Genomic DNA, 57,671 nt, shown 5'->3' on the forward strand with positions numbered 1-57,671 from the left:
TCCCCGTCGTCGTCCATGGCGGCGATTGTCGGGCTTCGACCAACCTGAAGGTCAAACCGTGCGAGCGGCTCGGCGGATCACGCCGGGGGCGCCTCGCCCGGTGCCGTCCCGGCCGGCCCCAGGAGCCGGTCCAGCGCCCGGCGGGTGCGGTCCTCCGCCGACGGATCGGCGTTCAGCTGCTTCGCCTGGTTGAGCGCCAGGAAGATCCCGATCAGCTCGAAACCGATCTGGTCGGGGTCGGTCCCCGCCGGGAGTTCGCCCTGCGCGACCGCGGTGCGCGCCTCCTGGATCAGCCGCCGGCGCCAGAGCAGCAACAGCCGCGCCACCGTGTCCCGCACCGGACCGCTGCGCGCGTCGAACTCCACCGAGGCGGTGGTGAAGAAGCAGCCGCCGGGGAAGGCGCCGCGCTCCCGCTCCAGATAGGTGGTCCAGGTTTCGCACAGGGCCCGGAGCCGGACCAGTCCAGGCCGCTCTCCGGCGGCCGGCTCCCACACCGCGCGGGAGAAGATCACCGCGGCCTCTTCCAGGGCCGCGAGCTGGAGCGCCTGCTTGGTGCCGAAGTGGCCCAGCACCCCCGCCTTGCTCATCCCGAGGTCGGTCGCCAGCCGTCCGATCGTCAGCCCCTCCAGCCCCTCCACCGAGGCGATCGCAACGCTGCGCTCGACGATCCGCTCCCGCGTCCGGCGGGCCTCGGCGACGGACTTCCGTGGGCTCATGGCCGCCATCGTAGCCGCCCGCCCAGATTTAGCTTCCGACCGATCGGTTGCTATATTCCCGGGCCACAGCGCCGGTGCACCGCACCGCCCCGCGAACCGAGGAGACCAACCGTGCCGGGAACCCGTATCGCCGCCCTGGGCCACCACCAGCCGTCCCGCCTGCTCACCAACGACGACCTGGCGGGCATGGTCGACACCAGCGACGAGTGGATCCGGCGGCGCACCGGCATCGCCACCCGCCGGATCGCCGACACCGAGTCGGTGGCCGACCTGGCGTACCCCGCCGCCGCCAAGGCGCTCGCCGCGGCCGGCCTCACCCCCGCCGACATCGGCCTGATCACCGTCGCGACCTGCTCCGCCATCGACCGCTGCCCGTCCACCGCGGCCCAGGTCGCCGGCCGCCTCGGCATCCCCTCCGCGGTGGCCTACGACCTCAACAACGGCTGCGCGGGCTTCTGCACCGCCCTCGCCGCCGCCGAGCACTCCGTCCGGGCCGGCGCCGCCCGGCACGCCCTGGTCATCGGCGCGGAGAAGATGTCCGACGTCACCGACTGGACCGACCGCAGCACCTGCGTCCTGCTCGGCGACGGCGCCGGGGCCGCGGTGGTCAGCGCCGCCGACTCCGCCGGGATCGGCCCGGTGGTCTGGGGCTCCGACCCCACCCGCCGGGACGTGGTCCGTCTGGTCGACGACTGGCACCCGCGCTTCGCCCAGGAGGGCCAGGCGGTCTTCCGCTGGGCCACCACCACCCTCCCCGACCTGGCCCGGGAAGCCTGCCGCCAGGCCGGCCTCGCCCCCGCCGACCTCGCCGGCATCGTCACCCACCAGGCCAACCTGCGGATCATCGAGGCCGTCGTCCGGCAGCTCGACCTGCCGGAGACCACGGTCATCGCGCGGGACGTGGTCGACTCCGGCAACACCTCCGCCGCGTCCGTCCCCCTGGCCTTCGCCAAGCTCGTCGAACGCCGGGAGCTCCCCTCCGGCGCCCCCGTCCTCCTGCTGAGCTTCGGCGGCGGCCTCTCCTGGGCGGGCCAGGTCGTCAGCTGCCCCTGACCGCCGCCCCGGCGGCGCCGCGCCCCCCGGCGCCGCCAACCGGCCGCCGCTCAGAGCGTCTTGACCGTGCCGCCGTCGATGACATGGTCCGCGCCGGTGATGTTCGCGGCCACGTCGGAGAGCAGGAAGGTGATCAGTGCCGCCACCTCCCGCGGCTCGGTGATCCGCCCGGTGGTGATGCCGAACGCCTCCGGAAGCCGCTCCAGGAACGCGGCGTGCTCCGCCCCGGCGAGCGCCGCCACCTTGCCGCCGAAGCCGTCCGGGTCCTCCCAGAGGGCGGTCCGCACGACGCCCGGCGACACGGTGTTGACCCGTACACCGCGCGGCCCGAACTCCTCCGCCAGCGACTTCCCCAGGGCCGCCAGCGCCGCCTTCGCCGCGCTGTAGGCGACCGGGCCGGCGGCCGGCATCCGGGAGTTGATGGACGAGACGTTGACGATCGCGCCGCGGCGCTCGATCAGGCTGGGCAGCGCGGCCCGGCTGGTGCGCACCGCGCTCAGCAGGTTGAGGCCGAGGACCGCGGACCACTGGGCGTCGTCGGTGTCCAGGAAGCCGGCCGGCTCCACGGCGTCGCCACCGCCGACGTTGTTGACCAGCAGGTCGATCCCGCCCAGCTCCGCGAAGGCGCGGTCCATCAGGGCGGCCACGCCCTCCGGGGTGCCGAGATCCGCACGGACCGCGCAGGCCCCGGCCTCCGTCAGCTCGGGCGTGAGGGTGCGCGCGGCGCCGACGACCCGCACCCCCTCCTCGATCAGGGCCCGGACGGTGGCCAGCCCGATGCCGCGGCTGGCACCGGTGACGACGGCGGTCTTACCGGTGAGGTTGAGCTGCACGACGATCCACATCCTCGGAACTAGTTCTTTAACTACAGGTACAAAAATGGGCCGAAAAAAACCGCCGGCAACCGACAGGTTCCGGCGGCCTCCCTCAGAGCGCGTCGACCGCGGCGTCGACGATCCGGGCGAGCCGCTCGGGGCCCTCGGCGACCCGGGCCAGCAGCCGGAGGCCGACGGTGGCGCTGAGCAGCAGGCTCCCGATCGCCCGGGCGTCCCGGTCGGGCGCGATCTCACCCGACCGCTGCCCCTCCTCGACCAGGGCCCGGAACGCCTCCTCGGTCCGGTCGAACATCCGGCGGACCAGATCGGTGGCGGCCGCGTCCCCGCCGGCGAGCTCCGCCGCGGTGTTGACGGCGAAGCAGCCCCGGCGGTCCGGATCGGCCAGATCCATCCCGGCGAGCATCCACAGCACCTCGCGCAGCCGCTCCTTGACCGGACCGGTCCGCTCCAGCAGCTCCACGAGAGCCTGCGCCTGGCTGTCCCGGTATCGGGCCAGCGCCTTCTCGAACAGCGCGTGCTTGCTGCCGAACGCGTGGTAGAGACTGCCCTTGCCGATACCGAGCGCATCCACCAGGTCCTGCGGCGTCGTCCCGGCATACCCCTTGCGCCAGAACACCTGCATCGCCTGCTCGACGGCATCATCCGGATCGAACTGCCTGGGCCTTCCCATGCCTTGACCCTAACACCATTCTTGACCCATAGGTCAAGAACTCTCGCGCGACCCCGCCGCGGCATTCCACCGTGAGGGTGAGGTCGAGATCAGGCGGCTTGCCCGGGCCGGCCGGGTGCACCACGCTGAGCCCCGAGCACGAGGACTGCCGGCGAGCCCGGATCACGCACCGATGAGTTCCCGCGCCGCGCTGGTCCCTGCGCCGGACACCCACGGACGGAAGGCTGGGGCCATGCGCAAACTGATCTACGGCATGAATTTGACCCTGGACGGCTACATCGCCGCGGCCGGCGACGACATCGGCTGGAGCGGACCGCCGAGCGACGAGCTGTTCCAGTGGTGGCTCGACCACGAGCGGGCGAGTGGCCTGTCGCTGTACGGGCGCAAGCTCTGGGAGGCGATGAGCCCCTACTGGCCGACCCGCGACCAGCAGCCCGACGCCACCCCGGCGGAGATCGAGTTCGCGCGGAACTGGCGGGAGACGCCCAAGGTGGTGTTCTCCTCGACGATCGGCACGGTCGACGGGAACACCCGCCTGGTCACCGGCGACGCGATCGCCGAGATCACCCGGCTCAAGGCCGGGGACGGCGGCCCGATGACCATCGGCGGCGCCACGCTCGCCGGCGCGGCCCTGCGCGCCGGGCTGATCGACGAGTACGTGATCGCCACCCATCCGGTCCTGGTGGGCGGCGGCACACCGTTCTTCCCCGCGCTGGACGGCCGGGTGCACCTGAACCTGCTGGAAACGCGGACGTTCCCCGGCGGCGTGGTCCTGACCAGGTACGAAACGAGGCGTTGAACAGCGGCACCCACGCGCCGGCCCCACGCGCCCCGCTACGTCTGCGCCATATCCACGAAACGCGAGTAATGGCCCTGGAATGCCACGGTGATGGTCGCGGTGGGGCCGTTACGGTGCTTTGCCACGATCAGGTCCGCCTCACCGGCGCGCGGCGATTCCTTTTCGTAGGCGTCCTCGCGGTGCAGCAGGATGACCATGTCGGCATCCTGCTCGATGGAACCGGATTCACGCAGGTCGGAGACCATCGGCTTCTTGTCCGTACGCTGCTCGGGACCACGGTTCAGCTGGGAGAGCGCGATGACCGGGAGTTCCAGCTCCTTGGCGAGCAGCTTGAGGTTACGGGACATGTCCGAGACCTCCTGCTGCCGGCTCTCGGCCCGCTTGGAACCACCGGACTGCATCAGCTGGAGATAGTCGATGACGACCAGTTTCAGCTCGTTCCGCTGCTTCAGCCGGCGGCATTTCGCGCGGATCTCCATCATCGAGAGATTCGGCGAGTCATCGATGTAGAGCGGAGCGGCCGAGACATCCGGCATACGGCGCGCCAGCCGCGTCCAGTCGTCGTCCGTCATACTGCCGGACCGCATGTGGTGCAGCGCCACCCGGGCCTCGGCGGACAGCAGACGCATCGCGATTTCGTTGCGCCCCATTTCGAGCGAGAAGATCACGCTCGGCAGATTGTTCTTGATCGAGCAGGCCCGCGCAAAATCCAGCGCGAGCGTCGACTTGCCCATGGCCGGACGCGCCGCGATCACGATCATCTGGCCCGGATGCAGACCGTTGGTCAGCGCGTCGAGATCGGTGAAGCCGGTCGGCACACCGGTCATCTGCCCCTGCCGCGAGCCGATCGCCTCGATCTCGTCGAGCGCGCCCTCCATGATCTCGCTGAGCGGGAGGTAGTCCTCGCTGGTCCGCTGCTCGGTGACGGCGTAGATCTCGGCCTGGGCCTTGTTGACGATCTCGTCGACGTCGCCGTCGGCGGCGTATCCCATCTGCGTGATCCGGGTACCGGCCTCGACGAGGCGGCGCAGCACGGCCCGCTCGTGGACGATCTCCGCGTAGTACTCGGCGTTGGCGGCGGTCGGCACGGACTGCACGAGGGTGTGCAGGTAGGAGGCGCCGCCGACCCGCCCGATCTCACCGCGCTTGGTCAGCTCGGCCGCGACGGTGATCGGGTCGGCCGGCTCGCCCTTGGCGTAGAGGTCGAGGATCGCCTGGTAGATCAGCTCATGGGCGGGACGGTAGAAGTCCTCGCCCTTGAGGACCTCCACGACGTCCGCGATGGCGTCCTTGGAGAGCAGCATGCCGCCGAGCACCGACTGCTCGGCGTCCAGGTCCTGCGGCGGGACCCGCTCGAAGCCACCGGCCCAGGAGCCGCCGCCGTCCTCGTCGCGGTCCGGGCGGTCGCCCCGGCCCCGGCCCTTGCCCTCGCCGCGGCGGGAGCGGGCGGCCGGCAGCAGGTCGCTGGGACCGGAGTCCGCCCAGGGGTCGTCCATGGGCTCGGGAATGCTCACCCCGGCACCTCCTCCCGTCCGCGGCGCGGACCTTGCTGCGCGGTTCTTTCTTACGGCACAGCCCTGACAATCGAAGACGCCCGGCTCCGGTTACGGCGCGTCGAGTTCGGACGGCGTGTGAAGGGCCGGAACAGGCGGCGGGTGCCGGACCACGGTAGGCCCGCGCGCACCGTCCGCCAATCTGGTTATCCACAGGCCATGTGGATGACCGCCCCATACCTGTGGAGAACTCCCCGGATCCTGTGCACGGGCTGGGGGAAACTGCTGTGGACAAGCACACAGTCACGCCCCCCTCGCCGCGCTGACCTGCGCCTTTCTCATCCATAGGCTGTGGGGGAGAAAAACTTCGGCAACCTGTTCATGATCGTCGCACGCCCTGTGCGAACACCGGCTCCACCCAGCGAAAAGTAATAAGCACTACGCACTTGCACCACTTACCTGTGGACGATTAGATTGCCCCTCATGACATCGGCTCCCGCGACGCCCCGGCGCGCCCTCCGCCGCCATGACCGCGAGATCCTCGGTCTGGCCCTGCCCGCCTTCGGCTCGCTCGTCGCGGAACCGCTCTTCGTCATGGTCGACAGCGCCGTCATCGGCCACCTCGGCACCCGCCAGCTCGCCGGTCTCGGCGTCGCCGCGGCCCTGCTGACCACCGCCGTCTCGGTCTTCGTCTTCCTCGCCTACGCCACCACCGCCGCGGTCGCCCGCCGGGTCGGCGCCGGGGACCTCCCCGCCGCGATACGCCAGGGCATGGACGGCATCTGGCTCGCCCTGCTCCTCGGCGCGGGCGTCATCGCCGCCGTCCTGCCCACCGCCCCCTGGCTCGTCGAAGCCTTCGGCGCCTCACCGGCCGCCGCCCCGTACGCCACGACGTACCTGCGGATCAGCGCGCTCGGCATCCCCGCGATGCTGGTCGTCCTCGCCGCCACCGGCGTCCTCCGCGGCCTCCAGGACACCAGGACCCCGCTCTACGTCGCCCTCGGCGGCTTCACCGCCAACGCCGGCCTCAACGCCGCCCTGGTCTACCTCGCCGGCCTCGGCATCGCCGGCTCCGCCTGGGGCACCGTGATCGCCCAGTGCGGCATGGCCGCCGTCTACCTCACCGTCGTCGTCCGCGGTGCCCGCCGCCACGGCGCCTCGCTGCGCCCGGACGCCGCCGGCATCCGCGCCTGCGCTCAGGCCGGCGTCCCGCTGCTGATCCGCACCCTCTCGCTGCGCGCGGTGCTGATGATCGCCACCGCGGTGGCCGCCCGGCTCGGTGACGCCGAGATCGCCGCCCACCAGATCGTGCAGTCGCTCTGGCAGCTGCTGGCGTTCGCCCTGGACGCCATCGCCATCGCCGGACAGGCCATCATAGGCCGCTACCTCGGCGCCGGGGACCGGGACGGCGCCCGCGCCGCCTGCCGCCGCATGGTCCAGTGGGGCATCGCCGCCGGCGTCGTCCTCGGCCTGCTGGTCGTCCTCGCCCGGCCGCTGTTCATCCCGCTCTTCACCACCGATCCGGCCGTGCGGGCCCCGCTGCTCACCACTCTCCTGGTCGTCGCCCTCACCCAGCCGGTCTCCGGCGTCGTCTTCATCCTCGACGGCGTCCTGATGGGCGCGGGCGACGGCCCGTACCTCGCCGGCGCGATGGTGGTGACGCTCGTCCTGTTCGCGCCGGTGGCGCTGGCCGTACCGGTCCTCGGCGGCGGGCTGGTCGCCCTGTGGTGGGCGATGGCCCTGATGATGACCGTCCGCATGCTCACGCTCTGGCTGCGCACCCGCTCCGGACGGTGGATTGTGACCGGGGCCTCCCGTTGAGGGACCTCCCCAGTTCCGGGGAACCGTGCAGATAATGACCTTGTGCGCGCGCTTGCCAGAAAGTCCGTCCTGCCCCTGACACTGGTCGTCGTCGGGGCAGCCGCAGTGGTGGGCTACGCCGCGGAGGAAACACCCCCGGGCAGAGCCGCCGGCCACAGCGGTTACGGCAAGTCCGGCGAGCCGGGCCAGGCCCCCGAGGACCAGGACCCCTCCGCCACCGCCCCGCCGCGGGACGGCAACGCCTACACCCCGCGCCGCACCGAGGAGAACGCCCGGATCGGCGCGGTCTTCGAGAAGGACGACCACGGGGCCCACTTCTGCACCGCCAGCGTGGTGCAGAGCCCGGGTCGCAACATGCTGGTCACCGCCGCCCACTGCGCCTTCGACGCCGACAGCGGGAAACCGGTCGACGACCTGGTCTTCGCCCCCGACTACCGCAACGGCGAGGAGCCCACCGGCCTGTGGAAGGTCAGCAAGGTCGTGGTCGACGACCGCTGGGCGACATCACAGGACGAGGACCTCGACGTCGCCTTCCTCATCCTCGACCCCAAGCAGGGCAAGCAGATCCAGGACGTCCTGGGCGGCAACAGCATCGGCATCGACCGCGGCTTCGACAACGAGGTCAAGATCACCGGCTATCCCACCAGCCGCGACACCCCGATCTCCTGCCAGAACCGCACCACGAAGTTCAGCGACACCCAGATGCGCGTCCAGTGCACCGACTTCGAGGGCGGCACCAGCGGCAGCCCCTGGCTCGCCGACTACGACCCCAAGAGCCACACCGGCACGGTCATCGGCGTCCTCGGCGGCCACGAGGGCGGCGGCGACCAGGACGACGTCTCGTACGCCGCGTACTTCGACGAGGACATCGCCAAGCTCTACCAGCGGGCCCAGGACGAGGACTGAGTCCGCCCCGGACGCCCCGCAACGCCAAGGGCCGCACCCCGTGACGGGGTGCGGCCCTTCAGCGCTGTGCTGGGTACTGCGCTCAGTACGCCACTCAGGCGGCGACGACCTCGACGCCGAGCTTCGCGACGACCTCGGCGTGCAGACGCACCGAGACCTGGTGCGCGCCCAGGGTCTTGATCGGCGAACCGACCTCGACGCGGCGCTTGTCGACGTCCGGACCACCGGCAGCCTTGATCGCCGAGGCGATGTCGGCCTGGGTGACGGAGCCGAACAGGCGGCCCGCGTCGCCGGCGCGCACGGCCAGCTTCACGTTGACGCCCTCGAGCTGGGCCTTGACCTCGTTGGCCTGCTCGATCGTGGCGATCTCGCGGATCTTGCGACCGCGGCGGATCTGCTCGACGTCCTTCTCGCCACCCTTGGTCCAGCGGATCGCGAAACCGCGCGGGACCAGGTAGTTACGGGCGTACCCGTCCTTGACGTCAACGACGTCGCCGGCGGTGCCGAGACCGGAGACCTCGTGGGTGAGGATGATCTTCATGAGTCGGTCACCCTTCCCTTAGCGCGCGGTGGACGTGTAGGGCAGCAGCGCCATCTCACGGCTGTTCTTCACAGCCGTGGCGACGTCACGCTGGTGCTGAGTGCAGTTACCGGTGACCCGGCGGGCACGGATCTTGCCGCGGTCGGAGATGAACTTCCGCAGCAGGTTCGTGTCCTTGTAGTCGACGTAGGAGATCTTCTCCTTGCAGAACACGCAAACCTTCTTCTTAGGCTTGCGAGCAGGCGGCTTCGCCATTGTCTCTCTCCAGTGAATTCAAGAAGTGTGTGCTGTCGCCCTCAGGCCCCGGACGGTCTCCGGCCACGTTTCACGTGAAACACGCCGTTTCACGTGAAACACCGGCGGAGGAATCCGTCGTACGGACCTAGAAGGGCGGCTCGTCCGAGTAGCCGCCGCCGGAGCCGCCGCCCCAGCCACCGCCGCCGCCGCCCTGGCCACCGCCGGAGGGACCGGTCGCCCACGGGTCGTCGGCCGGAGCGCCGCCGCCCTGCTGGCCGCCGCCGGAGCCGCCGCCCCAGCCGCCGCCACCCTGGCCACCGCCGCCCTGCTGGCCGCCGCCGAAGCCGCCGCCGCCCTGGCCACCGCGACCGCTGGTCTTGGTGACCTTCGCCGTGGCGTTCCGCAGGCTCGCGCCCACTTCCTCGACGTCGAGCTCGTACACCGTGCGCTTCACGCCCTCGCGATCCTCGTACGACCGCTGCTTGAGGCGGCCCTGGACGATCACGCGGGTGCCCCGCGTAAGGGATTCGGCGACGTTCTCCGCCGCCTGACGCCACACCGAGCAGGTCAGGAACAGGCTCTCGCCGTCCTTCCACTCATTGGTCTGGCGGTCGAAGGTGCGGGGGGTGGACGCGACGCGGAACTTCGCGACCGCCGCACCGGACGGGGTGAAGCGCAGCTCGGGGTCGTCGACAAGATTGCCGACAACCGTGATGACGGTCTCGCCTGCCATTAGGGGAACCTCTCGGCGGGTGTGCTGCTGGCTGCTGGTGTTGCTGCTACTCGAACCCGGTTACCGCTGGACGCGTACGCGCTCAGTGGGTCTCGGGACGGAGGACCTTGGTCCGGAGGACCGACTCGTTCAGGTTCATCTGACGGTCGAGCTCCTTGACGACCGCAGGCTCGGCCTGCAGGTCGATGACCGAGTAGATGCCCTCGGGCTTCTTGTTGATCTCGTACGAGAGACGACGACGGCCCCAGGTGTCGACCTTCTCGACCTTTCCGTTGCCCTCGCGGACGACGGAGAGGAAGTTCTCGATCAGGGGGGCGACAGCGCGCTCCTCAAGATCGGGGTCGAGGATGACCATCACCTCGTAGTGACGCATGGTGAACCCACCTCCTTTGGACTCAGCGGCCACGGTCGTTCCGTGGCAGGAGGGTCGTATGCGTTCCGCGCCGGTCCCGCCGGAGTATCCGGGCAGACATGGGCGCAGACCGTACAGAGTACCTGCCTACACGCTTCCGGTTGAAATCCGCCCGCGGGACCCCGCAATCTGGAACACAACGGGTGTGAGCGGCGTTACAGTGCGCCGCCCTGTCAGTGGAGGTGCCGTATGGCACAGGCAGTACGGACCCAGCGGAATCTGATCTCTTTCCTCAACAGCGACGGCCGGCCCCATCCGGTGGAGAACACCCTCGCGGTCACCACCCTCGTGCTCGGCGCGATCGCCGCCCTCACCGCTCTCTCACCCAGCCTGCACCTGATCAGCTCCTGGGTGGGCCTGATCGGGATCGGAACCGGGCTCTGGGGCCAGTACATCTCGTCCACGACGAGTGAGCGCTTCCTGTTGATCATCGGCCTCGGCGCCGCCGGCCTCGGCTTCTACATCGGCCTGGCGCACGGCGGTCTCTTCGGCGGCCTCTTCGGCTGACCGCCACTCACCGGCATACGGGGCCCGGCCCCGCACGGCCCAGACGGAGCGCTCCCCGGCCACAGTAGGCTTCGGCGCGAGAGCCGGAGCCCCGACCAAGGGGACACACCAGCCGAGGAGCGCCCCGCATGAGCCTGACCCTGAGGACCATCAGTCGAGAGCAGCATCTGGCATACATCCAGAGCCTGCCCGCGGCGAGCCACATGCAGGTCCCGGCCTGGGCAGACGTCAAGGCCGAGTGGCGGTCCGAGAGCCTGGGCTGGTTCGACGCGTCCGGAGCGCTGGTCGGCGCCGGCCTGGTCCTCTACCGGCAGCTCCCGAAGATCAAGCGGTACCTCGCCTACCTCCCCGAGGGACCGGTCATCAACTGGTTCGCGCCGAATCTGGAGGAGTGGCTGCGGCCGATGCTCAGCCACCTCAAGCAGCAGGGCGCGTTCTCGGTGAAGATGGGCCCGCCGGTCATCATCCGCCGCTGGGACTCCGCCGCGATCAAGGCGGGCATCCAGAACCCCGACGTCAAGCGGCTGCGGGACGTCGAGGCCACCCACATCGAGCCGCGCGCCTTCGAGGTCGCCGACCGGCTGCGCCGCATGGGCTGGCAGCAGGGCGAGGACGGCGGCGCCGGCTTCGGTGACGTGCAGCCCCGCTACGTCTTCCAGGTGCCGCTGGCCGACCGTTCGCTCGAAGAGGTCCACAAGGGCTTCAACCAGCTGTGGCGCCGCAACATCAAGAAGGCCGAGAAGGCCGGCGTCGAGGTCGTCCAGGGCGGTTACGAGGACCTGGCCGAATGGCAGCGGCTCTACGAGATCACCGCCAAGCGCGACCAGTTCCGGCCGCGCCCGCTCGGCTACTTCCAGCGCATGTGGACCGCCCTCAACACCGAGGACCCCAACCGCATGCGCCTCTACTTCGCCCGGCACAACGGCGTGAACCTCTCCGCCGCGACGATGCTGGTCGTCGGCGGGCACGTCTGGTACTCGTACGGCGCCTCGGACAACATCGGCCGCGAGGTCCGCCCCTCCAACGCGATGCAGTGGAAGATGCTTCAGGACGCGTACGCGCTCGGCGCCTCGGTCTACGACCTCCGCGGCATCAGCGACTCGCTCGACGAGAGCGACCACCTCTTCGGCCTGATCCAGTTCAAGGTCGGCACCGGCGGGCAGGCGGCGGAGTACCTCGGCGAGTGGGACTTCCCGCTCAACAAGCTTCTGCACAAGGCGCTCGACCTCTACATGTCGCGGCGCTGACCTCTCCACCGCACCGTCCGCACTGACACACCCAGCCACGAGAAAGGTTCCGGGCCGGCCATGGCGCTCACCCTCTACGTCGACACCGCGCGCTGGCGGGCGCACCAGCAGAGCGTTCTCCAGCAGTTCCCCGGGCTGGTCCCGGTCTGCAAAGGCAACGGCTACGGCTTCGGCCACGAGCGCCTCGCCGAGGAGGCCACCCGGCTCGGTTCCGACATCCTCGCGGTCGGCACGACCTACGAAGCGGCCCGCATCAAGGACTTCTTCAGCGGCGACCTGCTGGTCCTCACCCCGTTCCGGCACGGGGAGGAGCCGGTGCCGCTGCCCGACCGGGCGATCCGCTCGGTCTCCTCGGTCGAGGGCGTGGGCGGGCTGGTCGGCGCGCGGGTCGTCATCGAGGTCATGAGCAGCATGAAGCGGCACGGCGTCCAGCCGGAGGACCTGCCGAAGCTGGCCTCGGCCATCGAGGACGTGCGGCTGGAGGGCTTCGCGATCCACCTGCCCCTGGACCGCGCCGACGGCACCGACTCGGTCGACGAGGTCATCGGGTGGATGGACCGGCTGCGCGCGAACCGGCTCCCGCTGCACACGATGTTCGTCAGCCACCTCAAGGCCGCGGAGTTCGCCCGCCTCCAGCAGCAGTTCCCGCAGACCCGGTTCCGCGCGCGGATCGGCACCCGGCTGTGGCTCGGCGACCACGACGCCACCGAGTACCGCGGCTCGGTGCTCGACGTCACCCGCGTCGCCAAGGGCGACCGGTTCGGCTACCGCCAGCAGAAGGCAGCCTCGGACGGCTACCTCGTCGTGGTCGCCGGCGGCACCTCGCACGGTGTCGGTCTGGAGTCGCCCAAGGCGCTGCACGGCGTGATGCCGCGCGCCAAGGGCGTGGCCCGGGCCGGTCTGGCGACCGTCAACCGCAACCTCTCGCCGTACGTCTGGGCCGGTAAGCAGCGCTGGTTCGCCGAGCCCCCGCACATGCAGGTATCGATCCTGTTCGTGCCGGGGGACGCCCCCGAGCCCAAGGTGGGCGAGGAACTGGTGGCGCATCTGCGGCACACCACCACGCAGTACGACCGGCTCGTGGAGCGCTGAGCCGGTCCGCACCCGCTGTGCGCAGGGGCCCGGTCCGCGGGAGATGCCGCGGACCGGGCCCCTGGGCGTTCCGGCCCGTTCTTCAGTCCCGTGCCACGCCCCAGCGCACCCGCGGCGCCCCCTCGAAGTGCACCGCGTGCCGCGGCGGCGCGTGGTGGGCCCGCCCGAGGACGAACACGTCGGGGCGCCGGTCCAGGACGCCGCCCGAGGGGTCGTCGTCCCCGTCCCTGCGGACCGGGTCCCGCTCCGGCAGGAGGATGTCCCGGACGACCACGGCGCACAGGTACAGCGTGCCCAGCAGGTGCAGGGCGATGGCCAGTTGGTAGCCCTCCGGCGGCAGCCCCTGGTGCTTGTCGCCGTTGCCCGTGTAGGCCAGGTACATCCAGATCCCCAGGAAGTACATGACCTCGCACGCCTGCCAGATCAGGAAGTCCCGCCAGCGCGGCCGGGCCAGCGCCGCCAGCGGGATCAGCCACAGCACGTACTGCGGTGAGTAGACCTTGTTGGTCAGGATGAACAACGCCACGACGAGGAAGGCGAGTTGGGCGAACCGCGGCCGCCGGGGTGCGTAGAGGGCCAGCAGCGCCAGGGCGGCGCAGCCGAGGAGCATCAGCAGCGTCGCGTAGAGGTTGGCGTCCTCCAGGGGGTTGCCGGTGCGCTGGGAGATCAGCAGCCAGACCGAACCGAAGTCGATCGGCCGTTCCTGGCTGAAGGTGTAGAACTTCGCCCAGCCCTCGCGGATGTGGAAGCCGGACGCGTCATGCGCGATCATCACCGGCAGGTTCACCACCAGCCACGACACCACCGCACCGAGCACCGCCCGCCCGTACGCGCGCCAGGCCCCGGCCCGCCAGCACAGCACCAGCAGCGGGCCCAGCAGCAGCACCGGGTACAGCTTCGCCGCGGTCGCCAGGCCGATCAGGACGCCGGCCGCGAGCGGGCGGCTGCGGGACCACATCAGCATCCCCGCGGCGGTCAGCGCGACCGCCAGCAGGTCCCAGTTGATGGTCGCGGTGAGCGCGAAGGCCGGTGCCAGCGCCACCAGCAGACCGTCCCAGGGGCGCCGCCGGTGGGTGCGCGCCACGCAGACCGCGATGACGGCGGCGCAGGCCATCAGCATTCCGGCGTTGACCAGCCAGTAGATCTGCTCGCGGTCCTGGATCGCCCCGCTGTGCGGCGTCATCCAGGAGGCGACCTCCATGAAGAGTCCGGTCAGCACCGGGTACTCCAGGTACTGCATATCGCCGGGCAGCCGGTCGAAGTAGGGGATCAGCCCGTCGGCGAAGCCCCGGCCCGAGTAGAGGTGGGGGATGTCCGAGTAGCAGGCGTGGACGTACTGGCTGGTCGCGCCGAAGAACCAGCCGCCGTTGTAGCAGGGCAGCTTCTGCACCATGCCGAGCGCGAACATGCCGAGTGCGACGAGGGCGACGATCCGCACCGGCGTCAGCCAGTGCGCCCCGAGCAGCGCGCGCCGGCCGATCGGCCCGCCGATCAGCTCACTGCCGGCCGCCGCCACCTCGTCCCGTCTCGTCGGCCGCACGGGCTCGTCCTGTCGCAGGCTCGTCATGGGCCCATCCTGCCGTACGCGCAGGGGACGAACGCGACGAAGCCCCCGCCCGGTCACCCCGGGGCGGGGGCTTCGTGGAGCCATGTTTCACGTGAAACGGCCGAGGGTGCGGCCGATGTTTCACGTGAAACGCTCAGCGGTCTCAGCCGCCGCCGGGCCCGCCGAAGATGCCTCCTCCGGTGTTCCCGCCGCTGGTCGGGTCGGGGGTCGGCGACGTTCCTCCGGTGCCGCCACCGGGTCCGCCGTTCCCGCCGTTACCGCCTCCGGTGGCGCCGCCGTTCCCGCCGTGGTTCTTGCACTTGACGTCCCACGGGGAGCAGGTCTGGGTCGGCGTCGCGGTCGGGGACTGGGTCGGTGTGGCCGACTGGCTGGGCGTGCTCGACGGCGTCGAGGACGGCTTGGTGCTCGGCGTGGGCGTCGGCGTGGGCGTCGGCATGCCCTGCTCGTTGATCACCTGTCCGACCGGCTGGGCCGCCGGGAAGTCCACCGGCGTGACGCCTTCCATCGCCTGCATCATGTACTGCGTCCAGACCTCGGTCGGCAGCGCACCACCGTGGATCGAGTCGAAACCGCCGACCCCGTTCATGGACAGCTGCCGCGGGTTCTGCGCGTCCTCACGGAACATCGTGATGGCCGTCGAAAGCTGCTTGGTGTAGCCGACGAACCAGGCCGACTTGTTCTCGTCCGTGGTGCCCGTCTTGCCGGCGGCCGGCATCCCCAGCTTCTGGGCCTGCTTGGCCGTACCGTTCTTGATCACGTTCTTCAGCACGTCGGTGACGTTGTTGGCGATGTTCGCGGGGATCGCCTCTTCCTTCGGCTCGGGCTTGCCGAAGCCCTTCAGCTCCTCGCCCTGGGAGATCACCTTGGTCACCGAGTACGGCTCCGCCTGCGTCCCGGAGGCGGCGAAGGTCGCGTAGGCATCGGCCATCCGGATCGCACTCGGCGTGGACGTACCCAGCGCGAAGGACGGGTTGAGGTGCTTGTCGAAGCTGGCCGGCGAGATGCCCGCGGCCTGCGCCATGTCCCGCACCTTGGCCATCCCGACGTCCATGCCGAGCTGCACGAACGGGGTGTTGACCGACTGCTCCATCGCCTTCCGCAAGGTGATGTAGCCCCACGGGAAGTCGCTCTCGTTGACCTGGTAGAAGGGCGTGTTGTCCTTCTTCAGGACGTAGGTGCCGTCCTGGTTCCTGACCTTGAGGTGGTCGTTGCCGTTGTACTTGCTGTCCGGCGAGAGCGGCTGTCCGCTGTCGGCCTTTCCGTACTTCATCGCCGCGGCGAGGACGAACGGCTTCCAGGTCGAACCGACCGGCACACCGTAGGTGTCGGCGTTGTTGCTGAAGTGGCCCTTGTCGTAGCCGTCGCCGCCGTACAGGGCGACGATCTTGCCGTCCCCCGGTACGACCGAGGCCGCGCCGAACTGGACGTACTTATCCTTCTCCGGCCGCAGCTTCAGGTTGATGTAGCGGTCGTTGACCTTCTTGACCGCGGCGGCGAGCTCCTTGGTCTTCTTCTCGTTGAAGGTCGTCTGGATCGTGTAGCCGCCCTTGTCGAACCGGGCCTCACTGATGTCCGTGTTCTTGAGGACGTACTTCTTGGCGACGTCGATCAGATAGCCGATCTGCCCGCCCTTGCTGGCCACCGGCTTCGGCTTCTGCGGCATCGGGAACTGCTTGTACGTGCTCCGCTCCGCCTGCGTCATGTGGTGGTTCTCCACCTCGCGGTCGAGGATCCACGCCCAGCGCTGCTTGGCCCGGGCGGTGTTCTGCTCGGGCGTCGCGTTCGACCCGATGCCGCCCGCCGGGTCGTAGAGGTTGGCGCCCTTGAGCACCGAGGCCAGGAACGCGCTCTCGTCCGGCTTCAGTTGGGAGGCGTTCTTGCCGTAGTACGCCTGCGCCGCGGCCTGGATCCCGTAGGCACCGCGGCCGTAGTAGCTGGTGTTGAGGTAGCCCTGGAGGATCTCGTCCTTCGACTTGGTCCAGCCGACCTTGATCGAGATGAAGAGTTCCTTGAACTTGCGGTCCAGGGTCTGCTCCTGGCTCAGCATCGCGTTCTTGACGTACTGCTGCGTGATGGTCGAGCCACCCTGGGTCTCGCCGCCCCGGGCCATGTTGACCAGGGCCCGGAGGATGCCCATGGGGTCGACGCCGGAGTCGGTGCGGAACGAGGCGTTCTCCGCGGAGATCACCGCGTTCTGCATGGAACTCGGGATCTCGCCTATCTTGACGTTCTGACGGTTGGTCTCACCGTCCCGCGCCATGATCTTGCCGTTGTCCCACAGATAGACGTTGTTCTGGGACTTGGAAGCCTTGTTCTCGTCGGGGACCTGCACCAGGGCGAGGCCGACCCCGGCCACGCCGACGACCAAGCCGAAGCCCGCAACGCACAGACTGGCCACCTGCCTCCAGGATGGCATCCACCGCCGCCAGCCCGTGCGGTTGGACCGCGGGTAATCGATGAAGCGCTTCTTCGGCGGCTTCCCGCCGCCGCGGCCGCGGCCCCCTTCACCGCCACCGCCGCCGCCCCGGCGGCCACCGCCTCCATGGCCGGCGCCACCGCCGGACGCCATGGCCGCGGGCTCGGACGCCCGCCGGCGGCCGCTCCGTTGAGCGGCCCGGCGGGCCTCGGCGCGCCCGCCCGGCCGCGGCTGCGGCGGCTCCGGCGTGGCAGCGGCACCGTGCGGCGGCGCCGCACGTCGCCCTGACGACTGTGCGGCGCGTCTGGCAGCGGCACGCCCGCCACCTTGCGGCTGGGGTGGTTTGCGACGGTGCTCGCTCATGGAACGAATACTCCTCGGGCAGGCGCGCTTTCTCGTCGCCTGAAGGCGGTGGTTGGCTTCAGGTCCCCCCGATGCACGGCCCGCTCCTGACGCGCGGGCCGCACTACACCGAGGTCAGGGACGCCACGTAGAGGCCCACGGTTCCCGGCAGTCTGCATGCCGCACAGACTACGCACGGCCAAAACCTGCCCAGTGTTGAAATTCACTCCAAAACAGTCAGGTTACGTCGCACGAATAAGTGATGTGACGCCGTTCACCGTCCGGCCACTTGTCCCTCCCGGGGCCCCGTTCTATCGTCTGGATGTATCGAGTCGATACATCAGCACGAGATAAAGACCGCACAGGGCCAAGGAGGCGGAGGATGAGCAGGCGTTCCGGCATCCTCGAATTCGCCGTCCTCGGCCTGCTCAGGGAATCCCCGATGCACGGTTACGAGTTGCGCAAGCGGCTCAACACCTCGCTCGGGGTCTTCCGCGCGTTCAGCTACGGCACCCTCTATCCCTGCCTCAAGGCACTGGTCGCGAACGGCTGGCTGGTGGAGGAAACGGGCGGGGCCCCGGAAGGCGTTCCCGCCACGGCCCTGACCGGACGCCGGGCCAAGATCGTCTACCGCCTGACCCCGGCCGGCAAGGAGCACTTCGAGGAGCTGCTCAGCCACTCGGGACCGGACGCGTGGGAGGACGAACACTTCGGTGTCCGCTTCGCGTTCTTCGGCCAGACCTCGCGGGATGTGCGGATGCGCGTGCTGGAAGGCCGCCGCAGCCGGCTGGAGGAGCGCCTGGAGAAGATGCGCACCTCCCTGGCCAGGACCCGCGAGCGGCTGGACGACTACACCCTCGAACTGCAGCGGCACGGTATGGAGTCCGTGGAGCGCGAGGTCCGTTGGCTGAACGAGCTCATCGAGAGTGAGCGTGCCGGGCGCGATCAGCGCGCGCCGGATTCCGCAGCGCAGGACGAGACCAACCAGTCAGGGGACACGGGCGGCCTGCCCCGGCACCGGGGTGGTTCCCGGCCGGATCCGTCCGAATGACACCACCACAGGGGCCCTGCCGTGCAGGCCCTCATCGAGAACACAGGGAGCAACCGGAATGGGTTCGGTTCGCGTAGCCATCGTCGGCGTGGGCAACTGCGCCGCCTCGCTCGTGCAGGGCGTTGAGTATTACAAGGACGCCGACCCGGACAGCCGCGTGCCCGGCCTGATGCACGTGCAGTTCGGCGACTACCACGTCCGCGACGTCGAGTTCGTGGCCGCCTTCGACGTCGACGCGAAGAAGGTCGGTCTGGACCTCGCGGACGCCATCGGCGCCAGCGAGAACAACACCATCAAGATCTGCGACGTGCCGCACTCCGGCGTCCAGGTCCAGCGCGGCCACACCCTCGACGGCCTGGGCAAGTACTACCGCCAGACGATCGAGGAGTCCCCCGAGGCCCCGGTCGACATCGTCCAGGTCCTCAAGGACAAGCAGGTCGACGTCCTGGTCTGCTACCTCCCGGTCGGCTCCGAGGACGCGGCGAAGTACTACGCCCAGTGCGCCATCGACGCCAAGGTCGCCTTCGTCAACGCCCTCCCGGTCTTCATCGCCGGCACCAAGGAGTGGGCGGACAAGTTCACCGAGGCCGGGGTGCCGATCGTCGGTGACGACATCAAGTCGCAGGTCGGCGCCACCATCACGCACCGCGTCATGGCCAAGCTCTTCGAGGACCGGGGCGTCATCCTGGACCGCACGATGCAGCTGAACGTCGGCGGCAACATGGACTTCAAGAACATGCTCGAGCGCGAGCGCCTGGAGTCCAAGAAGATCTCCAAGACCCAGGCCGTGACCTCGCAGATCCCCGACCGCGAGCTGGGCGAGAAGAACGTCCACATCGGCCCGTCGGACTACGTGGCCTGGCTGGACGACCGCAAGTGGGCCTACGTCCGCCTGGAGGGCCGCGCCTTCGGCGACGTCCCGCTGAACCTCGAGTACAAGCTGGAGGTCTGGGACTCCCCGAACTCCGCGGGCGTCATCATCGACGCGCTGCGCGCCGCGAAGATCGCCAAGGACCGCGGCATCGGCGGCCCGATCCTGTCGGCCTCCTCGTACTTCATGAAGTCGCCGCCGGTGCAGTACTTCGACGACGAGGCGCGGGAGAACGTCGAGAAGTTCATCCGCGGCGAGGTCGAGCGCTGAGGCGCTCCCCGCTCCCTCCCTTCGCCGGCCTCCGGGTATTCCACCCGGAGGCCGGCGGGCTGTGTGAGGCTGGGCCCCATGCATGCGGTGCGTGGTCTGCGCGTCTTACTCCGGCTTCGCGACTTCCGGTCGCTCCTGGCCGCACGGCTCTTCTCGCAGGGCGCCGACGGGGTGTTCCAGGCGGCCCTGGCCACCTTCGTCATCTTCTCGCCCGAGAAGCAGGCGTCTCCTGAGGCGATCGCCTCGGCCATGGCGATCCTGCTGCTGCCGTACTCCCTGCTCGGGCCGTTCACCGGTGTCCTGCTGGACCGCTGGCGCCGGCGGCAGGTCCTGCTCTACGGCAATCTGCTGCGCTCCCTGCTGGCCGTGGCCACCGCCGTGCTGATCGCGGCCCACGTCCCGGACTGGCTCTTCTACGTCTCCGCCCTGTTCGTGACGGCCGTGAACCGCTTCGTCCTGGCCGGGCTTTCGGCCGCGCTGCCCCGCGTGGTGGACGGCGGACAGCAGCTGGTGATGGCCAACTCCCTGGCGCCGACGGCAGGCACGCTCGCCATGACGGCCGGCGGTGGCCTCGCCTTCGCCATCCGGCTGGCCGGTGCCGACGTGGACGCGTTCGTCCTGCTGCTGGCCGCGCTCCTCTACCTCTGCTCCGCGCTGACCGCCCTGCGGATGCCACCCCAGCTGCTGGGCCCCGACCCGTCGGTGCTCCAACCCGGTCTGAGGGACGCGCTGTTGAGCACCGTGCGGGGGCTGGCCGACGGGCTGCGCCACCTCGCCGCGCGCCCCGTGCCGTCCCGGGCGCTCACCGTGATGACGGTGGTCCGCTTCTGCTACGGCGCGCTGACGGTGATGGTGCTGATGCTGTGCCGGTACGCCTGGGCCACGACCGAGTCGGCGGGCCTGGCCCTCCTCGGGATCACCGTCGCGGTGTCCGGAGCGGGCTTCTTCGCGGCCGCGGTACTCACCCCCTGGGCGGTCGGACGGCTTACCCCGTTCGGCTGGATGGCCTGCTGCGCCGCGGCCGGAGCCGTACTGGCACCCGCGCTCGGGCTCTTCTTCCACCCGGTGCCGATGCTGGTGGCCGCGTTCGCCCTCGGTCTCGGCACCCAGGGCACCAAGATCTCCACGGACACGGTCGTCCAGTCCTCGGTCGACGACGCCTTCCGGGGCCGGGTCTTCGCCCTCTACGACGTGCTGTTCAACGTCGCCTTCGTCGGTGCCGCCGCGGTCGCCGCCCTCATGCTGCCGCCCGACGGCCGCTCCGCGGTGCTGATCATCGTGGTGGCCGCGCTCTACGCGGTGGTCGCCGCGGCCCTGGTCCGCTGCGGACGCCGCTGAGCGCCGGCCCCTGGCCGCTGGAGCACCTCGCCGATGCGGCGGCGCCGCGGGAGCCGATACCTTACGGGCGTCATTCACCGTCCGGATCTCGCAGGTCCGGGCACCTCAGCATCGGGGGAAAACCCATGACCACGCCGCCTCAGGGCCCGAACCCGTACGGCCAGCCGCCGTACGGACAGCCACCGTACGGTCAGCAGCTCTACGGCCAGGCTCCGTACCCGCAGGGCCCCCAGCCGCCGCAGGCCCCGTACGGACCGCCGCCGGGCGGGCAGCCGCAGGGCGGTCCGCCCCAGGGCGGGTACGCCTACCCCCCGCAGCCGCAGGCCCCGTACGGGCAGCAGCCGCAGCCGGGCTATCCGCAGGCCCCGCAGCAGCCCTACCCGCAGGGCGGCGCGCCCGTGCCGCCGCAGCCCGCGCCCGCCAAGAAGTCCCCCAAGGCGATCCTGAAGGGCATCGTCGTTGCCGTCGGCGTGATCGTCATCGGCGTGGCCTGGGTGAGCAGCTGGAACGACGCCGATACCGCCAAGGTCGGCGACTGCGTGAAGAACGAAGGCAACGACATCAAGCCCGATCTCAAGGTCGTGGACTGCGGCACGGCCGAGGCCACGTACAAGGTGACGGCCGTCCACGCCAACACCACGGACACGAACCTGTGTCCCAGCGGCACCGTGGCCTACGCGGAGACCCAGCACCGCCGCCGGGCCTCCGACACCCGCTTCGTGCTCTGCCTGCAGAAGACGAAGTAGCGGCGGGGCCGACGGCCGGAACGCCGCAGGGCGGTGTTTCACAGGAAACGGCAGCGCGTCTGCTGCCATGTTTCACGTGAAACACCGCCCCCTCGCCGGGCCGCCGACGTTTCACGTGAAACATCGGCGGTTTCCCGCGGGCCGGGCCGCCGGCGTCCTCAGCTCTGCGCGGCCCACCACTCCTTGAGCGCGGCCACCGCGGCCTCGTGATCCATCGGACCGTGCTCCAGCCGCATCTCCAGCATGTGCTTGTACGCCTGGCCGACCTGCGGCCCGGGGCCGATGCCGAGAATCTCCATGATCGCGTTGCCGTCCAGGTCCGGGCGGATCGCGTCCAGCTCCTCCTGCTCCTGGAGCCGCGTGATGCGCTCCTCCAGCCCGTCGTAGGCCCGCGACAGGGCCGCCGCCTTGCGCTTGTTGCGGGTGGTGCAGTCCGAGCGGGTCAGCTTGTGCAGCCGGTCGAGCAGCGGACCGGCGTCCCGGACGTAGCGGCGCACCGCGGAGTCCGTCCACTCGCCCGTGCCGTAGCCGTGGAAGCGCAGATGCAGCTCCACCAGGCGCGAGACATCCTTGATCAGCTCGTTGGAGTACTTCAGCGCCGTCATGCGCTTCTTGGTCATCTTCGCGCCGACCACCTCGTGGTGGTGGAAGGAGACCCGGCCGTCCTGCTCGAACCGCCGCGTCTTCGGCTTGCCGATGTCGTGCAGCAGCGCCGCGAGCCGCAGCACCAGGTCCGGCCCGTCGTCCTCAAGATCGATGGCCTGCTCCAGGACGGTCAGCGTGTGCTCGTAGACGTCCTTGTGGCGGTGGTGCTCATCGCTCTCCAGGCGCAGCGCGGGCAGCTCCGGCAGCACCCGGTCCCCCAGCCCGGAGTCCACCAGCAGCCGCAGTCCCTTGCGCGGGTGGTGCCCCAGGATGAGCTTGTTCAGTTCGTCACGCACCCGCTCGGCGGAGACGATCTCGATCCGCTCCGCCATCGCCGTCATCGCCTCGATGACCTCGGGCGCCACCTCGAAGTCGAGCTGTGCGGCGAACCGGGCCGCCCGCATCATCCGCAGCGGATCGTCGGAGAACGACTCCTGCGGCGTCCCCGGCGTCCGCAGGACCCGGGCCGCCAGGTCCTCCAGGCCGTTGTGCGGGTCGACGAACTCCTTCTGCGGGAGCAGCACGGCCATGGCGTTGACCGTGAAGTCCCGGCGGACCAGGTCCTGCTCGATCGAGTCGCCGTACGCCACCTCGGGCTTGCGCGAGGTCCGGTCGTACGCCTCGGAGCGGTACGTGGTGATCTCGATGTCGAACGAGCTCTTCTTGCAGCCGACCGTGCCGAAGGCGATGCCGACCTCCCAGACCGCGTCCGCCCACGGCCGGACGATCTTGAGCACGTCCTCCGGCCGGGCGTCGGTGGTGAAGTCCAGGTCGTTCCCGAGCCGGCCGAGCAGCGCGTCCCGGACCGACCCGCCGACCAGGGCAAGCGTGAACCCGGCCTCCTGGAAGCGACGGGCCAGGTCGTCCGCGACGGGCGACACCCGCAGCAGCTCGCTCACGGCACGGCGCTGCACCTGGCTCAGCGCGTTCGCCGGCTCGGGAGTCCGCTCGGGCCGCGGGGTGGGGAAGTCATTGTTGGCGTTCGGCACAACAGAAAAGGGTACGTGGCCGCGCCGCACCCGGCGTCACGTTAATAAAGGGGACAAGCCAGACCTCGGCGCCGCGACGCGATGATCATGTGGGCCGGTCCCCGGCACTACGGCGCGCCGGGCCTCGTTACCATTCGTGGACGCACATTCCGACGACCACTGACGACGACGAGGGACGGGCGAGCGCGTGGCCGATGCGGCAGGGTTCCAGGCGACTGAACGGCCGCGTGGCCGGTGGCTGCGACGGACCGTGACGCTGCTCACCGGAGTACCCCTGCTCGCCGGGATGCTCCAGCTCCCGCACCCCGCGCCCGCCCAGGCGGCCACCAGCGGCTCGCACGCGGTCAGTGTCCAGATCAACGCGATGTCCCCGGCCGCCCCCGGCAAGGACGACACGGTCACCGTCTCCGGCACGCTCACCAACGACACCAAGAGCGCGATCACCGACGCCCACGTCGGGCTGCACCGCGGTGCCGCCCTGAACGACCGCAGCTCGATCGAGGCGGTGACCCGGCGCACCGGGTACACCCCGGGATCCGACGGCAAGGAGATCGGCGACCACACCGAGAAGATCGACAAGCTCGATCCGGGGGCCAGCCGGACCTTCACGGTCAGCGTCCCGGTCAAGGACCTCGATCTCGGCGGCGACGGTGTGTACCCGCTCGGCGTCACCCTGTCCGGCCACACCCCCAGCGCGTCGTACGACCAGGTGCTCGGCATCGACCGGACGCTGCTGCCCTGGCAGGACTCCGCCCCGGCCAAGAAGACCCAGCTCACCTACCTCTGGCCGCTGATCTCCACCACCCACCTGACGGCCGAGACCGGTGCCGACGCCCAGCAGACGCCGGTGTTCCGCAACGACGACCTGGCGGCGGAGATCGCGCCCGGCGGCCGGCTGCAGAAAATGGTCGAGCTGGGCAAGAACCTCCCGGTGACCTTCGTCATCGACCCGGACCTGCTGGCGACCGTCGAGGCGATGACCAAGCCGTACCGGGTGCACGGGCCGGACGGGCCGATGGGCAAGAACCAGTCCGTGGCCATGCAGTGGCTCAACGACCTGGAGAACGCCGTGAAGGGCCACGAGGTCGTCGCCCTGCCGTTCGGCGACCCGGACCTGGCCTCGCTGGCGCATCACGGCAAGAGCGTGCCCAGCGCGCTCAGCCACCTCGGTCCGGCCACCGATCTCGCCTCGAAGACCGTCGACACCATCCTCGGGGTGAAGCCGCGCACCGACTTCACCTGGCCGGTGAACGGCGCGATCGACTCCTCAATCGTCGACGTCGCCACCTCGGGCGGCGCGCACAACGTCATCACCCGCAGCGACAGCCTGCGGGACGCCCAGCTGTCCTACACCCCGACCTCCGCCCGGCCCATCGGCGGCGGCAACACCGCCATCGTCACCGACGCCCAGCTCTCCCGGGCCTTCGAGGGCGATATGTCGAAGTCCCGGAACGCCGGGCTCGCCATCCAGGAGTTCCTGGCCGAGGCCCAGATGATCGGTCTGGAGAATCCGGAGCAGCAGCGCAGCGTCGTCGTCGCCCCGCAGCGCATGCCGTCGGCGACCCAGGCCCAGGCGATGGCCGGCGCCCTGCGCAACCTGGAGTCGGCGGGCTGGACCCAGCCGGCCAAGCTCGGTGACGCGGCCAAGGCCAAGCCCGACCCGGACGCCAACCGCCAGGTCCCCAGCCGCTCCGCGTACCCCTCCTGGCTGCGCCGGCAGGAGCTCCCCACCGACGCCTTCCGGCAGATCGAGGACACCCAGGCCGCGCTGGACGACTTCCAGGTGGTGCTGGCCCAGCCGCAGCGCGTGGTCACCCCGTTCGGCAACGCCATAATGCGCGAGATGTCCACGGAGTGGCGGGGCGACGCCAAGGGCGCGGGCGCGTTCCGCACCTCGGTCCGCGACTATCTGGACGGGTTGACCAAGAAGGTCCGGCTGATCCCGAAGTCGGAGGCGACGCTCTCCGGGCGCAGCGCCACGATCCCGGTGACGGTCCAGAACAACCTGCTCCAGGGCGTCCAGGGCCTGACCCTGCGGCTGACCTCCTCGCAACCCAACCGCCTGGACGTGGGGAAGGCGCAGGAGATCAAGGTGGACGGCGGGCACAGCCAGTCGTTCAAGTTCGAGACCACGGCGAACGCCAACGGCCTGGCCTGGGTGACCGCCCAGCTCTACACCGCGGACGGCAAGCCCTACGGTGAACCGATGACGTTCCGGGTGAACGTCACCGAGATCACCGCCACTGTGATGCTCGTCATCGCGGGCGGCGTCCTGCTGCTCGTCCTCGCCGGCGTCCGGATCTACCTCCAGCGCAAGCGGAGGGCGGCCGAGGCCACCGAGGACGGGGAGAACGGCGAGGACAGCGGCGGTTCCGCCGCGGAGGACAACGACGGCAACGGCGGCAGCACGGGCGGCGAGCGCCCCGAGCAGCCGAGTGACCCCACGCCGGACACCGGATCCGAAGAGTCCGGGCCGTCCGGCTCAGGTGAGAAAGTGGACCGTTGATAGACGACGGGGCCGGACGGCCGGCGACGGATGAGGTGGGGCAGCGATGAATGCGCCGTATGACGGTGGCCGCGACCGGGGCGCCCATGGCGATCCCTCGGGGGCGGTCCCTCCGACGCCGCCGCCGCCCGCGGACCAGGACCCCTACGTCCAGGACCCGTACCGCGACGACCACCGGGCCCCCGGCCACGCCGCCCAGGGCCCGGCCGCCGGGCCGCGCTACGACCACCCCGCGCCCCCGCCGCCCCCCGGCCCCGCACACCCCCTCTACCAGCAGCCGTCCGGGCCGCCGCAGCAGCAGTGGGCCCCGCCCGCGCCGGCGGAGCCGCACGCACCGCCGCACGATCTCGCCTACGGCGACGCCGACGCGACGGTGCAGTTCCCCGGCGGCGACGCGCTGATGGCCCAGGGCGGCGGTGAGCGCCCGGAGCGGGACGCGTTCGCGCACCTCTACCGGGACCAGCAGCAGCCCTACCAGGCCCCGCCCACCGCCCCCGCGCCCATGGCGCAGCAGGCCCCCGCGGTGGTCCCCGGCCCCGAGCCGGTGGTGCAGCAGACCGTCGAGGAGGCCGAGCCGGAGCCCGCGCCCGTGGCGGCGGCCGGCAAGCAGTCGGGCGGCCGCGCCTCCGGGCTGCTGAAGTCCAGCGCCGTGATGGCCGCCGGCACGATGGTGTCCCGGCTCACCGGTTTCGTCCGCTCGGCGCTGATCGTCGCGGCGCTCGGCGGCGCGGTGCTCGGCGACTCCTGGCAGGTCGCCTACCAGCTGCCGACGATGATCTTCATCCTGACCATCGGCGGCGGTCTGAACTCCGTCTTCGTGCCGCAGCTCGTCCGCGCCATGAAGGAGGACGACGACGGCGGCGAGGCGTACGCCAACCGGCTGCTCACCCTGGTCATCGTCGTGCTCGGCGTGCTGACGATATTGGCGGTGTTCGCCGCACCGCTGCTGGTGAAACTGGTCTCGTTCGACATCTCCCGCGATCCGGCGGCCAACGAGGTCGCGGTCGCCTTCACCCGCTACTGCGTGCCCACGATCTTCTTCATGGGCCTGCACGTCGTGATGGGCCAGATCCTCAACGCCCGCGGCCGCTTCGGCGCGATGATGTGGACCCCGGTCCTCAACAACATCGTCATGATCGCCACCTTCGGCCTGTTCATCTGGGTCTACGGCACGGCGAAGACCTCGCACATCGGCGTCACCACCATCCCCGACGAGGGCATCCGGCTGCTCGGCATCGGCACCCTCCTGGGCCTGGTCGTCCAGGCGCTGGCGATGATCCCGTACCTGCGCGACGCCGACTTCACCCTGCGGCTCCGCTTCGACTGGCGCGGCCACGGCCTCGGCAAGGCCGCCAAGCTCGCCAAGTGGACCGTCCTGTTCGTCCTCGCCAACCAGGCCGGCGTCCTGGTCGTCACGCAGCTGTCCACCTGGGCGGGCAACACCGCGGACCGGCAGGGCCACCCGGGCACCGGCTTCATCTCCTACGCCAGCGCCCAGCTGATCTGGAACATGCCGCAGGCGATCATCACCGTCTCGGTCATGGCGGCGCTGCTGCCGCGCCTGGCGCGCTCCGCCCATGACGGCGACACCGGCGCGGTCCGGGACGACATGTCCCAGGGGCTGCGCACCTCGGCCGTCGCCATCGTCCCGATCTCGTTCGGGTTCCTCTCCCTCGGCATCCCGCTGTGCACGCTGGTCTACGGCTCGTCCGGCGCCGGCATCCCGATGGGGTACATGCTGATGGCCTTCGGCGTGGGCCTGATCCCCTTCTCGGTGCAGTACGTCGTCCTGCGCGCCTTCTACGCGTACGAGGACACCCGCACCCCCTTCTACAACACGGTGATCGTCGCGGCCGTCAACGCCGCGGCCTCCGCGCTCTGCTTCCTGGTCCTGCCCGCCCGCTGGGCAGTGATCGGTATGGCGGCGTCCTACGGCCTGGCCTACGTCATCGGCGTCGGCGTCGCCTGGCGCCGCCTGAGCAAGCGGATGGGCGGCGACCTGGACACCCCGCACGTCGTGCGGACCTACGCACGGCTGGCCGGCGCCAGCATCCCGGCCACGATCATCTCGGGCGTGCTGGTGTACGCCCTGATGCAGACCCTCGGCAGCGGATTCCTCGGCTCGCTGGCCGCACTGATCGTCGGAGGCGCCGCACTTCTGGGCGTCTTCTACCTCGCCGCCCGAAAGATGCGCATCGAGGAACTGAACGCGCTGGTCGGCATGGTCAGGTCCAAGCTGGGACGCTGATCGGGCACAACCATCGGCTGCCACCGTGTGTCGTGCATAGTGGCGGACTGTGGGCACAATTGTCTTGGCTCATTGAGCCTGCAACGGATGGGGAGGCAGGAACGACGGTGGCGGAACGGAGCACGGCTGCCGTCGACGTGGCCGACACGAGCGGCGAGGAGCCGCTGACCGCCAAGGCGGGTCAGGCCACGGACGACGGTGCGGAGGCCGAGAAGGTATCCGGCAGGGAACAGGACGCCCCACGCACCGGCGAGGAAGGTGCCAGTGCGGCCGATCCCGAGCCACCAGAACTCCACAGCGGCCACAAGCTCGCCAGACGGTACCGCCTTGAGGAGTGCGTCACCCGTCTGGACGGATTCAGCAGCTGGCGTGCGGTGGACGAGAAGCTCCGACGGGCCGTCGGGGTGCACGTCCTGCCCGCCGACCACCCCCGGGCCCGGCCGGTCCTCTCGGCCGCCCGGTCCTCCGCGCTCCTCGGTGATCCCCGCTTCGTCCAGGTCCTCGACGCCGTCGAGGACAACGACCTGGTCTACGTCGTCCACGAGTGGCTCCCGGACGCCGTCGAGCTGGCCACCGTCCTGGCCAACGGCCCCCTCGAACCGCACGACGCCTACCAGCTCGTCAGCCAGGTCTCCCAGGCCATGGCCGCCGCCCACCGCGAGGGCCTGGCCCACCTCCGGCTGACCCCGGGCTCGGTGCTGCGCACGGAGGCCGGCCAGTACCGCATCCGCGGCCTCGCGGTCATGGCCGCACTGCGCGGCATCACCTGCGAGCACCCGCAGCGCACGGACACCGAGGCGATCGGCGCGCTGCTGTACGCCGCCCTCACCCAGCGCTGGCCGTACGAGAACGACGCCTACGGCCTCACCGGGCTCCCCAAGGGTGTCGGGCTGATCGCGCCCGACCAGGTGCGGGCGGGCGTGCACCGGGGGCTGTCCGAGCTGGCCATGCGGGCGCTGGTGAACGACGGCGCCACCGCGTCCCGCCAGGAGCCGCCCTGCACCACGCCGGAGGAGCTGGCCAAGGCCGTTGCCGCGATGCCCCGCATCCGGCCTCCGGAGACCGCGTTCACGACCCCGCCGCCCTACCAGCGCACGGGTTCCTACGGGCAGCCGGCCGCCCGCAGCGGCCAGGCCGTCAGGGCGACACAGCCGGTGGCCGCACCCCCGCCCCCGCTCCAGAGCCGCACCGGCAAGGCGCTGAAGTGGTCGGTGTCCGCACTGCTGATCGCGGCGCTGGGCCTGGGCAGCTGGCAGCTGGCCGACACCCTGCTCAAGCGGGAGAACGACCCGGACAACCCGGGAAGCTCGCAGACCGCCGGCGGCGCCGCCAAGAAGCCCGACGGCAAGCCGGTCAAGATCGAGGACGGCGCCGAGTACTACCCGGACGGCCAGCCGCAACACCCCGACCAGGCACGGGCCACCTACGACGGCGACCCCGCCACCTACTGGCGCAGCAAGAGCTACCGCGAGGGCCCGGACCTCAACCCGGCCTTCAAGAAGGGCGTCGGCCTGGTCTACGACCTCGGCTCGTCGCAGCAGATAAGCACCGCGTCGATCGGGCTGCACTACGTCGGCGACCACACGACGGTGACGCTCTACGCCGCCAACTCCCTCTCGCCGTCCGAGCCGCTGAGCTCCATGCGCGAGCTCGGTACGGGCAAGACCTCGGGCAGCACCGCCAAGGTCACGCTGAAGTCGCCGGCGAAGGCGCGCTATGTCGTCGTGTGGATCACCGCGATGCCCTACTCGGAGGCCGACGACTACAGCGGCACCGGTTACAAGCAGGGCGTGACGGAGGTCTCCTTCACCAGCTGAACAGGCACGCCGTCCGACGGGGCGCGGCGACGGAATGCGACCGGGCACCGGTCGGCATCCGGCGCCGCGCCCCGTCGCTCCACCGAGATCATTTCCGGTCCGGGAGGTGGCTCGCCCAGCATTTACTTTCGTCACCCGGCGGGCTTCAATGGGACCGAGATCAGGCAGCTACGGCCGGGGGGCCCGTGTCCACCGACAGCGACAAGGCTTCGACACCAACCGACGCCGATCTCCTTGCGCTGCACGTAAAGGGCGACCCCGATGCCTTCGGGGAGATCGTCCGGCGGCACCGCGACCGGCTCTGGGCCGTCGCTCTGCGCACCCTCGGTGATCGGGAAGAAGCCGCCGATGCCGTGCAGGACGCGCTGGTCTCCGCCTACCGGGCGGCCTCCTCCTTCCGCGGCCAGTCTGCCGTGACGACCTGGCTCCACCGCATCACGGTCAATGCCTGCCTGGACCGGGCGCGCAAGGCCGCCTCGCGGCGCACTTCCCCGGTCGCGGAGACCGAGCGGCTGGAGCAGCTCCTCGAACCGGAGGAGTCCGCCGCGCTTCCGGCCGAGCGCCATGATCTGCACCGGGAACTGCTCGTCGCGCTGCGCACCCTCCCCGAGGAACAGCGTGCCGCGCTCGTCCTAGTCGACATGCAGGGGTATTCCGTCGCCGAGACCGCCGCGATCCTCGGCGTTCCGACCGGCACGGTGAAAAGCCGCTGCGCACGAGGACGCGCGCGCCTGCTGCCGTTGGTCACCCATCTGCGCGGCGACGGCAGGGGTAGCGATCCGGCGGGCGGGGGAAGGAACCGGGCGCAGGGGACATCCGTCCCACCGACGGCAGGACCGAAGGGCACAGGGGCCGTGAAGGGCGGAGGTGGGCGAGCGTGACGTCGATGACCGGCGCAGGCGAGCACCCGGAGGTCTCCGAGATCTCCGATCTCACGGACGGGTTGCTCTCTCCCGCACGTACCGCGGAACTGCGGGACCACCTCGCCGGGTGCGCGCTGTGCGAAGACGTCCATGCGTCACTGGAGGAGATCCGGGGACTGCTCGGAACGCTGCCCGGCCCGGCACGCATGCCGGCCGATGTCGCCGAACGCATCGATGCAGCCCTGGCCGCCGAGGCACTGCTGAGCTCTGCCGCAGCCGACAACGAGGCACGGGTTTCACGTGAAACATCGACCGGCCACGCTCCCGTTTCACGTGAAACATCGCTCGACGACGATCTGGTTTCACGTGAAACACCGGGCGGCTCAACCTCCGTTTCACGTGAAACATCGGCCGACCCCACCCTTGTTTCACGTGAAACATCGACGCAGCCCGACGCTGTTTCACGTGAAACCAGCGTGCCGGCGCCTGCCCGCGCAGCTTCGGCGGCTCCTCCGGCCGGGCGCGGGCGCGGGACTTCCGGGCCGGGCCGCCAGTCGCCTGGCCGCCGCTCGGCACGTACGCGGCGGTGGCCCCGCGCGCTGCTCGGCGCCGCGGCCGCGGCGGCTGTGCTCGGTGTCGGCGGACTGCTCCTCCAGAGCTCGGGAACGAGCGCCGTCCAGACCACCAAGCAGGACAGCGGCTCGTCGGCGAGCGGCGGAGGCCCGTCCGTTCTGACCGCCGGGACGCTCGGCTCGCATGTCCATGCGTTGCTCGCCACCAAGAAGGCACACAACGGCCCGGAGTTCGGCACCCGCAGCTCCACCGAGACGCCGCTGCGCGGCGGTACCGACACCGTTCCGTCCTGTGTGCGCCAGGGCATCGGCCGCCCCGAGACCCCCCTTGCCTCGACCCGCAGCACCTATGAAGGGAAGGACGCCTTCCTGGTCGTGCTGCCGGACCCGTCCGACCCCCAGCGTGTCTCCGCCTACGTCGTCACTGCCTCATGCGTCTCGGCCACCCCGCCGGCCCCCGGGAAGGTCATGCTGACCCACTCATACCGGCGAGACTGAACGACGGCATGTGCGCTGTGGCACTCCGGGAATGCTCGCCCCTTAGGATCCGTTGGGTGGGGTGAGAGTTCCGAGACCCCAGCAAGCCGTCGGCAGAGACAAGGAAGACACCCGTGAGCGACGTCCGCAACGTGATCATCATCGGCTCCGGGCCCGCGGGCTATACCGCAGCGCTCTACACCGCCCGCGCGTCCCTGAAGCCGCTCGTCTTCGAAGGCGCCGTCACCGCCGGCGGTGCGCTGATGAACACCACCGACGTGGAGAACTTCCCGGGCTTCCGCGACGGCATCATGGGTCCGGACCTGATGGACAACATGCGCGCCCAGGCCGAGCGCTTCGGCGCGGAGCTGGTGCCGGACGACATCGTCTCGGTCGACCTCTCCGAGGAGATCAAGACCGTCACCGACACCACGGGCACGGTGCACCGCGCCAAGGCCGTCATCGTCGCCACCGGCTCCCAGCACCGCAAGCTCGGCCTGCCGCGTGAGGACGAACTGTCCGGGCGTGGTGTCTCCTGGTGCGCGACCTGCGACGGGTTCTTCTTCAAGGACCAGGACATCGCCGTGATCGGCGGTGGCGACACCGCGATGGAGGAGGCCACCTTCCTGTCGCGCTTCGCCAAGACCGTTACGGTGGTCCACCGCCGCGACACCCTGCGGGCGAGCAAGGCGATGCAGGACCGCGCCTTCGCCGACCCGAAGATCAAGTTCGTCTGGGACAGCGAGGTCGCCGAGGTCCACGGCGACAACAAGCTCTCCGGCCTGACGCTGCGCAACGTCAAGACGGGCGAGACCTCGGAGCTTCCGGTGACCGGCCTGTTCATCGCGATTGGCCACGACCCGCGGACCGAGCTGTTCAAGGGCCAGCTGAACCTCGACGACGAGGGTTACCTCAAGGTCGATGCGCCCAGCACCCGGACGAACCTGGCGGGCGTCTTCGCCGCCGGCGATGTGGTGGACCACACCTACCGCCAGGCGATCACCGCGGCGGGCACCGGCTGCTCCGCCGCCCTGGATGCCGAGCGGTTCCTCGCGGCGCTCTCGGACGGCGAGGCCACGGCCGAGCCGGAGAAGACCCCCTCCGCCTGACCCGCGCCCCTCAAACTTCCCACCCCACCCACCAGTAAGGAGACAGCCATGGCCGGCGCCACGGTGACCGTGACGGACGACAACTTCGAAGAGGTCGTCCTCAAGAGCGACAAGCCCGTTCTCGTGGACTTCTGGGCCACCTGGTGCGGCCCGTGCCGCCAGATCGCCCCGTCCCTGGAGGCCATTGCCGCCGAGCACGACGAGATCGTCATCGCCAAGCTGAACACCGACGAGAACCCGGCGACCACCGCCAAGTACGGCGTCATGTCGATCCCGACCATGAACGTGTACCAGGGCGGTGAGGTCGTCAAGACCATCGTCGGCGCCAAGCCCAAGGCCGCGATCGAGAAGGACCTGGCGGACTTCCTCGCCTGAGGCGCGCAGCAACGTTTCACGTGAAACCAGCGCGATGTTTCACGTGAAACATCGGCTCGGTTTCACGTGAAACATCGCGGCGGCACTCCTAGAGAGGGCGGAGTGCCGGCTCCTTCTGCACGGCTCCGAGCAAGCGGTCCAGGGCAAGCTCCACGTCTTCCTTCCACGAGATCGTGCTGCGCAGTTCGAGCCGCAGCCGCGGGTACCGGGGATGGGGACGGACAGTCTTGAACCCCACCGCCAAGAGATGATCGGCGGGCAGCACACACGCCGGCTCGGTCCAGCGCGCATCGCCGAACGCCTCGATGGCCTTGAAGCCCCGCTGGATGAGGTCCTTGGCCACCGTCTGAACCATCACCCGGCCCAGACCGTGCCCCTGGTAACCAGGAGTCAGCCACGCCGTCAGCAGCTGCACCGCGTCCGGGGACACGGGGCTGGTGGGGAAAGCCGTGGAGCGGGGGACATAGGCCGGCGGGGCGTACATCACGAACCCGGCCGGCACATCGTCGACATAGACAACGCGCCCGCAGGATCCCCACTCCAGCAGGACCGCTGAAATCCAGGCTTCCTTCTCCAGCTCCGGTCGCCCCGCCTTTACCGCGGCCTCACCGCTGACGGGATCGAGCTCCCAGAAGACGCAGGAGCGACAGCGCTTGGGGAGATCCGGAAGGTTGTCCAGCGTGAGCGGTACGAGCCGACGGCCCATGGAACCAGGTCCTCGCTTCCCTCGCCTGCCACACCGCGCAGCGCCGTCAGCGCCGCCTGCTCTCTGAGCAGACCAGCCACGAACCCTCCGAGAGCGGCGAGGCCGAACCCCGCTGCCAGCAGTCCGGTGCGGCTCACTGATCGCATGGCCCTCTCCTCGGTGTGAGGTCTCTCCACGTGGAGGTGTGGTGAACGCGTGCCATACCCGATCGCATCGTATCCACCCTTTACGGGCACGGGTACCGCCGCACAGCAAAGGGCGGGCCGTGTTCCGCTGTCAGCACGGAACACGGCCCGCCCACGAGCCGCACGAGTCAGCTCACTTCTCCGCGTCGCCCTCCTCGGACGCCTTCCCCAGGACGGGCCCCTCACCGGGAGCCAGCGTTCCGAGGATGCGCTCAAGGTCTTCCATGGAGGCGAACTCGACGACGATCTTCCCCTTCTTCTGGCCAAGATCGACCTTCACCCGGGTCTCGAAGCGGTCGGACAGCCGGGAAGCAAGACCGGTGAGCGCGGGGGACACCCGAGCACCCGCCCGCGGCTTCTTGGCCTTGCCCGCGCCCGTGGGGCTCGACCCCATGAGCGTCACGATCTCCTCGACCGAACGGACCGACAGCCCCTCCGCCACGATCCGCCGCGCCAGGTTGTCCTGCTCGTCCGGGTCGTCGACGGAGAGCAGAGCCCGGCCGTGCCCGGCGGAGAGCACACCCGCCGCGAGTCGCTTCTGCACCGTCGGCGAGAGCCGCAGCAGCCGCAGCGTGTTGGTGACCTGCGGACGCGACCGCCCGATCCGGTCGGCCAGCTCGTCATGCGTGCACTGGAAGTCCCGCAGCAGCTGGTCGTAGGCAGCAGCCTCCTCCAGCGGGTTCAGCTGCGCCCGGTGCAGATTCTCCAGCAGCGCGTCGAGCAGCAGCCGCTCGTCTTCCGTGGCCCGCACAATCGCGGGGATGCGCTCCAGCCCCGCTTCACGGCAGGCCCGCCAGCGCCGCTCGCCCATGATGAGCTCATAGCGCTCCGCCCCCGTCTGGCGGACCACCACCGGCTGGAGCAGGCCCACCTCCTTGATGGAGGTGACCAGTTCGGCGAGGGCATCCTCGTCGAACACGTCCCGCGGCTGCCGGGGGTTGGGCCGGATCGCGTCCAGCGGCACCTCGGCGAAGTGCGCACCTGCCACCTGCGTGAGGTCGTTTGCTCTTTCGGCCCCGACCGATGCTTCGGTTTCACGTGAAACATGGGGCGTCGGCAGCGATGCCACCTTGGCGGCCGCCACCCCGCGGTCCGGAGCCAGAACCGGTACGGACGACGGTGACGTCGTTCCCCTTCCCACCGCCGGCCCGGCCTGATCCGTGCTCTGCGGTGCCGCGGGGATCAGCGCACCGAGCCCGCGGCCCAGCCCCCTACGTCGTTCGCTCACTGAGTCCCCTCCGAGATGCTGTGCTGTGCTTGGTAGTTCACACTCAGGCCCTGCTCCCCGGGCTGCGAAACCCCCCGCAGCGCCATCTCCCGGGCCGCCTCCAGATACGACAGCGCGCCACTGGATCCGGGGTCATAGGTGAGCACCGTCTGCCCGTAACTCGGTGCCTCGGAGATCCGTACCGAGCGGGGGATGCTCGTCCGGAGCACCTCGTTGCCGAAGTGGCTGCGCACCTCGTCGGCGACCTGGGAGGCCAGGCGAGTACGTCCGTCGTACATGGTGAGCAGGATCGTCGAGACATGGAGCTTGGGGTTGAGGTGCCCCCGCACCAGCTCGACGTTCCGCAGCAACTGCCCCAGGCCCTCCAGCGCGTAGTACTCGCACTGGATCGGGATCAGCACCTCGGCGCCGGCGACCAGCGCATTGACGGTCAGCAGACCGAGCGAGGGCGGACAGTCGATGAGGATGTAGTCCAGCGGCTGTTCGTACGCCTTGATGGCGCGGTCCAGCCGGCTTTCCCGTGCCACCAGCGAGACCAGTTCGATCTCGGCGCCGGCCAGGTCGATGGTGGCGGGAGCGCAGAAGAGCCCCTCCACCTCGACCACCGGCTGCACGACGTCGGAGAGTGGCTTGCTCTCGACCAGCACGTCATAGATGGACGGCACTTCGGCGTGGTGGTCGATGCCCAGCGCGGTCGACGCATTGCCTTGCGGATCGAGGTCGATCACCAGGACCCGGGCGCCGTGCAGGGCCAGCGACGCCGCGATGTTCACCGTGGTGGTGGTCTTGCCGACCCCGCCCTTCTGATTGGCGACCACGATGACCCGGGTCTCTTCAGGCCGGGGCAGTTCTCCCGCGCGGCCCATCGCCCCTACCGCCAGCTGCGCCGCGCGACCTACCGGTGTGTTGTCCATCGGGGGCGGCGTTTCACGTGAAACGTCGTCCCCGAACGACTCATGACGGGGACCGGGGACCGGATCGGTCATCGGTCCCGCGGTGTTGGCGTCGGACCGCAAGGATTCACTCTCCTCGACATCAGGCTCACAATGGTGAGAGCCTGCCATGCTTCCGGCTTCGCGAACCAGTGAGGTCCGTTCTCCTGTGGATGAAGCCGCGCCTGTGGAGAGATCCGTGACCCGTGTGGGTTTCCGGTCGTGCGGTGCGGCAGCCGCACGACCGCGGCTGATGATCCCTTGCAGCAGAGAACGACGTTTCACGTGAAACACGATGCCAGCGCCGCGTCCGATTAAGCCGCGACACTCCGTCTTGTGGCTTTTTGTAGCGCCCGCGGAATGCGCCCTGTCCGCTGTTCCGCGGATGCCTCCGCGCGCACCGCAGGAATCCCGTCCGGACCCCTGCGGTATCGCCGCTTCAGCGCCGGCGGCCCCGCGACGCACGGCTGGTCCGCGCCGCCTTCGCCCGCTTGGCCGCGAAGCGCACCCCGCCCGGGCTCTCGCCCACCTCGACCCGCACCACGGTCGACAGCGGATCCACCACGCCCTCACCGACCTGCACGATCGACGTGTCCACCACACCGAGCTTGCTCAGCGCGGCCCGGGAGGCCTTCAGCTCTTCCTCCGCGGTGTCGCCCTTGAGCGCCAGCATCTGCCCGTAAGGACGGAGCAGCGGCACGCCCCAGCCGGCCAGCCGGTCGAGCGGCGCGACGGCCCGCGCGGTCACCACATGGACCTGGGGAAGCTTGCCCATGACCTCTTCCGCCCGGCCGCGGACGACCGTGACGTGGTCCAGACCGAGCAGCTCCACGACCTCCTGGAGGAAATTCGTCCGCCGCAGCAGCGGCTCCAGGAGCGTGATCTTGAGGTCCGGGCGCACCAGCGCCAGCGGAATGCCGGGCAGCCCGGCGCCCGAGCCGACGTCACAGACCGAGACGCCCTCGGGGACCACCTCGGAGAGCACCGCGCAGTTCAGCAGATGCCGCTCCCACAGCCGTGGCACCTCGCGCGGGCCGATCAGCCCGCGCTTCACCCCCGCGTCGGCGAGCAGTTCGCCGTACCGCACGGCCTCCGCAAAGCGCTCGCCGAAAACCTCCTGCGCCGCTTTCGGCGCGGGAGGGAGCTCCGCTGATGCCTCCGTCACGGGAACCGCCCTTCCTCTGGACTGCTTTTCCTGCCGGGATCCCGGCCGTACCACCGGGGATAACACAGAAGGCTGACAAGTTTTGGCCCCGCCTGCGAGCAGACGGGGCCAAAGTAAGACTGCGCACGAAGCGTCAGGCCGGGAGGACCACCACGCGGCGCTCCGGCTCCTCACCCTCGGACTCGCTCCGCAGCCCGGCCGCGGCGACCGCGTCGTGCACGACCTTGCGCTCGAACGGCGTCATCGGGTCCAGCTTGACCGGCTGGCCGGTGCTCCTGGCCTCCTCCGCGGCGCTCTCGCCGATCTTGGCGAGCTCCTCGCGCTTCCGCGCCCGGAAGCCGCCGATGTCCAGCATCAGACGGCTGCGGTCGCCGGTCTCGCGGAGCACCGCCAGCCGCGTCAGCTCCTGGAGCGCCTCCAGCACCTCACCGTCCCGGCCGACCAGCTTCTGGAGATCGCGGCTGGACGAGTCGCCGATGATCGACACCGAGGCGCGGTCGGCCTCGACGTCCATGTCGATGTCCCCGTCGAGGTCCGCGATGTCCAGCAGACCCTCCAGGTAGTCGGCCGCGATCTCGCCTTCCTGCTCCAGGCGGGTCAGGGTGTCGGCGCCCTTGGTGCCAGGGGTCGTGTCCGTCACGTAAGGACTCCTTCTTACTTCTTGGACGGGTGCTTGGGGCGCTGCTGGCCCTTGCGCTGTCCGGACTTGGTGTTACGGGACCCGGAGGCAGCGCCCTTGGCGGACGCCCCACCCTTCCCCTTGTCGTCCTGCGCGGCCGTACCGCTGCCCTCGGCGGTGGTGCCGTTCGCCGAGGAACTGGCCCGCGTGCGGCTCTGCGGGGCACCGCTCGGCGCGCTCGCACCGGTCTGGCGCTTGGCCTTCGGCTGCCGCTTGGGCTGCTGGCGGTTCTGGCGCGCCTCCTCGGCGGCCTTCTTCGCGGCGACCTCGGCGGGGCTCTCGACCAGCTTGCCCTTGGCCCGCAGCCGCTCCTGGCGCTCGGTGAACGCCTTGCTGCCCGGGGTGGGGTTGCGGCGGATGACGAACATCTGCTGGCCCATGGTCCACACGTTGGTGGTCAGCCAGTAGACGAGGACACCGACGGGGAAGTTGATGCCGAAGACGGCGAACATGACCGGGAAGACGTACATCAGCATCTTCTGCTGCTGCATGAACGGCGTCTTCACCGTGAGGTCGACGTTCTTCGTCATCAGCTGGCGCTGGGTGTAGAACTGCGACGCCGACATCAGGACGATCATGATGATCGTGACCACGCGGACATCGGTCAGCGAGGCGCCCAGGCTCTGGATCTTCTCCGCGCTGTCCATGAACTTGGCCGCGAGCGGGGCACCGAAGATGTGCGCCTTCTGCGCGCTGGCCAGCAGCGTCGGGTCGATGAAGCCGACGGTCTTGTTCTGCGCGATGTGGCTGAGGACCTGGTACAGCGAGATGAAGAACGGGGACTGCGCCAGGATCGGGAGACAGCTCGAGAGCGGGTTGGTGCCCGTCTCCTTGTAGAGCTTCATCATCTCTTCGGACTGGCGCTGCTTGTCGCTCTTGTAGCGCTCCTGGATCGCCTTCATCTTCGGCTGGAGCGCCTGCATGTTCCGCGTCGACTTGATCTGCTTCACGAAGAGCGGGATCAGGCAGACACGGATCAGCACCACCAGCGAGACGATGGACAGACCCCACGCAGCTCCACTGTCCGGATCGAAGAACAGGCCGAAGAACGAGTGGAACTGGACGATGATCCAGGAAACTGCGTAATAAAGAGGTTTGAGGATCGTGTCCACGAATCAGGCTCCTTGGGCGTTGGGCTGAGTCTCGGGCTGGGCGACAGGCTCAGGGACGGCAGGCCCGCCCAGGCGGCTCCTCAGCCGCTGATGCCAAACCGGACGCTTCCGGGGAGGGACGTGGTCGACGCCACCGAGCGACCACGGATTGCACCGCAGGATGCGCCAAGCGGTCAGCGCAGTCCCCTTCACCGCGCCGTGCCGGTCGATGGCGGTGTAGCCATAGTGCGAACACGACGGGTAGTACTTGCAGACCGGGCCCAGCAGGGGGCTGATGGTCCACTGGTAGATCTTGATCAAAAGCAGCAGCGGGTACTTCACTGTGCGCTCCCTCCCGGGTCCCGTCCGGGAGCCCGGGGGTCGACGGCTCTGCCGCCGGTTGCCGTGCCGGTGGGATCGCTGCCTTTCGGCGCCCCTCCCAGCAGCCGCTCCAGAGCGGCGTCCAGGTCGCGGGCCAGCTGGTCGTATTCGGCCGCGCCCGCGCCGGGCAAGGCCCGTACGACAACCAGGCTACCGGCGGGCAGCCGGTCCAGCCGATCGCGCACGAGATGGCGCAGCCGCCGCTTGACCTTGTTGCGGACGACCGCGATACCAACGGCCTTGCTGACGACGAAACCCGCACGCGCCGGGGGAACAGTTCCCCCCGCTGCGTGCGGGTCCGTTGCACCGCTACGGCAATGAACGACAAGGAGCGGGCGCCCGGCCCTGCGTCCCCGGCGTACCGCGGCCGCGAAGTCCTCGCGCCGCCTCAGCCGATTTTCGGTAGGCAGCACGTCATGGACCTAGGTCAGGCTGCTCAGGCCGACAGGCGGGCGCGACCCTTGCTGCGGCGCGACGCGAGGATCGCGCGGCCGGCACGGGTCCGCATGCGCAGACGGAAGCCGTGGGTCTTCGCGCGACGGCGGTTGTTCGGCTGGAAGGTGCGCTTGCTCACTCGGGGGCTCCAGGAATCTTTGATGTCTCTTACGAGACGGATGTGGGGCGTCGACTGGCTGTCACCGTGCGCCCACGAGTAGCTCGCCACGCCCGAGTGCACCGCTACACGATCACGAGAGCGCGATCTTTGCCCATCGGAGGCAGGCGGCAGCAGCCATCGACAACTCGACCGGTTCACGGTACGCGGGGCTGCGCCATCCGGTCAAACCAGCTCCCGGACGGTGCGCAGAGCCGCCGCCAGGACACACTATGCACAGCCTGTGGACAACAACTTGAATCCCCAGGCCCGCCCTGACTACCGTGGCTGAACTCCATTTCCTTCCCGGCCGTCCTGAGAATCACACATTCGTGGGACTGTGAGAGAGCGTGCCCTGTGGCTGATGTACCTGCCGATCTTGCCGCAGTGTGGCCACGCGTACTCGATCACCTCCTGCGGGCCGAGGCCGATGGCCTCAAGCCCAAGGACCAGGACTGGCTCAAGCGGACCCAGCCCCTGGCGCTGGTCGCGGACACCGCCCTGCTCGCCGTCCCCAACGAGTTCGCCAAGGGCGTGCTCGAAGGCCGGCTGGCACCGCTGATCGGCGAGGCGCTCAGCCACGAGTGCGGGCGCCCGATCCGGATCGCGATCACCGTCGACGACTCCTCCGAGGAGCCGCCGGCCCAGCCGCCCGCCCCGCCCCAGCAGCAGCACGGCCAGCACCCGCAGCCGCAGCGCGACGGCTATGACAGCTATGACGCGCGCCACGACGCCCGCCACGACCCCCGCCACGACGCCCGGCAGGGATACGGGCACCAGGGCGACGACCTCCCCACCGTCCGTCCCGCGTACCCGGACTACCCGCAGCAGCCGCGGCACGAGCCCGGCGCCTGGCCGCAGCACTCGGTCGCCGACACGGTCGGCCCGCGCGAGGAGTACGGCTGGCAGCAGCACCACGGCGGGTACCCCGAGCGCGAGACGTCCTCGGAGCAGTGGCGCGAGCCGTACGGCTCCTCGCCGCCCGCGCACCTCCAGCAGCACCCGAACGACTACCGCCCCCAGGGGCCGGACCGCGGCGCGCCGCGCCCCCCGGAAGGGCCGCGCCCGCCGTACGAGCAGCAGCGGCGCGACCTCCCCGAGCTGCCGCCGCCCGGCGGCCGGCCCGGCGGGCCCGGTTCCCCGCTGCCCGCGCCCAGCGGCGCCCCCGGTCCGCTCGCCGCGCAGCCCGCGCCGGCGACCGGCCCCGGCGAGCCGACCGCGCGGCTGAACCCGAAGTACCTGTTCGACACCTTCGTCATCGGCGCGTCCAACCGCTTCGCGCACGCCGCGGCGGTCGCGGTCGCCGAGGCGCCGGCCAAGGCGTACAACCCGCTGTTCATCTACGGGGAGTCCGGCCTCGGCAAGACCCACCTGCTGCACGCGATCGGGCACTACGCACGCAGCCTCTACCCGGGGACCCGGGTGCGGTACGTGAGCTCGGAGGAGTTCACCAACGAGTTCATCAACTCCATCCGGGACGGCAAGGCGGACGCGTTCCGCAAGCGCTACCGGGACATGGACATCCTGCTCGTCGACGACATCCAGTTCCTGGCGAGCAAGGAGTCGACGCAGGAGGAGTTCTTCCACACCTTCAACACCCTGCACAACGCCAACAAGCAGATCGTGCTCTCCAGTGACCGGCCGCCCAAGCAGCTGGTCACCCTGGAGGACCGGCTGCGCAACCGCTTCGAGTGGGGTCTGATCACCGACGTCCAGCCGCCCGAGCTGGAGACCCGGATCGCGATCCTCCGCAAGAAGGCGGTGCAGGAGCAGCTGAACGCGCCGCCGGAGGTGCTGGAGTTCATCGCCTCGCGGATCTCGCGCAACATCCGCGAGCTGGAGGGCGCGCTGATCCGGGTGACGGCGTTCGCGTCGCTCAACCGGCAGCCGGTGGACCTGGGGCTCACCGAGATCGTGCTGAAGGACCTGATCCCCGGCGGTGAGGACACCGCGCCGGAGATCACCGCGACCGCGATCATGGCCTCGACCGCCGACTACTTCGGGCTGACCGTGGACGACCTGTGCGGTTCCTCGCGCAGCCGGGTGCTGGTGACGGCCCGCCAGATCGCCATGTACCTGTGCCGGGAGCTGACCGATCTCTCGCTGCCGAAGATCGGCGCGCAGTTCGGCGGCCGCGACCACACCACCGTGATGCACGCCGACCGCAAGATCCGTGCGCTGATGGCCGAGCGGCGCTCCATCTACAACCAGGTCACCGAGCTGACCAACCGCATCAAGAACGGCTGACGGGCGGCCCGCCGGCCGCCACCGCCGTCCAGGGCGCTCCGGGATCCCCTCCCGGGGCGCCCTTCGCCGTACGGGCCCGGGGGCCCTGCCGAGCGGCGGTGGGGAAGCGTCCGCGGGGCCCGGACACACCCGGCGGAGCGGCTTCCGGAAGGCGTTCGCGGGCGGTCCGGGCGGGCGTCCGCAGCGCCGGCGGCCGTCCCGAGCCTGTGGAAGGCGCCCGGCGCTGTTCGATTCCCGGGGAGGTCACGGCCTCTCTCCACAGATTGGGCAAGAATCTTCCGTCCACAGGCTGGGGAGGGGAAAGTTATCCCTGTGGGATCCACAGGCAGGGGGTCGGAGGGGCCAACCTGCGAGGTCAGCAGGGTGTGGAATTGTGGCCAACCGTAATCCACAGGCTGTGGACGAAGCGTTCGTCCACAGGAGCGGTGAGGAGTTGTCCACCGGCTGCCCACAGGCGAAGCCCCGTTGTCCCCAGTGATCGACGGCTTCTCCACACCGCTGTCCACTGTTCGGCAACACAACACCCGCCCTCACTGCGCCGAGTGAAAGCGGTCACACGACATCGGTGGGTTGGGCTGTGGGGAACGTGGGTAAACCTGGGGACGGCACTGGGGAGAAGTGCCTCCGCCCTGTGCATGGGGTGTGCAGAACTTCCGCCGATCCACAGCCGGGGCCGGTTATCCACGGCGGCCACCCACAGGGGCAGTGGACAAAAAATCCGTGCTGACCTGCGCAAAGCCAGTTGTCCACGGTTTCCACAGGCCCTACTACTACGACCACGGATATCAACCGGGGAATTCGCTCGGAACCGGGGCCTGTGCACAACCCGGCTCCGGAGCGCGCCGCTCCGTCCCAGCCGACTTGACCCCGAGCCGCACCGGCTCCCCGCGGCGTGCGTCAGACTGGTCTGGCGGCAACTCAGCCGACGACGAAGAGCCAGCAGGGCGAGAGCCAGCAACAGCAGGAGGCGGTTTCCGGTGAAGATCCGGGTGGAGCGCGATGTACTCGCGGAGGCAGTGGCCTGGGCGGCCAAGAGCCTCCCGGCCCGTCCGCCGGTGCCCGTCCTCGCGGGCCTGCTGCTGAAGGCGGACGACGGCGCGCTGAGCCTCTCCGGCTTCGACTACGAGGTCTCGGCGCGGGTCTCGGTGGAGGCCGAGGTCGAGGAGGAGGGCACCGTCCTCGTCTCCGGCCGGCTGCTCGCCGACATCTGCCGCGCCCTCCCCAACCGCCCGGTGGAGATTTCCACCGACGGTGTACGGGTGACCGTGGTCTGCGGCTCCTCCCGCTTCACCCTCCACACCCTGCCGGTGGAGGAGTACCCGTCGCTGCCGGCGATGCCCACCGCCACCGGCACCGTCCCCGCCGAGGTCTTCGCCGCGGCCGCCGCCCAGGTGGCCATCGCGGCCGGCCGCGACGACACGCTTCCGGTGCTCACCGGTGTGCGGATCGAGATCGAGGGCGACACCGTCACCCTGGCCTCCACCGACCGCTACCGCTTCGCGGTCCGCGAGTTCCTGTGGAAGCCGGAGAGCCCGGACGCCTCCGCGGTCGCCCTGGTCCCGGCCAAGACGCTGCTGGACACCGCCAAGTCGCTGAGCGGCGGCGACACCGTCACCCTGGCGCTGTCCGGCTCCGGGCAGGGCGAGGGCCTGATCGGTTTCGAGGGCGCCGGCCGGCGGACCACGACCCGGCTGCTCGAAGGCGACCTGCCGAAGTACCGCACCCTCTTCCCGACGGAGTTCAACTCGGTCGCGGTGATCGAGACCGCCCCGTTCGTCGAGGCCGTCAAGCGCGTGGCCCTGGTCGCCGAGCGGAACACCCCGGTCCGGCTGAGCTTCGAGCAGGGCGTGCTCATCCTGGAGGCCGGCTCCAGCGACGATGCACAGGCTGTGGAAAGGGTCGACGCCGACCTGGAGGGCGACGACATCTCGATCGCCTTCAACCCCGGCTTCCTGCTGGAGGGCCTGTCGGCGATCGACTCGCCGGTGGCCCAGCTGTCGTTCACCACCTCGACCAAGCCCGCGCTGCTCAGCGGCCGCCCGGCCAAGGACGCCGAGGCCGACGATGCCTACAAGTACCTGATCATGCCGGTCCGCCTCTCCGGCTGACGGCGGCGGACGGCTCCCGTACCGACCGGGCCCCGGCCGCTGCGCCGGGGCCCTGCGGCGACCGGCTGACAGGCCCCCGATGAGCGGCTGAGCCCACAGCTGTGCACAGGGTCCCGGGCGTAGGCTCGGACTCGGGTACGAACAGCAACGACTATGTGCAAAGAGGGTCTCTGATGGAGCTCGGTCTCGTCGGTCTCGGCAAGATGGGCGGCAACATGCGCGAGCGCATTCGCCGCGCCGGCCACACCGTCATCGGATACGACCGCAACCCCGACCTGGCCGATGTGGGCAGCCTCCAGGAGCTGGTGGACCGGCTCCAGGGGCCGCGGGTGGTCTGGGTCATGGTGCCGGCCGGCGCCGCCACCCAGTCGACCATCGACGAGCTGGCCGAGCTGCTCTCGCCGGGCGACCTCGTCGTGGACGGCGGCAACTCCCGCTGGACCGACGACGAGAAGCACGCCGAGGAGCTGGCCGCCAAGGGCATCGGCTTCGTGGACTGCGGCGTCTCCGGCGGCGTCTGGGGCCTGGAGAACGGCTACGCGCTGATGTACGGCGGCGACAAGGAGAACGTCGCCAAGGTGCAGCCGGTCTTCGACGCCCTCAAGCCCGAGGGCGACTTCGGCTCGGTGCACGCCGGCAAGGTGGGCGCGGGCCACTTCGCGAAGATGGTCCACAACGGCATCGAGTACGCCATGATGCAGGCGTACGCCGAGGGCTGGGAGCTGCTGGAGAAGGTCGACTCCGTGGAGAACGTCCGCGAGATCTTCCGCTCCTGGCAGGAGGGCACGGTCATCCGCTCCTGGCTGCTGGACCTGGCCGTCAACGCCCTCGACGAGGACGAGCACCTGGCCAAGCTGCGCGGGTACGCCGCGGACTCCGGTGAGGGCCGCTGGACGGTCGAGGCCGCGATCGACAACGCCGTGCCGCTGCCGGCGATCACCGCGTCGCTCTTCGCCCGCTTCTCGTCCCGCCAGGACGACTCCCCGCAGATGAAGATGATCGCCGCGCTGCGCAACCAGTTCGGTGGCCACGCGGTCGAGAGCACGAAGTAAGCACCACCCGCACAACAGCTCAGCAGCCGGGGGAGGTCGGCGCGTAGCTATGCACGTAACGCACCTGTCGCTCGCCGACTTCCGCTCGTACGCCCGGGTCGAGGTCCCGCTCGACCCGGGCGTCACGGCGTTCGTGGGACCCAACGGCCAGGGCAAGACGAATCTCGTCGAGGCGGTCGGCTATCTGGCCACGCTCGGCAGCCACCGGGTCTCCTCGGACGCGCCGCTGGTGCGGATGGGCGCGGACCGGGCGGTCATCCGGGCCGCGGTCGCGCAGGGCGACCGGCAGCAGCTGGTGGAGCTGGAGCTCAATCCGGGCAAGGCGAACCGCGCCAGGATCAACCGGTCCTCGCAGGTCAGACCGCGTGACGTGCTGGGGATCGTGCGGACCGTGCTGTTCGCGCCGGAGGACCTGGCACTGGTCAAGGGCGACCCCGGGGAGCGCCGGCGGTTCCTCGACGAACTGATCACCGCCCGCTCGCCGCGGATGGCCGGGGTGCGCTCCGACTACGACCGCGTCCTCAAGCAGCGGAACACCCTGCTGAAGACGGCGGCACTGGCCCGGCGGCACGGCGGGCGGCAGATGGACCTGTCGACGCTGGACGTCTGGGACCAGCACCTGGCCCGGGCCGGCGCCGAACTGCTCGCCCAGCGGCTCGACCTGATCGCCGCCCTGGGGCCGCTGGCGGACAAGGCGTACGAGCAGCTGGCGCCGGGCGGTGGCCCGCTGGGGCTGGAGTACCGCGGGTCCGCGGGCGAGGCGATGGCCGCCGCCACCCGCCGCGAGGAGCTGTACGAGGTCCTGCTGGCGGCGCTCGGCGAGGCCCGCCGGAACGAGATCGAGCGCGGGGTGACGCTGGTCGGCCCGCACCGGGACGATCTGCTGCTCAAGCTGGGCCAGCTGCCGGCGAAGGGCTACGCCAGCCACGGCGAGTCCTGGTCGTACGCGCTGGCACTGCGGCTGGCGTCGTACGAGCTGCTGCGCGCGGAGGGCAATGAGCCGGTGCTGGTGCTGGACGACGTCTTCGCCGAGCTGGACGCCCGGCGGCGGGAGCGGCTGGCGGAGCTGGTGGCGCCGGGCGAGCAGGTGCTGGTGACCGCGGCGGTGGACGACGACGTGCCGCACGTGCTGACCGGCGCCCGGTACGCGGTCTCCGGTGGCACGGTGGAGAGGGTGGACCGGTGACCGAACCGCAGCCGGAGCGGCCCAAGGTCCCCGAGCTGTCCGGTGTGGACCTGGCCCGCCAGGCGCTGGTGGCCGCCAAGGAGCAGGCCCGCGCTCGCGGCGCCGCCGCGCAGCAGCGCAAGCAGGCCCGCCGCGGCGGGCTCCGCTCGGGCGCGCGGGCGGACGGGCGGGACCCGCTGCCGCTGGGCGCGGCGATCAACCGGCTGATCACCGAACGCGGCTGGGAGACCCCGGCGGCGGTCGGCGGGGTGATGGGCCGCTGGCCGCAGCTGGTCGGTCCCGAGGTGGCGCAGCACTGCGAGCCGCAGCGGTACGACGAGGACGCCCGGGTGCTGACGGTGCAGTGCGACTCGACGGCCTGGGCGACGCAGCTGCGGCTGCTGGCACCGCAGCTGGTGGCCCGCCTCAACCAGGACCTGGGCCACGGCTCGGTCAAGATGATCAAGGTGCTGGGGCCGGGCGGTCCGGCGCGCCGCTACGGGCCGCTGCGCGCACCGGGCAGCCGGGGGCCCGGCGACACCTACGGCTGAGGCCCGGCCGGGATGCGTGCGCCTTCGAGGGGGCGGTGTTTCACGTGAAACACCGCCCCCTCGCGCTTCCGCGGCCGGTCACGCGCCGTTTCACGTGAAACGGCGCACAGTCGTACGAGAGCGGTAAACACGTGTGACGCATGAGACCCCGCTCACCGTAGTCGGCGGTTGACAGCCCGAAGCGCTGAGTGCCCGTGTGAGCGTCCTGGGGCCCCGTCTCGCATATGGGGAGTCGGCGGACGCCAGTTCAGGGCGGCACATGACGACTCAGGCACCTGCAAACCCCCATGAGTGTCAGCGCCACCGGTACACTGGTAGCAATCCCGCCCACTCGCGGAACAAGTCGAACGACGAGCCGCTCCCACCTGTCCTTCCCGGGGAGATCCCAGCAGGTGCGGAAGGGCTCGTGCTGTGCCAGAAAGGGCGCTTCGTGGCCGACTCCGGCGACCTCAACGAGAACAACATGGCTTCTACCGAAGAGGGGGGGTCGGCCGGCGCCGTGGGCGACTCCTCGGTGGAGAAGTCGTACGACGCCAGCGCGATCACCGTCCTTGAGGGCCTGGACGCGGTTCGCAAGCGCCCCGGCATGTACATCGGCTCGACGGGCGAGCGCGGTTTGCACCACCTGGTGCAGGAGGTCGTCGACAACTCCGTCGACGAGGCGCTGGCCGGCCACGCCGACACCATCGACGTGACGATCCTGGCCGACGGCGGTGTGCGGGTCGTCGACAACGGCCGCGGTATCCCCGTCGGCATCGTCCCGTCCGAGAACAAGCCGGCCGTGGAGGTCGTGCTGACGGTGCTGCACGCGGGCGGCAAGTTCGGCGGCGGCGGGTACGCGGTCTCCGGCGGTCTGCACGGCGTCGGTGTCTCCGTGGTCAACGCGCTGTCGACCCGGGTCGCGGTGGAGATCCGCACGGACGGCTACCGCTGGACCCAGGAGTACAAGCAGGGCGTTCCCACCGCCCCGCTGGCCAAGCACGAGGCCACCGAGGAGACCGGCACCTCGGTCACCTTCTGGGCCGACCCCGAGATCTTCGAAACCACCACCTACAGCTTCGAGACGCTGTCCCGGCGCTTCCAGGAGATGGCCTTCCTCAACAAGGGGCTGACCATCACGCTCAAGGACGAGCGCCCGGACCACGTGGACGAGGACGGCAAGCCGCTCGCGGTCCGGTACCACTACGAGGGCGGCATCGTCGACTTCGTGAAGTACCTCAACTCCCGCAAGGGGGAGCTGGTCCACCCGACGGTGGTCTCGGTGGAGGCCGAGGACAAGGAGCGGATGCTCTCCCTCGACCTCGCGATGCAGTGGAACACCCAGTACAGCGAGGGTGTCTACAGCTTCGCCAACATCATCCACACCCATGAGGGCGGTACCCACGAGGAGGGCTTCCGCGCCGCGCTGACGGGTCTGATCAACCGTTACGCCCGCGAGAAGAAGCTGCTGCGCGAGAAGGACGACAACCTCACCGGTGAGGACATCCGCGAGGGTCTGACCGCGATCATCTCGGTCAAGCTCTCCGAGCCGCAGTTCGAGGGCCAGACCAAGACCAAGCTGGGCAACACCGAGGTCAAGACCTTCGTCCAGAAGGTCGTCCACGAGCACCTCAACGACTGGCTGGACCGCAACCCCAACGAGGCCGCGGACATCGTCCGCAAGGGCATCCAGGCGGCCACCGCCCGGGTCGCGGCCCGCAAGGCGCGCGACCTGACGCGCCGCAAGGGCCTGCTGGAGACCGCGTCGCTGCCCGGCAAGCTGAGCGACTGCCAGTCCAACGACCCGACCAAGTGCGAGATCTTCATCGTCGAGGGTGACTCCGCCGGCGGCTCGGCCAAGTCCGGCCGCAACCCCGAGTACCAGGCGATCCTCCCGATCCGCGGCAAGATCCTCAACGTCGAGAAGGCCCGGGTCGACAAGATCCTCCAGAACAACGAGGTCCAGGCCCTGATCTCGGCCTTCGGCACCGGTGTGCACGAGGACTTCGACATCGACAAGCTCCGCTACCACAAGATCATCTTGATGGCGGACGCCGACGTCGACGGCCAGCACATCAACACCCTGCTGCTGACCTTCCTCTTCCGCTTCATGCGGCCGCTGGTCGAGGCCGGGCACGTCTACCTCTCCCGCCCGCCGCTGTACAAGATCAAGTGGGGCCGGGACGACTTCGAGTACGCCTACTCCGACACGGAGCGGGACGCGCTGATCGAGCGCGGCAAGCAGAACGGCAAGCGGATCCGCGAGGACTCCATCCAGCGGTTCAAGGGTCTCGGCGAGATGAACGCCGAGGAGCTGCGCGTGACGACCATGGACGCCGACCACCGGGTGCTCGGCCAGGTCTCGCTGGACGACGCGGCCCGTGCCGACGACCTGTTCTCCGTCCTCATGGGCGAGGACGTCGAGGCGCGCCGCTCGTTCATCCAGCGCAACGCCAAGGACGTCCGCTTCCTCGACATCTGAGCCCTGTCGGCCCGCACACCAGCCGCAGCTCGAAAGGACTTTGAACCACCATGGCCGACGAGAACCCCCCTGTGACCCCGGACGGCGTGACCGCCGAGGGCGCGCCCGCCACCATCGAAGGCGTCGGGATGCGCGTCGAGCCCGTCGGGCTCGAAACGGAGATGCAGCGCTCCTACCTCGACTACGCGATGTCCGTCATCGTCTCGCGTGCGCTGCCCGACGTCCGCGACGGCCTCAAGCCGGTGCACCGCCGCGTCCTGTACGCGATGTACGACGGCGGCTACCGCCCCGAGAAGGGCTTCTACAAGTGCGCCCGCGTCGTCGGCGACGTCATGGGTACGTACCACCCGCACGGTGACACCTCCATCTACGACGCGCTGGTGCGCCTGGCCCAGCCGTGGTCGATGCGGATGCCGCTGGTCGACTCCAACGGCAACTTCGGCTCCCCGGGCAACGACCCGGCCGCGGCCATGCGGTACACCGAGTGCAAGATGGCGCCGCTGTCGATGGAGATGCTCCGGGACATCGACGAGGAGACCGTCGACTTCCAGGACAACTACGACGGCCGCAACCAGGAGCCGACGGTCCTGCCGTCCCGCTTCCCCAACCTCCTGATCAACGGCTCGGCCGGTATCGCGGTCGGTATGGCCACCAACATCCCGCCGCACAACCTCCGCGAGGTCGCCGAGGGCGCGCAGTGGGCGCTGGCCCACCCCGAGGCGTCCAGCGAGGAGCTGCTCGACGCGCTGATCGAGCGGATCAAGGGCCCCGACTTCCCCACCGGCGCGCTGGTGGTGGGCCGCAAGGGCATCGAGGAGGCGTACCGCACCGGCCGCGGCTCCATCACGATGCGCGCGGTGGTCGAGGTCGAGGAGATCCAGAACCGCCAGTGCCTGGTGGTCACCGAGCTGCCCTACCAGGTCAACCCGGACAACCTCGCGCAGAAGATCGCCGACCTGGTCAAGGACGGCAGGATCGGCGGTATCGCGGACGTCCGCGACGAGACCTCCTCGCGCACCGGCCAGCGGCTGGTCATCGTCCTCAAGCGGGACGCGGTCGCCAAGGTCGTCCTCAACAACCTCTACAAGCACACCGACCTCCAGACCAACTTCGGCGCGAACATGCTCGCGCTGGTCGACGGCGTGCCGCGCACCCTCTCGCTGGACGCGTTCATCCGCAACTGGGTCACCCACCAGATCGAGGTCATCGTCCGCCGGACGAAGTTCCGGCTGCGCAAGGCCGAGGAGCGCGCCCACATCCTGCGCGGTCTGCTCAAGGCCCTGGACGCCATCGACGAGGTCATCGCGCTGATCCGGCGCAGCCAGACGGTCGAGGAGGCCCGCGAGGGCCTGATGGGCCTGCTGCGGATCGACGAGATCCAGGCCAACGCGATCCTGGAGATGCAGCTGCGCCGGCTGGCCGCCCTGGAGCGCCAGAAGATCACCGCCGAGCACGACGAGCTCCAGCGCAAGATCGACGAGTACAACGCGATCCTGGCCTCCCCGGAGCGGCAGCGCCAGATCATCAGCGAGGAACTGGCCGCGATCGTCGAGAAGTACGGCGACGACCGCCGCACCCAGCTGGTGCCCTTCGAGGGCGACATGTCCATCGAGGACCTGATCGCCGAGGAGGACATCGTCGTCACGGTGACCCGCGGCGGCTACATCAAGCGCACCAAGACCGACGACTACCGCGCCCAGAAGCGCGGCGGCAAGGGCGTGCGGGGCACGAAGCTGAAGGAAGACGACATCGTCGACCACTTCTTCGTCTCCACCACCCACCACTGGCTGCTCTTCTTCACCAACAAGGGCCGGGTCTACCGCGCCAAGGCGTACGAGCTCCCCGACGCCGGGCGGGACGCGCGCGGCCAGCACGTCGCCAACCTCCTGGCCTTCCAGCCGGACGAGCAGATCGCGCAGATCCTGGCGATCCGCGACTACGAGGCGGCGCCGTACCTGGTCCTCGCCACCAAGGCCGGCCTGGTGAAGAAGACCCCGCTGAAGGACTACGACTCGCCCCGCTCCGGCGGTGTGATCGCGATCAACCTCCGCGAGCTGGAGGACGGCACGGGCGACGAGCTGATCGGCGCCGAGCTGGTCTCGGAGACCGACGACCTGCTGCTGATCAGCAGGAAGGCCCAGTCGATCCGCTTCACCGCGAGCGACGACGCGCTGCGCCCGATGGGCCGGGCCACCTCCGGCGTGAAGGGCATGAGCTTCCGCGAGGGCGACGAGCTGCTCTCGCTGAACGTGGTCCGGGACGGCACCTTCGTCTTCACCGCCACCGACGGCGGCTACGCCAAGCGCACCGCGGTCGACGAGTACCGCGTCCAGGGCCGCGGCGGCCTCGGCATCAAGGCCGCCAAGATCGTCGAGGACCGGGGTTCGCTGGTCGGGGCGCTGGTCGTCGAGGAGACCGACGAGATCCTGGCGATCACGCTCGGCGGTGGCGTGATCCGTACGCGGGTCAACGAGGTCCGCGAGACCGGCCGTGACACCATGGGCGTCCAACTGATCAACCTGGGCAAGCGAGATGCTGTCGTCGGCATCGCGCGCAACGCCGAGGCCGGCCGGGAGGCCGAAGAGGTCGACGGGCCCGACGAGCCCGAGGAGACCGGGGCGGCCGAGGAGTCCGGGGCCACCGCAGCCGGGGGCGAGCAGTCCGCGGCGGAGTAACACGAGGAGTAGGTCGTGAGTGGAGCCACGGGCGCTGCGACGGGTGGAACGGGAGTCACACAGGACTCCGCGGAGGAACCCGCAACCGGTGAGGAGCGCAGCGCCCGTGGCTCCGTCGCGTCCGACGGCACCCGGCACGAGGGCGCCCATGAGGGGGGAACCATGAGCAACACCCGTCAGCCGCAGCCCCAGCCGCAACCGCGGGGCGGCGCAGAGCAGCCGTACCAGCCGCCTCAGGCGTACCGCACGGGCGCGGGGCAGGGGGAGGCCGGGCCGGCCGTGCGCAAGCCGCGTACGGGCGCCGGGACGGTCCCGCGGACGCGCAAGGCCCGGCTGCGGGTGGCGCGCACGGACCCGTGGTCGGTGATGAAGGTGAGCTTCCTGCTCTCCATCGCGCTGGGCATCTGCACGGTGGTGGCGGTGGCGGTGCTGTGGATGGTGATGGACGCGATGGGCGTCTTCTCCACGGTCGGCCGGACGATCAGCGACGCGACCGGCTCCGCCGAGGGCGGCGGCTTCGACCTCCAGTCGTTCCTCTCGCTGCCGCGGGTGCTGCTGTTCACCTCGGTCATCGCGGTGATCGACGTGGTGCTGGCGACCGCGCTGGCCACCCTCGGGTCCTTCATCTACAACCTCTCCGCGGGCTTCGTGGGCGGTGTGGAGCTGACCCTCGCGGAGGACGAGTGAGCCCCTGGAGGGGCCGCCTGCACCGGGCGTTCCCGGGGCTCGGGGAACCGATTTTGGGAACGCCTCTGAAGTGCGCTAATCTTCTGGTGCAGCGAACGAGCGGCTATAGCTCAGACGGTTAGAGCGCTTCCCTGATAAGGAAGAGGCCCCAGGTTCAAGTCCTGGTAGCCGCACCGCCCAGACGGCCCGGCCGGAGAATTCTCCGGCCGGGCCGCTGCTTTTGCCCGTCCTTCCGCGGCGGGAACGAAACCCCCGGTGCGATTCGTTGAGAAGAGGCGGGAGTTGAGGCCCGCCGGGCGCCTCCGGACGGGGTGTTGCCCGGTGCGGGCGAGATAACCGATCGGTATCGGCCGGTGTGTATCATCGGCCGACAAAGGGTCCCCTACGTCAACGAAAGACGAGGTCGCGCGGTGAAGAAGCTTCTCCTGGTCGCACTGGCCGCCATCGGCGGGCTCCTCGTGTACCGCCAGATCCAGGCGGATCGCGCCGAGCAGGATCTGTGGACGGAGGCGACCGACTCCGTGCCCGCAGGTTCGGGTGTGTGAGCACACCACGCACAGACAGTTCGTATGGACCCCGGTTGCCCAAGGGCGGCCGGGGTTTCGTACGTACCGGGACGGGCAGAGGTCCTGAGTTTGCTATCGCACACCGTTGAATTGCAGCGGCAAAGTCGCGGGCTGTGAAGTCCGGGGAGTCGATGTCCGGGGTGTGACCGGCAGGACGCGAGGGGGACGACGAGGACATGGCACGACCATCACGCGGCACGGCGGTGGCGCTGGTCGGAGGGGTGCTGCTGGCGCTGGCCGGGGCGGTGCTCCCGGCCGCGGCGGCGCCCCGGGCCCGGCCGCCGGCCGCGGGCGGCGGACCGGTGGTGGCCCTGGACGCCTCGCGCACGGCGGCCGGCGGTGACGGGGCCGGTGCCACCCGTGTCGACGCCGCCCGCAAGGCCGTCGGCGCCCCGGACGCCCCGCCGCCGACCCGCCCACTCCGGGGCACCGGCCAACTCGCCGCCCAGGGGTACCGGTTCAAGGGCCGCCAGATCCGCGGCGCGGCCGAGCAGAAGGGCGCGCCGGTCCTCACCCCGGGGCAGTATCTGGACAGCATCGGGCCCGGCGAGAAGCGGTACTACGCCACCGACCTGGACGCGGCGTCGGCCGCGGACTTCTCGGCGACCGCCGTGCCGCCGCCCGGTGCGGCCGTCGATCTCGCCGACACCCTCTACCTCAGGGTCGTCCGCAGCCAGGGCAGCACCTGCGACTCGGGCAACGCGATGTTCGGGCAGCGGGAGGGCGCCACCCCGCTGACCGCGGGCGTCAGCCGCATCCCGACGCGGAGCGGCACCGGCACCTGCGATGCGGCGGGCCGGTACCTGCTGGTGGTCGAGCGCCGCGCGGCCACCGGATCGGGCGCCGCGCGCTGGCCGATCGAGCTGATGTTTCACGTGGAACATCCGCTGAAGAAGGGCGCAACCCCGGCGCCGTCGGCAGCGGACTACGGTGCGGGCGGCAAGGCCGCCGCGCTGCCCACCACCGCGCCCGTCGGCACCACCGGCGGCACCGGCTTCAACGACGCCCGGCCGCTGGGCCCGGGCGTCTGGCGGGACCGGATCCTGCCCGCCCAGACGCTCTGGTACAAGGTGCCGGTCACCTGGGGCCAACAGCTGCGCTACGACGTGGAGTTCGCCAGCGAGCCGCGGACCGGGCGTGCCGCCCCCTACTCCTTCGCCGGCACCCAGGTCTACACGCCGTTCCGGGCCCCGGTCGGCAACGGCACCGGGGTGTTCACCCCGCAGGTGCCGTACAACGGGCGGCCGGCCTCGCTGAGCATGGGCACGGTGCCGGTCTCCTGGACCAACCGGTACGAGGCGCGGTCCAACATCAAGCCCACCCATGCCGCGGGCGACTTCTACATCGCGGTCACCCTCGGCGCCCGGGCCGCCGAGATCGCCCCGGACGCGCGGATCGGCGTGGTGCTGCGGGTCGCCGTCCTCGGCCGGGCGAAGGCCGGGCCGGAGGTGGGCGCGGCGGCCGCCACGAGCCGGGCGGAGAACGGGAGTCCGGGCTCCCCGGGCGCCGGGGCGGCGGGCGGCTGGCCCGCGATCCGGGTCGCCGGGGTCGTTGTCGGCGCGGTGGGCGTCCTCCTGCTCACCGGCCTGGGCCTGTCGTACGTGGTGGCCCGCCGGAGGCCGCGGCCACAGGGGCGGCAGGGCGGCACGGGGTGACCGGGCGCCGGGCGGGACGCCGGGGCTCGCCGTCCGCACCGCGCCGGCCGCGGTAGCGCTCGCGGGGCCCCCGGGGGGCCCAGCGCCCTCGGGATCGCCCTCTGCAACCCGGCGCGCGGCACGGTCGCCGCGGGCGGCTGTCGTCCCCTACGACGGGAGGCCGGCCGCGGTCGGCGCGTCCACCGCGCCGGTGGCGTACGGCAACCGCCGCGCACCGGACCGCGCGGTGTCGCGGATGTGCTTCGCCGTCGTCGGGTACGCCGGGATCTGCGCGGGGCCCTGCTGCTGACCGGGCGCGGGGTGTGGCCGGTGCGGGCGCGCCGCCCGGCGCCGCCCGGCCCGCCCCGGCCGCCGCACCGGCCCCGGCGCCGCCGCTGAACCAGCAGCCGACCGGGTCGGCACCGCGCCGGGCCGCCCCGCTGCCGCGCGCGGGGGAGCCGGCCGGGCGCGCGGCCTCAGCTGCCCAGCAGCGCCCAGATCCCCACCGCGATGCACAGCAGCGCCACGATCAGGACCGGGACCGCGACCTTCGGGGGCGGTCCCGGTTTCCGTACCGGCCCGCTCGGGGGCGGCGGCACCGGCGCCCCGGCCGTTCCGTCCGGGGTGCGGTCCGGCAGGGGCGGCTGCCCGGTGGTGTACGGGCGGGTCGCCGACGGCTCCGGAGGCGCGGCGGCCGTCGGCTCGTAGCGCGGCATCGGGGCCGGGACGGGCGCCGGTGCCGGTACGGGGCCCGGGGGTGGGGTGCGGGGCGGGGTGGCCGGGGGTGCCGGGACGGTACCGCGCGGCGGGGTGCCCGCCGGCGGTGGGCCGGCCGGCGGGGGAGGCAGGGGCGGCGGGGTGCTCGGGGGCGGCGGCACCGGGTGCTCGGGCGGCGCCAGGTGGAAGCTCCCGGTGCCGGACAGGGTGCCGGGCCCGGGAGCCGCCCCGGCGCCCGGTACGGACCCGGACGCACCGGCACCGTCCGCCTCCGGGCCACCGCCCGGTGCCCTGGTGCCCTCACCGGCGGGCCCGGCGGCCACCGTCGTGCTCCCGGTGGCGTCCCCGCCCCGCGCCGGCCGCAGCGGCCCCTCCGGCCCGAAGCCGGCCGGCAGCGGCCCGATGTGGTCGAAGACCTCGACCACCTCGTCCTCCAGCGTCACCTCCGGCAGCAGTTCGGCCGCCGCCAGCAGCGCCTTGCGCGCGCCCGTCGCGGTCCTGAAGCGGGCGTCCGGGTCCGGATGCAGCAGGGCGGCCAGCACCTGCCACAGCGGCTCCGGGACGTCCTCGGGCGCGTTCGGTATGCCGCCGTGGTCCTGGAACCGGCGGACCAGCGCCTCGGCGTCCGGTTTGGCGCCCGTGAGCAGGCTCAGCGCCACCAGCCCGGCCGCGAACAGGTCCGCCGGGAAGTCCGGTTCGGCGCCCAGCATCTGCTCCGGCGCGAAGTAACCCGGCGTCCCCACCACGTAGTTGGCCTCGGTCAGCCGCGGCTCGCCCTTGCGCATGGCGATACCGAAGTCGGACAGCCGCAGGTGCGGGCGGCCGGTGCCGGTCGCCTCCAGCAGGATGTTCGCCGGTTTGATGTCCCGGTGCACCACGCCCTCGGCGTGCACCGCGGTCAGCCCGGCCAGCAACTGGTCCATCAGCGTGCACACCAGCCGCGCCGGCAACGGGCCGTAGTCCCCGGTCAGATGGGCCAGCGACCCGCCGTGCACCAGGTCCATGGTGAACAGCACCTGGTCGTCGTCGGCGGCCCAGCTCGCCGGGGCCAGCACGTGCGGGTGGTCGATCCGCAGCGCCTGCTCGCGGACGAAGCGCAGCAGGGTGTGCGCATCGCTCTGCTGGAGCACTTTGGCCGCCACGTAGCGGCGGCGCCGGTGGTCCCAGGCGCGCCAGACCGCGCCCACTCCGCCCCGTCCGATCGGGTCCACGAGCTCGTACCGACCGGCGAAGATCTCACCCATTGCGCCCCGTCCGCTGCTGGATCACGACTCCCTGCGGCCAACTCCCCGGCGGCCGGCCGGGGTTGTCAGCTCTGGTGCGCCTCGTAGTGGGCGACCGCGTCGGCGGTGCGGCCGGCACCGTAGACCCGGAGGAACTCTGCCAGTTCGGGGTGGGTGGCGGCGAGACCGTTCGCCGCGTCGATGATCTCGCCGGCGTCGGAGACCGACCGCAGCAGCGACTGGATCTCCCGCACCACCCGGCGCACGGTGGTGGCCCCCGTCGACGACGTGGTCTGCGCGGTGTTGTTGAGCACCGAACCGCCCGCCGTCTTCTTGATCTCCTCCATCCGGTCGGTGGCCT

The 57,671-nt window shown here is 70.5% G+C and carries 50 protein-coding genes, 1 tRNA gene and 1 pseudogene (2 of these 52 cut by a window edge); 29 read left to right on the forward strand and 23 right to left on the reverse strand.

Annotated features, from left to right (window positions below):
- Positions 1-17, reverse strand: the 5' portion of a protein-coding gene (locus MUU72_RS09635; protein ID WP_248012747.1) for a MerR family transcriptional regulator. Its footprint begins 1,123 nt before the window's first position; only the first 17 of its 1,140 coding nucleotides appear in the window; its start codon is at positions 15-17; its stop codon lies beyond the left edge, outside the window.
- 60 nt (positions 18-77) lie between these two features.
- A complete protein-coding gene (locus MUU72_RS09640) occupies positions 78-716 on the reverse strand; it encodes a TetR/AcrR family transcriptional regulator (RefSeq protein WP_248012748.1) in 639 nt (212 codons plus the stop codon).
- A gap of 111 nt (positions 717-827) precedes the next feature.
- On the opposite strand from MUU72_RS09640, the gene MUU72_RS09645 reads away from it, so the two are divergent.
- Complete coding sequence (locus MUU72_RS09645; protein WP_248012749.1) at positions 828-1,769, forward strand: beta-ketoacyl-ACP synthase III; 942 nt, start codon at positions 828-830, stop codon at positions 1,767-1,769.
- Positions 1,770-1,819: 50 nt separating this feature from the next.
- Here the strand turns inward: MUU72_RS09645 and MUU72_RS09650 are convergent, their stop codons facing one another.
- Both MUU72_RS09650 and MUU72_RS09655 read right to left on the reverse strand, forming a co-directional pair.
- Positions 1,820-2,614 (reverse strand): oxidoreductase, encoded by a 795-nt coding sequence (locus tag MUU72_RS09650; RefSeq protein ID WP_282503863.1) that lies wholly within the window; start codon positions 2,612-2,614, stop codon positions 1,820-1,822.
- Positions 2,615-2,696: 82 nt separating this feature from the next.
- On the reverse strand, positions 2,697-3,275 hold the full coding sequence (locus tag MUU72_RS09655) for a TetR/AcrR family transcriptional regulator (protein WP_248012750.1): 579 nt from the start codon (positions 3,273-3,275) through the stop codon (positions 2,697-2,699).
- A 232-nt stretch (positions 3,276-3,507) separates the two neighbouring features.
- Between MUU72_RS09655 and MUU72_RS09660 the strand changes: the two genes are divergently transcribed.
- Positions 3,508-4,074 carry a dihydrofolate reductase family protein gene (locus MUU72_RS09660; RefSeq protein ID WP_248012751.1) on the forward strand — a complete coding sequence of 189 codons (567 nt, stop codon included), beginning with the start codon at positions 3,508-3,510 and terminating at the stop codon, positions 4,072-4,074.
- A 35-nt stretch (positions 4,075-4,109) separates the two neighbouring features.
- Here MUU72_RS09660 and dnaB read toward each other — a convergent pair whose 3' ends face one another.
- Positions 4,110-5,588: a replicative DNA helicase gene (gene dnaB / locus MUU72_RS09665; protein ID WP_248012752.1), complete on the reverse strand. Its 1,479-nt coding sequence runs from the start codon at positions 5,586-5,588 to the stop codon at positions 4,110-4,112.
- Between the two features lie 462 nt (positions 5,589-6,050).
- On the opposite strand from dnaB, the gene MUU72_RS09670 reads away from it, so the two are divergent.
- Both MUU72_RS09670 and MUU72_RS09675 read left to right on the forward strand, forming a co-directional pair.
- Positions 6,051-7,388, forward strand: coding sequence for an MATE family efflux transporter (locus tag MUU72_RS09670; RefSeq protein ID WP_248012753.1), 1,338 nt, complete (start codon positions 6,051-6,053; stop codon positions 7,386-7,388).
- 42 nt (positions 7,389-7,430) lie between these two features.
- Positions 7,431-8,294 carry a trypsin-like serine peptidase gene (locus MUU72_RS09675; protein WP_248012754.1) on the forward strand — a complete coding sequence of 288 codons (864 nt, stop codon included), beginning with the start codon at positions 7,431-7,433 and terminating at the stop codon, positions 8,292-8,294.
- Positions 8,295-8,388: 94 nt separating this feature from the next.
- On the opposite strand, the gene rplI is transcribed toward MUU72_RS09675, so the two are convergent.
- The 4 genes from rplI to rpsF form a co-directional block, all read right to left on the reverse strand.
- Positions 8,389-8,835, reverse strand: coding sequence for a 50S ribosomal protein L9 (rplI, locus tag MUU72_RS09680; protein WP_248012755.1), 447 nt, complete (start codon positions 8,833-8,835; stop codon positions 8,389-8,391).
- Positions 8,836-8,853: 18 nt separating this feature from the next.
- Positions 8,854-9,090, reverse strand: coding sequence for a 30S ribosomal protein S18 (gene rpsR, locus MUU72_RS09685; RefSeq protein WP_003978893.1), 237 nt, complete (start codon positions 9,088-9,090; stop codon positions 8,854-8,856).
- A 127-nt stretch (positions 9,091-9,217) separates the two neighbouring features.
- Positions 9,218-9,805 carry a single-stranded DNA-binding protein gene (locus MUU72_RS09690; protein ID WP_248012756.1) on the reverse strand — a complete coding sequence of 196 codons (588 nt, stop codon included), beginning with the start codon at positions 9,803-9,805 and terminating at the stop codon, positions 9,218-9,220.
- Positions 9,806-9,887: 82 nt separating this feature from the next.
- Positions 9,888-10,178, reverse strand: a complete 291-nt coding sequence (gene rpsF / locus MUU72_RS09695) for a 30S ribosomal protein S6 (protein ID WP_018542659.1) — start codon at positions 10,176-10,178, stop codon at positions 9,888-9,890.
- Positions 10,179-10,406: 228 nt separating this feature from the next.
- Here rpsF and MUU72_RS09700 point away from each other — a divergent pair, with 228 nt between their 5' ends.
- The 3 genes from MUU72_RS09700 to MUU72_RS09710 all read left to right on the forward strand — a co-directional run bounded on the left by MUU72_RS09700 (position 10,407) and on the right by MUU72_RS09710 (position 13,063).
- Entirely contained in the window at positions 10,407-10,724 is a 318-nt protein-coding gene (locus MUU72_RS09700) for a hypothetical protein (protein WP_248012757.1), read from the forward strand.
- Between the two features lie 128 nt (positions 10,725-10,852).
- The gene (locus MUU72_RS09705; RefSeq protein ID WP_248012758.1) at positions 10,853-11,971 is read left to right on the forward strand and encodes a lipid II:glycine glycyltransferase FemX; all 1,119 of its coding nucleotides are present in this window, start codon (positions 10,853-10,855) and stop codon (positions 11,969-11,971) included.
- A 60-nt stretch (positions 11,972-12,031) separates the two neighbouring features.
- Entirely contained in the window at positions 12,032-13,063 is a 1,032-nt protein-coding gene (locus MUU72_RS09710; protein ID WP_248012759.1) for an alanine racemase, read from the forward strand.
- A gap of 82 nt (positions 13,064-13,145) precedes the next feature.
- Here the strand turns inward: MUU72_RS09710 and MUU72_RS09715 are convergent, their stop codons facing one another.
- Both MUU72_RS09715 and MUU72_RS09720 read right to left on the reverse strand, forming a co-directional pair.
- On the reverse strand, positions 13,146-14,630 hold the full coding sequence (locus tag MUU72_RS09715) for a glycosyltransferase family 87 protein (RefSeq protein WP_248012760.1): 1,485 nt from the start codon (positions 14,628-14,630) through the stop codon (positions 13,146-13,148).
- 142 nt (positions 14,631-14,772) lie between these two features.
- Positions 14,773-17,409 (reverse strand): transglycosylase domain-containing protein, encoded by a 2,637-nt coding sequence (locus MUU72_RS09720; protein WP_372503053.1) that lies wholly within the window; start codon positions 17,407-17,409, stop codon positions 14,773-14,775.
- A gap of 361 nt (positions 17,410-17,770) precedes the next feature.
- Between MUU72_RS09720 and MUU72_RS09725 the strand changes: the two genes are divergently transcribed.
- The 4 genes from MUU72_RS09725 to MUU72_RS09740 all read left to right on the forward strand — a co-directional run bounded on the left by MUU72_RS09725 (position 17,771) and on the right by MUU72_RS09740 (position 21,664).
- Positions 17,771-18,439, forward strand: a complete 669-nt coding sequence (locus MUU72_RS09725; RefSeq protein WP_248012762.1) for a PadR family transcriptional regulator — start codon at positions 17,771-17,773, stop codon at positions 18,437-18,439.
- Positions 18,440-18,497: 58 nt separating this feature from the next.
- Positions 18,498-19,580 (forward strand): inositol-3-phosphate synthase, encoded by a 1,083-nt coding sequence (locus MUU72_RS09730; RefSeq protein ID WP_248012763.1) that lies wholly within the window; start codon positions 18,498-18,500, stop codon positions 19,578-19,580.
- Positions 19,581-19,658: 78 nt separating this feature from the next.
- Positions 19,659-20,918 carry an MFS transporter gene (locus MUU72_RS09735; protein ID WP_248012764.1) on the forward strand — a complete coding sequence of 420 codons (1,260 nt, stop codon included), beginning with the start codon at positions 19,659-19,661 and terminating at the stop codon, positions 20,916-20,918.
- A 125-nt stretch (positions 20,919-21,043) separates the two neighbouring features.
- Entirely contained in the window at positions 21,044-21,664 is a 621-nt protein-coding gene (locus MUU72_RS09740) for an LppU/SCO3897 family protein (RefSeq protein WP_248012765.1), read from the forward strand.
- A gap of 158 nt (positions 21,665-21,822) precedes the next feature.
- Here MUU72_RS09740 and MUU72_RS09745 read toward each other — a convergent pair whose 3' ends face one another.
- Positions 21,823-23,298, reverse strand: coding sequence for a CCA tRNA nucleotidyltransferase (locus MUU72_RS09745; protein ID WP_248012766.1), 1,476 nt, complete (start codon positions 23,296-23,298; stop codon positions 21,823-21,825).
- 250 nt (positions 23,299-23,548) lie between these two features.
- On the opposite strand from MUU72_RS09745, the gene MUU72_RS09750 reads away from it, so the two are divergent.
- From MUU72_RS09750 to trxA, 7 genes are all read left to right on the forward strand, one after another.
- A complete protein-coding gene (locus MUU72_RS09750; RefSeq protein WP_248012767.1) occupies positions 23,549-25,804 on the forward strand; it encodes a DUF6049 family protein in 2,256 nt (751 codons plus the stop codon).
- 46 nt (positions 25,805-25,850) lie between these two features.
- The gene (murJ, locus tag MUU72_RS09755; protein ID WP_248012768.1) at positions 25,851-28,052 is read left to right on the forward strand and encodes a murein biosynthesis integral membrane protein MurJ; all 2,202 of its coding nucleotides are present in this window, start codon (positions 25,851-25,853) and stop codon (positions 28,050-28,052) included.
- Positions 28,053-28,159: 107 nt separating this feature from the next.
- Positions 28,160-29,869 carry a protein kinase family protein gene (locus tag MUU72_RS09760; RefSeq protein WP_248012769.1) on the forward strand — a complete coding sequence of 570 codons (1,710 nt, stop codon included), beginning with the start codon at positions 28,160-28,162 and terminating at the stop codon, positions 29,867-29,869.
- A 185-nt stretch (positions 29,870-30,054) separates the two neighbouring features.
- On the forward strand, positions 30,055-30,750 hold the full coding sequence (gene sigM / locus MUU72_RS09765; protein WP_248012770.1) for an RNA polymerase sigma factor SigM: 696 nt from the start codon (positions 30,055-30,057) through the stop codon (positions 30,748-30,750).
- On the forward strand, positions 30,747-31,802 hold the full coding sequence (locus tag MUU72_RS09770) for an anti-sigma factor family protein (protein WP_505016663.1): 1,056 nt from the start codon (positions 30,747-30,749) through the stop codon (positions 31,800-31,802). Before sigM ends, MUU72_RS09770 begins: the two co-directional genes overlap by 4 nt.
- A gap of 113 nt (positions 31,803-31,915) precedes the next feature.
- Positions 31,916-32,890 carry a thioredoxin-disulfide reductase gene (gene trxB / locus MUU72_RS09775; protein ID WP_248012771.1) on the forward strand — a complete coding sequence of 325 codons (975 nt, stop codon included), beginning with the start codon at positions 31,916-31,918 and terminating at the stop codon, positions 32,888-32,890.
- A 48-nt stretch (positions 32,891-32,938) separates the two neighbouring features.
- Positions 32,939-33,265, forward strand: coding sequence for a thioredoxin (gene trxA / locus MUU72_RS09780; protein ID WP_248012772.1), 327 nt, complete (start codon positions 32,939-32,941; stop codon positions 33,263-33,265).
- A gap of 88 nt (positions 33,266-33,353) precedes the next feature.
- Here the strand turns inward: trxA and MUU72_RS09785 are convergent, their stop codons facing one another.
- From MUU72_RS09785 to rpmH, 9 genes and pseudogenes are all read right to left on the reverse strand, one after another.
- Positions 33,354-33,971 carry a GNAT family N-acetyltransferase gene (locus MUU72_RS09785; RefSeq protein WP_248012773.1) on the reverse strand — a complete coding sequence of 206 codons (618 nt, stop codon included), beginning with the start codon at positions 33,969-33,971 and terminating at the stop codon, positions 33,354-33,356.
- Between the two features lie 318 nt (positions 33,972-34,289).
- A complete protein-coding gene (locus MUU72_RS09790; protein WP_248012774.1) occupies positions 34,290-35,384 on the reverse strand; it encodes a ParB/RepB/Spo0J family partition protein in 1,095 nt (364 codons plus the stop codon).
- Complete coding sequence (locus MUU72_RS09795; protein ID WP_282503865.1) at positions 35,381-36,448, reverse strand: AAA family ATPase; 1,068 nt, start codon at positions 36,446-36,448, stop codon at positions 35,381-35,383. Before MUU72_RS09795 ends, MUU72_RS09790 begins: the two co-directional genes overlap by 4 nt.
- A 307-nt stretch (positions 36,449-36,755) precedes the next feature.
- Complete coding sequence (rsmG, locus tag MUU72_RS09800) at positions 36,756-37,481, reverse strand: 16S rRNA (guanine(527)-N(7))-methyltransferase RsmG (protein ID WP_248012775.1); 726 nt, start codon at positions 37,479-37,481, stop codon at positions 36,756-36,758.
- Positions 37,482-37,614: 133 nt separating this feature from the next.
- Complete coding sequence (locus MUU72_RS09805) at positions 37,615-38,121, reverse strand: Jag family protein (protein ID WP_248012776.1); 507 nt, start codon at positions 38,119-38,121, stop codon at positions 37,615-37,617.
- A 14-nt stretch (positions 38,122-38,135) separates the two neighbouring features.
- On the reverse strand, positions 38,136-39,272 hold the full coding sequence (gene yidC / locus MUU72_RS09810; protein ID WP_248012777.1) for a membrane protein insertase YidC: 1,137 nt from the start codon (positions 39,270-39,272) through the stop codon (positions 38,136-38,138).
- A gap of 3 nt (positions 39,273-39,275) precedes the next feature.
- Complete coding sequence (gene yidD / locus MUU72_RS09815) at positions 39,276-39,593, reverse strand: membrane protein insertion efficiency factor YidD (protein WP_248012778.1); 318 nt, start codon at positions 39,591-39,593, stop codon at positions 39,276-39,278.
- A gap of 83 nt (positions 39,594-39,676) precedes the next feature.
- Positions 39,677-40,045: pseudogene (rnpA, locus tag MUU72_RS09820) on the reverse strand (ribonuclease P protein component); the annotation flags it as partial.
- A 23-nt stretch (positions 40,046-40,068) separates the two neighbouring features.
- The gene (gene rpmH / locus MUU72_RS09825; RefSeq protein ID WP_003956500.1) at positions 40,069-40,206 is read right to left on the reverse strand and encodes a 50S ribosomal protein L34; all 138 of its coding nucleotides are present in this window, start codon (positions 40,204-40,206) and stop codon (positions 40,069-40,071) included.
- A gap of 375 nt (positions 40,207-40,581) precedes the next feature.
- On the opposite strand from rpmH, the gene dnaA reads away from it, so the two are divergent.
- From dnaA to MUU72_RS09880, 11 genes are all read left to right on the forward strand, one after another.
- Positions 40,582-42,471: a chromosomal replication initiator protein DnaA gene (dnaA, locus tag MUU72_RS09830; RefSeq protein WP_308403802.1), complete on the forward strand. Its 1,890-nt coding sequence runs from the start codon at positions 40,582-40,584 to the stop codon at positions 42,469-42,471.
- A gap of 977 nt (positions 42,472-43,448) precedes the next feature.
- Positions 43,449-44,579 (forward strand): DNA polymerase III subunit beta, encoded by a 1,131-nt coding sequence (dnaN, locus tag MUU72_RS09835; RefSeq protein ID WP_248012781.1) that lies wholly within the window; start codon positions 43,449-43,451, stop codon positions 44,577-44,579.
- 173 nt (positions 44,580-44,752) lie between these two features.
- The gene (gene gnd, locus MUU72_RS09840; protein WP_248012782.1) at positions 44,753-45,631 is read left to right on the forward strand and encodes a phosphogluconate dehydrogenase (NAD(+)-dependent, decarboxylating); all 879 of its coding nucleotides are present in this window, start codon (positions 44,753-44,755) and stop codon (positions 45,629-45,631) included.
- A gap of 49 nt (positions 45,632-45,680) precedes the next feature.
- Positions 45,681-46,817 (forward strand): DNA replication/repair protein RecF, encoded by a 1,137-nt coding sequence (gene recF, locus MUU72_RS09845; RefSeq protein WP_248012783.1) that lies wholly within the window; start codon positions 45,681-45,683, stop codon positions 46,815-46,817.
- The gene (locus tag MUU72_RS09850) at positions 46,814-47,347 is read left to right on the forward strand and encodes a DciA family protein (protein ID WP_248012784.1); all 534 of its coding nucleotides are present in this window, start codon (positions 46,814-46,816) and stop codon (positions 47,345-47,347) included. Before recF ends, MUU72_RS09850 begins: the two co-directional genes overlap by 4 nt.
- A 406-nt stretch (positions 47,348-47,753) precedes the next feature.
- Positions 47,754-49,808 (forward strand): DNA topoisomerase (ATP-hydrolyzing) subunit B, encoded by a 2,055-nt coding sequence (gene gyrB, locus MUU72_RS09855; protein ID WP_308403803.1) that lies wholly within the window; start codon positions 47,754-47,756, stop codon positions 49,806-49,808.
- A 50-nt stretch (positions 49,809-49,858) separates the two neighbouring features.
- Positions 49,859-52,483, forward strand: coding sequence for a DNA gyrase subunit A (gene gyrA / locus MUU72_RS09860; RefSeq protein WP_248012785.1), 2,625 nt, complete (start codon positions 49,859-49,861; stop codon positions 52,481-52,483).
- A gap of 15 nt (positions 52,484-52,498) precedes the next feature.
- The gene (locus tag MUU72_RS09865; RefSeq protein ID WP_248012786.1) at positions 52,499-53,170 is read left to right on the forward strand and encodes a DUF3566 domain-containing protein; all 672 of its coding nucleotides are present in this window, start codon (positions 52,499-52,501) and stop codon (positions 53,168-53,170) included.
- A 99-nt stretch (positions 53,171-53,269) separates the two neighbouring features.
- A tRNA-Ile gene (locus MUU72_RS09870) sits at positions 53,270-53,343 on the forward strand.
- Between the two features lie 237 nt (positions 53,344-53,580).
- Positions 53,581-53,715, forward strand: a complete 135-nt coding sequence (locus MUU72_RS09875) for a DLW-39 family protein (protein WP_003958712.1) — start codon at positions 53,581-53,583, stop codon at positions 53,713-53,715.
- Positions 53,716-53,912: 197 nt separating this feature from the next.
- Positions 53,913-55,391, forward strand: a complete 1,479-nt coding sequence (locus tag MUU72_RS09880) for a hypothetical protein (protein WP_248012787.1) — start codon at positions 53,913-53,915, stop codon at positions 55,389-55,391.
- A gap of 455 nt (positions 55,392-55,846) precedes the next feature.
- On the opposite strand, the gene MUU72_RS09885 is transcribed toward MUU72_RS09880, so the two are convergent.
- Positions 55,847-57,331, reverse strand: a complete 1,485-nt coding sequence (locus MUU72_RS09885; protein ID WP_248012788.1) for a serine/threonine-protein kinase — start codon at positions 57,329-57,331, stop codon at positions 55,847-55,849.
- A 65-nt stretch (positions 57,332-57,396) separates the two neighbouring features.
- Positions 57,397-57,671, reverse strand: the 3' portion of a protein-coding gene (locus tag MUU72_RS09890) for a helix-turn-helix domain-containing protein (RefSeq protein ID WP_248012789.1). 274 nt of this gene lie beyond the right edge of the window; the window shows 275 of its 549 coding nt (coding positions 275-549); its start codon lies beyond the right edge, outside the window — the gene reads right to left on this strand; its stop codon occupies positions 57,397-57,399.

Source organism: Streptomyces rhizoryzae, from assembly GCF_023155275.1.
GTDB classification, from domain to species: domain Bacteria; phylum Actinomycetota; class Actinomycetes; order Streptomycetales; family Streptomycetaceae; genus Streptomyces; species Streptomyces rhizoryzae.

Coding starts and splice junctions, on each gene's coding strand:
- MUU72_RS09640 (WP_248012748.1), bottom strand. CDS start 716: ATGAGCCCACGGAAGTCCGTCGCCGAGGCCCGCCGGACGCGGGAGCGG.
- MUU72_RS09650 (WP_282503863.1), bottom strand. CDS start 2,614: ATGTGGATCGTCGTGCAGCTCAACCTCACCGGTAAGACCGCCGTCGTC.
- MUU72_RS09655 (WP_248012750.1), bottom strand. CDS start 3,275: ATGGGAAGGCCCAGGCAGTTCGATCCGGATGATGCCGTCGAGCAGGCG.
- MUU72_RS09660 (WP_248012751.1), top strand. CDS start 3,508: ATGCGCAAACTGATCTACGGCATGAATTTGACCCTGGACGGCTACATC.
- MUU72_RS09670 (WP_248012753.1), top strand. CDS start 6,051: ATGACATCGGCTCCCGCGACGCCCCGGCGCGCCCTCCGCCGCCATGAC.
- rplI (WP_248012755.1), bottom strand. CDS start 8,835: ATGAAGATCATCCTCACCCACGAGGTCTCCGGTCTCGGCACCGCCGGC.
- rpsR (WP_003978893.1), bottom strand. CDS start 9,090: ATGGCGAAGCCGCCTGCTCGCAAGCCTAAGAAGAAGGTTTGCGTGTTC.
- MUU72_RS09690 (WP_248012756.1), bottom strand. CDS start 9,805: ATGGCAGGCGAGACCGTCATCACGGTTGTCGGCAATCTTGTCGACGAC.
- rpsF (WP_018542659.1), bottom strand. CDS start 10,178: ATGCGTCACTACGAGGTGATGGTCATCCTCGACCCCGATCTTGAGGAG.
- MUU72_RS09700 (WP_248012757.1), top strand. CDS start 10,407: ATGGCACAGGCAGTACGGACCCAGCGGAATCTGATCTCTTTCCTCAAC.
- MUU72_RS09705 (WP_248012758.1), top strand. CDS start 10,853: ATGAGCCTGACCCTGAGGACCATCAGTCGAGAGCAGCATCTGGCATAC.
- MUU72_RS09710 (WP_248012759.1), top strand. CDS start 12,032: ATGGCGCTCACCCTCTACGTCGACACCGCGCGCTGGCGGGCGCACCAG.
- MUU72_RS09715 (WP_248012760.1), bottom strand. CDS start 14,630: ATGACGAGCCTGCGACAGGACGAGCCCGTGCGGCCGACGAGACGGGAC.
- MUU72_RS09720 (WP_372503053.1), bottom strand. CDS start 17,409: ATGAGCGAGCACCGTCGCAAACCACCCCAGCCGCAAGGTGGCGGGCGT.
- MUU72_RS09725 (WP_248012762.1), top strand. CDS start 17,771: ATGAGCAGGCGTTCCGGCATCCTCGAATTCGCCGTCCTCGGCCTGCTC.
- MUU72_RS09730 (WP_248012763.1), top strand. CDS start 18,498: ATGGGTTCGGTTCGCGTAGCCATCGTCGGCGTGGGCAACTGCGCCGCC.
- MUU72_RS09735 (WP_248012764.1), top strand. CDS start 19,659: ATGCATGCGGTGCGTGGTCTGCGCGTCTTACTCCGGCTTCGCGACTTC.
- MUU72_RS09740 (WP_248012765.1), top strand. CDS start 21,044: ATGACCACGCCGCCTCAGGGCCCGAACCCGTACGGCCAGCCGCCGTAC.
- murJ (WP_248012768.1), top strand. CDS start 25,851: ATGAATGCGCCGTATGACGGTGGCCGCGACCGGGGCGCCCATGGCGAT.
- trxA (WP_248012772.1), top strand. CDS start 32,939: ATGGCCGGCGCCACGGTGACCGTGACGGACGACAACTTCGAAGAGGTC.
- MUU72_RS09785 (WP_248012773.1), bottom strand. CDS start 33,971: ATGGGCCGTCGGCTCGTACCGCTCACGCTGGACAACCTTCCGGATCTC.
- MUU72_RS09795 (WP_282503865.1), bottom strand. CDS start 36,448: ATGGCAGGCTCTCACCATTGTGAGCCTGATGTCGAGGAGAGTGAATCC.
- gnd (WP_248012782.1), top strand. CDS start 44,753: ATGGAGCTCGGTCTCGTCGGTCTCGGCAAGATGGGCGGCAACATGCGC.
- recF (WP_248012783.1), top strand. CDS start 45,681: ATGCACGTAACGCACCTGTCGCTCGCCGACTTCCGCTCGTACGCCCGG.
- gyrA (WP_248012785.1), top strand. CDS start 49,859: ATGGCCGACGAGAACCCCCCTGTGACCCCGGACGGCGTGACCGCCGAG.
- MUU72_RS09880 (WP_248012787.1), top strand. CDS start 53,913: ATGGCACGACCATCACGCGGCACGGCGGTGGCGCTGGTCGGAGGGGTG.
- MUU72_RS09885 (WP_248012788.1), bottom strand. CDS start 57,331: ATGGGTGAGATCTTCGCCGGTCGGTACGAGCTCGTGGACCCGATCGGA.